We start from the raw sequence: 57671 nt of genomic DNA, 5'->3' as shown, positions 1-57671 counted from the left end.
TGCGCGGCCCGAAAAATCGGGACCGGTTGGTGTAGACCTGGGAGCCCCCGCCGGTGATCACCGTGGACACCGGACCGATCACCCCGTCGCCGCGGCCCTCCGATCAGTTCGTCGACGCCCTTGAACGCGTCGCCGCCGGCGGGACCGCCACGGACCCGGCCGTCGCTGCACGTCCCGTCGGCTGTGACCCGAGCCCGGCGGACCCGCATGCTCGACCACGACACATCGGGATGCCCGCACCCACCGTGTCGCCGGGCCCGGCTCCCCGTTGTGTGCGAGGCAAACACCGTTAGCCTGTGCGGATGCGCCGATTGAGCGTCGTCGACGAGATCTTTCTGCGAACTCACCAGGGGCTCGGCACCCCGATCGCGCTCCAGGGGCTATGGCGTGCCACGGGAGTTGTGGCGCCGGCGGAACTCGGACCGCTGCACGAAGCCCTGCGGGCCGGTCCGCTGGGCCGCCGCGTCATCCGCGCCCGGATCCCCGGTGCGCGGGCCCGCTGGCAGCGCAGCGATCGTGCGCACCCGCTCGACTACGATCCGGCACCGCTGGCGCCCGCGGAAATACTGGTGTGGGCCGATACGCGCGGGCGGGAACTGGATCCCGAACTCGGGCCGGGTTGGCGGTTGTCGGCGGCGCCGCTCGATGACGGCAGCACCATTGTCGCCCTCACTTGTTCGCATGTGCTCGCCGACGCCCGGGGGCTGCTGATCGCCGCCGAACTGGCAGTGCGGCAGGTGGGCCCCGGGGCGGCGGACTCGTCATGTCCGGGGGGCGCGAACACGCCGGATTCGGACTGGGTCGACGCCGCGCGGATCTGGACAGGGGTCGTGCGCGACGGTGCGCGCGCCGCCGTGGAACGGATCCGGTGGCGCGGACGTGATCAGGGGAATGAGAGGTCCGGCTGCGGCGGTAGACCCGCACCGCGCCGGGCCGCGGCGACGGCAGGCGGCGACAGCGCGCCCGCTCCGCTCCCACCTCCGGCCGCGCTGTCGCGCCGCGACGTGCAGATCACGTCCGGACCGCCGGCGCCCGACTCGGAACTACCCGAACCGGCGATGGTCCTCCGATGCCCGGCAGCGGAGTGGGAACGGATCGCGGCCGGATACGGGGGTACGGCGAACAGCCTGTTCATCTGGTTCGTGGCGAATATGTTGTGGGCCGCCGGGTTTCCCGGATCCGTGATCGCGGCGAGCCTGCCGGTGGACACCCGATCCGATTCCCGGATCGACAACGACCTCGCCGTGACCGAGATCGCCGTGACCCGGTCGGACGGTCCGGCGGAGATCCGCGCGAAGGCCCGGGTCGCGTACGAGCGGCGGATGACCGGTCCGGCGGGCGTGCCGGAGGAGTTCCTCTACCTGGTCCCGGACAGGGTGGCTCACTTCCTGTCCCGGGGAGCGGGCGAACGCGACATCCTGTGTTCGAATATCGGCGTGATCCCCCCGGCGCTGTACACGCTCGGGTCGCACGAATGCGTCGGTATCGCCACCCGAGCCGTTCATCCCGGACTCACATACGCGCGCCGCCCGCGGACCCGCCTCTCCGGCTACCTGTGCCGCTTCCGCGACGACTACCTGCTGACGCTGGCGTCTCTCGACCCCGAGCGGGTACCCGATACCGCCGAACTCCATCGGCTTGCCACCGAGACCGCGACGCGGGTCGGTCTGCCCGTCGGACCCTGGTGACCGGTCAGCGGTTGGCGCGATACCAGCGGATCAGGGCGTCGGTGGACGAATCGTCCTGTGCCGCCGGTTCCGCCGGATCGGTGAGCAACGGCGCGAGCGCGAGCGCCTGTTGTTTACCGAGTTCCACACCCCACTGGTCGAAACTGTCGATACCCCAGATCGCGCCCGCCACGAAGACCTGGTGTTCGTAGAGTGCGATCAGTTGACCCAATACCGACGGGGTCAGCCGGGGCGCGAGGATCGTGGTGCTGGGCCGGTTGCCGGGCATCACCTTGTGCGGTACCAGGTCCGGGCTCGTGCCCTCGGCGGCGATCTCCGCGGCGGTCTTCCCGAATGCGAGGACCTTGGTCTGCGCGAAGAGGTTGCTCATCAGGATGTCGTGCATACTGCCGGTGCCGTCGCGGGTGGGCAGATCGTCGGTGGGGCGGGCGAATCCGATGAAATCGGCGGGGATCAGCCGGGTGCCCTGATGCAGCAGTTGATAGAAGGCGTGCTGGCCGTTCGTGCCGGGTTCGCCCCAGAAGATCTCGCCGGTGGAGGTGCTGACCGGACTGCCGTCGGCCCGTACCGATTTCCCGTTCGACTCCATGGTCAGTTGCTGTAGATAGGCCGGGAACCGGGCGAGATCGTTCGAGTACGGCAGCACCGCCCGTGACTGTGCGCCGAAGAAGTTCGCGTACCACACGCCGATCAGCGCCAGCACCGCCGGCGCGTTCTCCGCCAGGGGAGCGGTCGCGAAATGCCTGTCCATATCGTGCATACCGGCCAAGAATTCGGCGAACCGGGTGGGGCCGATCGTCACCATCACCGACAGCCCGATGGCCGAATCCACCGAATACCGGCCACCGACCCAATCCCAGAAACCGAACATATTGGCGGTATCGATACCGAACTCGGCCACCCGCCCGGCGTGGGTGGATACGGCCACGAAATGTTTCGCCACCGCATCCGATCCGAGAGCATCCACCAGCCAGCGGCGGGCGGCGGTCGCGTTGGTCAGGGTTTCGAGGGTGGAGAAGGTTTTGGAGGCGACGATGAACAGCGTGGTCGCGGGATCCAGGTCGGCCAGGGTCGCCACCAGATCGGCGGGGTCGACATTGGAGACGAACCGGGCGTCGATCCCCGCGTCCGCGTAGTGGCGCAGCGCCTGGTACACCATCACCGGTCCCAGATCGGATCCGCCGATGCCGATGTTCACCACGGTGCGGATGCGCGCCCCGGTCGCCCCACGCCAAGCACCCGAGCGCACCGCGTCGGCGAAGGAGCTCATCCGGTCGAGCACGTCGTGGACCGCGGCGACGACATCGTCGCCGTCGATGGTCAGCGAACTGCCCTTCGGCAGCCGTAATGCGGTATGCCCCACGGCCCGGTCTTCGGAGGTGTTGATGTGCTCGCCCCGCAGCATCCGGTCGCGCTGGGTCTCGACACCGGCTGCACGAGCCAGTTCCACCAGCAATTGCAGGGTTTCCCGGGTGAGGCGATGCTTGCTGTAGTCGATCCGCAATTCGCCCGCGGTCAGCATCAGATCGCGGCCGCGCGGCGGGTCTTCGGCGAACAGGTCCCTCAGTTGTAGGGCCGCGATCGCATCATGATGATCGCGCAATTTCTGCCATGCCGCCGATGCGGTTATGTCGACGCTCACACTGGCCGAGCGTACATTCCGCAGGCGGCCGACGCTGTCGCGGCCGGGTCCCGCCCCGTGTCCGCAAGGAACACGACCGCGGTTGCCCGCCGTCTGCTCGCGGCCGATCGAACACCCGTGGCCAGAACGGCCGCAGGCATTCGGGGCTGTGCGAGCGCGGGTCCGGCCCGCCTCCCGGTTCTGCGGTGACAGAGCGAAAGAGCGCAGCGACCGACCGCGCACACGGCCCCCCGGAGAAGCGAAGCATCCAGCCCGTACGGCCCGATCCCCCACCGGTGGCCAAGATCTGCGATCTCCGCCCCTCACGCCTTCTCCGGACGGTCACCATTCGGTGGTCGGGTCTGCCCCGGTTCTGGAGTGAACAAGCGAGGGGGCGTGATGGGTGGCCGATGTGAACGACGATTCCGCGGCCCTGATTGTCGCCTTTCGGTGGTCGGGGCCCGCCCCGGTTCTGGAGCGACAGAGCGAAGGAGCGCAGCGACCGACCGCCAGAAAAGTCGACCCACGACCACCACTCCGAACTGTCCCATTCCGAGGTCGGGGCCCGCCCCGGTTCTGGAGCGACGAAGCGAAGGAGCGCAGCGACTGAGCGTAGGAGTGAAGAACCGGGGTTAACGAGGGCCCCGACCCCGCCCCGCCGAAGGCGGGGCAAATAAACACAGCCCCGCCCCGCCGAAGGCGGGGCAATAGACACTGTCCGCGTGAGCCAGCGAAATCGGCCTCGACCCGGCTTAGGCTGACCGTATGCCCTCAGAAACCGAAGTACTCGAGTCCGTACCGAAGCAGCTGTGGATCGGTGGCCCGGTCGACGCCACCGGCGGCGGCACCTTCGCCGTGCACAACCCGGCGAACGGCGAGGTTCTCGCCGAGGTCGCGGACGGTTCCCCGGAGGACGCGGTGCGGGCGTTGGACGCTGCGGCGGCGGCTCAGGCGGGCTGGGCCGCCACTCCGGCTCGGGAGCGCGGGGAGATCCTGCGGGCGGTTTTCGAGGGTATTACCGCGCGCGCCGAGGACTTCGCGCTGCTGATGACGTTGGAAATGGGTAAGGCGCTGCCGGAGAGCCGTAACGAGGTGCGCTACGGCGCGGAGTTCTTCCGCTGGTTCAGTGAGGAGGCGGCCCGGATCCACGGCCGCTATCTGCACGCGCCGTCGGGTACCGGCCGGATCTTGGTGCACAAACAGCCGGTCGGGCCGTGTCTGGCGATCACGCCGTGGAATTTCCCGCTGGCGATGGGCACCCGCAAGATCGGTCCCGCGCTCGCCGCCGGCTGCACCATGATCGTCAAACCGGCTTCGGCGACCCCGCTCACCATGCTGCTGCTGGCGAAATTGTGTGCCGAGGCCGGGCTGCCCGAGGGCGTGCTCTCGGTGATCACCTCCCGCCGTTCCGGCGCGGTGACCCAGCCGCTGCTCGACGATCCCCGGTTGCGCAAGCTCACCTTCACCGGGTCCACCGAGGTGGGGCGCACCCTGGTCGAGAAGTCCGCCACCGGTCTGCTGCGCACCTCGATGGAACTCGGCGGGAACGCTCCGTTCGTGGTGTTCGACGACGCCGATATCGACGCGGCGGTCGAGGGCGCCATGCTGGCGAAGTTGCGCAACGGCGGGGAGGCGTGCACGGCCGCCAATCGCTTCCATGTGCAGCGGGCGGTGGTCGAGGAGTTCACCGACAAGTTCGTCGCGGCGATCAACGCGCAGGTGCGGATGGGCCCGGGTACCGAGTCGGCGACCACTCTCGGTCCGCTGGTCAGTGCGGAGCAGTTGAACACTGTGTCCGAGCTGGTCGAGGACGCGGTCGCGGCCGGTGCTTCGGTCCGCGTCGGCGGTAAGGCTCCCGGTGGTCCGGGGTGGTTCTATCCGGCGACCGTGCTCGCCGATATTCCCGCGAAGGCACGCATTCTGCGTGAGGAGGTTTTCGGGCCGGTGGCGCCGATCGTCGCCTTCGATACCGAGGACGAGGGGCTGGCGGCCGCGAACGATACCGAATTCGGGCTGGTGAGCTATGTCTACACCCGAGATCTGGATCGGGCGTTGCGGGTCGCCGAGGGATTGGAGAGCGGAATGGTGGGTGTGAATCGTGGGGTGATCTCTGATCCGGCGGCCCCGTTCGGCGGCGTCAAGGCCTCCGGTTTCGGCCGGGAGGGCGGCACCGAGGGGATCGAGGAGTATCTGTCGACCAAGTACATCGCGATGACGTGACCGACAGTACGAACCGCCCTGGGGCGTGGTCACCCGGGGCGGTTCGTGAGGTTGCGGCGGTCTGCGGGCCGTCGCGTCGGTTCTATGGGGTCTAGCGGCCGAGACGTCCGCGACCGAGTCGCAGCAGCAGCATCGCCAGGGTGTGGCCTTCCTGGCCCAGTTCGCTGAAACGTTCCAGCACTTTCATCTCCCGGCTGTGTACCAGCCGGGTGCCTCCGGAGGCCATCCGGGTTCGTCCGATCACCCGCGAGATCTCCGTCCGGCGCTTGATCGCCGTCAGGATTTCCGCATCGAGTCGGTCGATCTCCTTACGGAGCTTCTCGATCTCGGCTTCGGTCCGAGGGAGCTCCGATTCCGAGTCGGTGGTGGAACCCGATCCGGTCGCCGTAGCGGGTGTGCTCATTTCTCATCTCCTCGTGTCAGAACCTGGATCGGCGCCGAGGCGCGTCGTGTTACCGGTCCAGAGCTCCTTCACCGTGAAATAGACCCGGCGGGTCTGGTAGTGCCGTTCCCCCTGATCTGCCCCCCTTTCGGGGCTTCAGGTGCCCGGTCTGCGACCCCGCTGCCCAGACAACCGGCGCGGATGTTTCGCTGAAGGGCAAACCATATTGCCAGTTTGCCATGGTCTCCAGGGTATGCAAAACGCTCACTGCTGGGGATATCGGACGCGGGGGACGGATCCGGGAAGCCGAATTCGGCCGAGTGTTCGATCGTGTCGGGTCGCGGCGGTAGCGTGAACAGACGATGGACACCACCGCGGCAGCACTTCGTTCGGACTCGCACAATTCCCGTGCCACCACCTCTGGCGCCGGCTCCCCGGAGCCCGGCGCGGCGCCGGGGGCTCCGGCCCTGCCCGGTCTCGAGCTACCGGACGCGGAGCGGGGCGCCCCCGGCGGTCGTGAGTCCGGTGCCGCCGCGGGCGGGCTGGCCGCATTGCAGCGCCGGGTCCAGAACGAACAGACCCAGCAGCGCGCAAGCGCGGCCCAGCGCCGGGCCGAGGAGGCCGAGGAACTGCTGGACGGGCTGAATCCGCAGCAGCGCGCCGCCGTTCTGCACACCGGGTCGCCGCTGTTGATCGTGGCGGGGGCGGGCTCGGGTAAAACCGCGGTGCTGACCCGCCGGATCGCCTATCTGCTGGCCGCGCGGGGGGCCACTCCGGGGCAGATCCTCGCCATCACCTTCACCAACAAGGCCGCGGCCGAGATGCGGGAGCGGGTCATCGAACTCGTGGGCCCGCGTGCCGCGTCCATGTGGGTGTCGACCTTCCACTCCAGCTGTGTGCGCATCCTGCGCACCCAGGCGGCGCTGCTGCCGGGGTTGAACTCGAACTTCTCCATCTACGACGCCGACGATTCCCGGCGGTTGCTCACCATGATCGGCCGGGACCTGGAGCTCGATCCCAAGAAGTACTCGCCGCGGCTGCTCGCCACCGCCATCTCCAATCTGAAGAACGAACTCATCGGCCCGGAGCAGGCGAATACGGACGCCGGATTCGAGGATGTCGAACTGCCCCGGATCGTCGCCCGGGTCTACACCGAGTACCAGCGTCGGCTGCGTACGGCCAACGCCATGGACTTCGACGACCTCATCGGTGAGACGGTCGCGCTGTTGCAGAAGCATCCCCAGGTCGCCGAGTACTACCGCCGCCGCTTCCGGCACGTGCTGGTCGACGAATACCAGGACACCAACCATGCCCAGTATGTGCTGGTACGGGAGCTGGTCGGCCATCCCACCGCGGGCGCGGAGGCTGCCACCGAAGCCGTGGACACCGAGGCCGGCGCCGCCGCGGCCGGCCTCGACACCGAGTCGCCGGACTCCGCGGGCGTCGACGGGGTGCCGCCCAGCGAACTGTGCGTGGTCGGCGACGCGGATCAGTCGATCTACGCCTTCCGGGGCGCCACCATTCGCAATATCGAGGAATTCGAGCGCGATTTCCCCGATGCCGAGACGATTCTGCTGGAACAGAACTACCGCTCCACCCAGAACATCCTGAACGCGGCCAACTCGGTGATCTCCCGCAACAGCAACCGCCGTGACAAACGGTTGTGGACCGATGCCGGTGCGGGCGAACTCATCACCGGTTACGTCGCCGACAACGAGCACGACGAGGCGGCCTTCGTCGCCCGGGAGATCGACCGGCTGGTGGACGCGGGCGAGGCCGCCTACTCCGATATCGCCGTCTTCTACCGCACCAATAACAATTCCCGGGCGCTGGAGGAGATCTTCATTCGCATGGGCCTGCCCTACAAGGTGGTCGGCGGGGTCCGGTTCTACGAGCGCAAAGAGGTTCGCGATATCGTCGCCTACCTGCGCGTACTGGAGAATCCGAATGACGCGGTGAGCTTGCGCCGCATCCTCAACACCCCGCGCCGCGGTATCGGCGACCGCGCCGAGGCCTGTGTTGCCGTGCACGCCGAACAGCGCGGTATCGGTTTCGCCGAGGCATTGCGCGATGCCGCCGCCGGTGAGGTCGCGTTGCTGAACACCCGGGCGCGTAACGCCATCGCCGGGTTCGTCGCGCTGCTCGAGCAGATCCGTGCCGCCGGGCAGATGGACGAACTGGACTTCCCCGATGTGGGCGCGGTGGTCGAGGCGGTTCTCGACCGCACCGGTTACCGGGCGGAACTGGAGTCCTCCGACGACCCGCAGGACGGTGCGCGGCTGGACAACCTGAACGAACTCGTGAGCGTGGCCCGGGAATTCAGCTCCGAGGCGCGTAATGCCCTGGAAGCGGCCCGGGCCGAGGGCCTTATGCCCGAAACCGGTGAGGGCGAACCCGAACCGGGGTCGCTGGCCGCGTTCCTGGAACGTGTCTCGCTGGTGGCCGATGCGGACCAGATACCCGAGCAGGGTTCGGGCATGGTCACGATGATGACCCTGCACACCGCCAAGGGCTTGGAGTTCCCGGTGGTTTTCGTGACCGGCTGGGAGGACGGGCAGTTCCCGCATCTGCGCGCTCTCGGCGATCCGGCCGAGCTGGCCGAGGAACGCCGGCTGGCCTATGTGGGCATCACCCGGGCCAGGCGTCGGCTGTATCTCACGCGCGCGGTGGTCCGTTCGGCCTGGGGACAGCCGGTGTTCAATCCGGAGTCCAGGTTCCTGCAGGAGGTTCCGGATCATCTGATCGACTGGCAGCGGCTCGAACCCAAGCGCTCGTCCGCGCCCACACAGTACGGTCGGCGCCGTGGCGCCGATTCGGCCGGTGAGGACTGGACCGGCGGCTGGCCGGGATCCCGGGAGGCCCGGCCCGGAATCCGTGAGAGCAGGCCCGCTCCGCGCGGTGTCGCCCGCAACAACGTCGGGCTGTCCCTGGCCGTGGGCGACCGGGTCAGCGACGACAAATACGGTCTCGGCCGGGTGGTCGCGGCGGACGGTGTCGGCGATATGGCCAGTGTGACGATCGATTTCGGTACCAGCGGCAAGATCCGGCTCATCCCGAAGTTCAGTCAGACCCTGACGAAGCTGTAGTCCGCCTGCCCGGGGCTGGGTAGGTTCCGGGTATGGAGTCTGTTGCCCAGCATCTGATGTGGTTCGTGCCGATGCTCTGGCTCGGGATGGTGCTGGCGATCTCTTTCCTCGAGGCGCCGCTGAAGTTCCGCGCACCCGGGGTGGCCACGGAGCTCGGGCTGGGTATCGGCAGGCTGGTGTTCCGCGCTGTGGTGGTGCGGCCGCCGCTGTCGCGCCGGTCGGACCGAGTGCTCGCGGGCGAGGAACTACCCCGATCCGGGGCGCACTACTGGTACATCGGATCGGAGATCGCCAAGGTGATCATGTTGATCGGGTTGGCGATCTCCGCCACGCCCTGAGGAGCGCAATCGGTGCTGTGACGTGCCGAGTCGGCGGGCGTCCGGTTAGTCGCCGGGCCCGATCAGGCTGATACCGCGAGTGGCCAGCCAGGGAATCGGATCGACCTTATCGCTGCCGTTGAGCCAGACCTCGAAGTGGCAGTGCGGCCCGGTGGAGAAACCGCGGTTGCCTACGGTGGCGATCTGATCGCCCGCCAGCACGTATTCACCGACCGAGACCGTGGTGGTGTCGACGTGCCCGTAGACGGTGATGGTGCCGTCGGCGTGCTGAAGGCGGACCCACATTCCGAAACCGGCGGCCGGCCCGGCGTCGATGACCTCACCGTCGGCCACCGCGTAGATCGGGGTGCCGATCGGTGCGGCCACGTCCACGCCCAGATGCTGGACGCCCCAGCGGGCGCCGAATCCGGAGGTGTAGGTGCCGTTCGCGAAACTGGCGAACAGCGGCCGGTACTTGGCTTCCTCTGCCCGGGCCAGATCCTGGGCGAACTGGGCGCCGTTGGCGAGCATATCCCCGAAACGGCTGGTGTCGAGCGGGGCGCCCCCGCTCAGCATCTGAGGTGAATTGGTCGCGGGCGTGGCCGGATTCTCGGTGGCCATGGACTGGGCGGCGATCTCGTGCACCGACCCGGCGGCCTCGTAATCCGTGGCCTGCTGCTGTTTCTGGTCGCCCGGCTCCGCGGTGGCGCACTGCCCGGCCGCGACGACCGCGCCGGCCGCGACGGCGACGACCGCTGCCCGGCCCTTGAGTGCGGACGGCGGGGCGGTTACGCGGTGGGCGCCCCGGGAACGGGATTGCCGGCGCGGTTCGGCGGGTTCGTCGTCGACGGCGGGCGCGTTCTCCAGCGCCTCGGCGATCGTCGCGGGTCTGCCGTAGGGTTCGTGCTCCGCCGGTCCGCCGTGCTCGCGGGGTGCGGGGGCGCCGGACCAGGATTGGGCTTCGGTCCAGCTCTGGTGGGTGTTCCAGTTCGGATCACTGTGCCAGGCGGGCTTCTCGTTCTGCTGCCACCCGTTCTGCTGCCAGTTGTTCTGCGCTGCCGGGTCGCCGCCGGACCAGCCACCGTCCTGGGGGTCGGACCAGTTCTGGCCGGTGGTGCCGTCCTGGGAATCGGCCCAGGACTGGTTGGTCGACCAGAAGTCGTCGGCTGCGGTGCGATGGGCATCGGCTGCGGCCGACGCGGCGGCGGTATTGAGCGGCCGCCGGCGGGCCCGGCTGTCGCCGGCGGCGCCGAACGCGTTGAACGGTTGCGCGCCTTCGGTCGGCTGTGTGCCGTCGCGACGGCGCCGATCGGGGCGATTGTCGAATTGGGTGTCGAGGGTGCCGCGATGGTTCATCGGCCGGTTCGCATCCGACTTCCGGCACCGGAGACCTGGTCTGCGGTGGCGGGATGCGGCGCCGGGAAGGCTGCTGCCGAACGGCTCTGCGACTGCGGAGCGGGGTGCTGCGTCAAGCTGCCGTCCTCTCTAACCTGCTCACGGGAGCAATATCACGGAGATCTGTACTCGCGTGATAACCAGCTGCGCAAGCGTCCACGCCTGTGCAACGTTTGTGATCGGGCTGTGACATCGATCGGTTCGACGGTAACGAAACGATTGCGAAGCGGCAAGCGGTAGGCCATTTTCAAACGTTACTGTGACATTGATCACATCTGAAACGCCGGGTGGGCTCACTGCCGGGCGGGCGGTGCGGTGATCTTCCTGCCGGGATCCGGTCCGGCTGCCGACCGTGTCGGCGCATCGCCTGCGGATCACCCGAAAAGCTACTCGCCGGTAGCCATGGCCTGCGTGTTTGGTATCCCCGCTTCCGGGCCCGTGACCTGTGCCACTTAGGATGAACGTGCCCGATCGGCCGTCCCCTCGAGTGGTTAGAGTCCGAACGACCCGCTACCGACGTCGGGCCGCCAACAAAGACGTTGTCATAGCAACGCAGACGAGACGGTGAGTACATGGATCTCTTCGAATATCAGGCGAAGGAGCTCTTCGTAAAGCACGGGGTGCCTTCGTCGGAAGGCCGCGTAACCGACACTGCCGAGGACGCCCGCGCCATCGCCGCGGAAATCGGCAAGCCGGTGATGATCAAATCCCAGGTGAAGGTCGGCGGCCGCGGCAAGGCCGGTGGCGTGAAGTACGCGGCCACCCCTGATGACGCGTTCACCCACGGGCAGAACATCCTCGGCCTGGACATCAAGGGCCACATCACCAAGAAGATCCTGGTCGCCGAGGCGAAAGATATCGCCGAGGAGTACTACATCTCCTTCCTGCTCGATCGCACCAACCGCACCTACCTGGCCATGTGCTCGGTCGAGGGCGGTATGGAGATCGAAGAGGTCGCCGAGACCAAGCCCGAGCGCCTCGCGAAGGTTGCCGTCGACGCTGTCAAGGGTGTCGATCTGGCATTCGCCCGTTCCATCGCCGAGCAGGGCCACCTGCCCGCGGATGTGCTGGACGCCGCCGCGGTGACCATCCAGAAGCTGTGGGAGGTCTTCGTCAACGAGGACGCCACCCTGGTCGAGGTCAACCCGCTGGTCCGCACCCCGGACAACGAGATCCTCGCGCTCGACGGCAAGGTCACCCTGGACGAGAACGCCGAGTTCCGGCACCCCGACCACGCGGAGTTCGCCGACAAGGACGCGACCGATCCGCTGGAGCTCAAGGCCAAGGAGAACGACCTCAACTACGTCAAGCTCGACGGTCAGGTCGGGATCATCGGCAACGGTGCCGGTCTGGTCATGTCGACCCTGGACGTCGTCGCCTACGCCGGCGAGAACCACAACGGCGTGAAGCCGGCCAACTTCCTCGATATCGGTGGCGGCGCCTCCGCGGAGGTCATGGCCAACGGTCTCGACGTGATCCTGAACGACGCCCAGGTCAAAAGCGTTTTCGTGAACGTGTTCGGCGGTATCACCGCCTGCGACGCGGTCGCCAACGGCATTGTCAAGGCCCTCGAGATCCTGGGCGACGAAGCGAACAAGCCGCTCGTGGTCCGCCTGGACGGAAACCGGGTGGAGGAGGGTCGCAAGATCCTCGCCGAGGCCGCGCACCCCCTGGTGACGCTGGCGCAGACCATGGACGAAGGCGCCGACAAGGCCGCCGAACTCGCGGCCCGCTGAGTCGACCTACTAGGGCACGCCCAGTAAAGGACAAACAGAACTATGTCAATCTTCCTCAACAAGGACTCGAAGGTCATCGTCCAGGGCATCACCGGCGGCGAGGGCACCAAGCACACCGCCCTGATGCTCAAGGCGGGCACCCAGGTCGTCGGCGGTGTGAACGCGCGTAAGGCGGGCACCACCGTCTCGCACACCGACAAAGACGGCAACGCGGTCGAACTGCCCGTATTCGCCTCCGTGGCCGAAGCCATCGAGAAGACCGGCGCCGACGTCTCCATCGCGTTCGTCCCGCCGAAGTTCTCCAAAGACGCCATCATCGAGGCCATCGACGCGGAGATCCCGCTGCTCGTGGTCATCACCGAAGGCATCCCGGTGCAGGACACCGCCTACGCGTGGGCCTACAACGTGGAGAAGGGCGCCAAGACCCGGATCATCGGCCCCAACTGCCCCGGCATCATCACCCCCGGCGAATCGCTGGTCGGCATCACCCCGGCCAACATCTCCGGCAAGGGCCCGATCGGACTGGTCTCCAAGTCCGGCACCCTGACCTACCAGATGATGTACGAGCTCCGCGACTTCGGCTTCTCCACCTCCATCGGTATCGGCGGTGACCCCGTCATCGGCACCACCCATATCGATGCCATCGAAGCGTTCGAGAAGGACCCGGAGACCAAGCTGATCGTCATGATCGGCGAGATCGGCGGCGACGCCGAGGAGCGGGCCGCGGCCTACATCCAGGCCAACGTCACCAAACCGGTCGTCGGCTACGTCGCCGGGTTCACCGCCCCCGAGGGCAAAACCATGGGTCACGCGGGCGCGATCGTGTCCGGTTCGTCGGGTACCGCCCAGGCGAAGAAGGACGCGCTGGAAGCCGCGGGCGTGAAGGTCGGCAAGACGCCGTCGGAGACCGCCGCGCTGGCTCGCGAGATTCTGGAAAAGGCTGCTGTCACCGCCTGATTCGGTGGATCCGCTGGTAGTCCGGAGGCCGTCCGCGTAGAGCGGGCGGCCTCTGTGTTTATGGCGCCGCCTTCGGCGGCGCGGGGTCGGGGCCCTTGTCAACCCCGGTTCTTCACTCCGGCGCTCAGTCGCTGCGCTCCTTCGCTCTGTCGCTCCAGAACCGGGGCGGGCCCCGACTGTGTTTGTTTGCCCCGCCTCCGGCGCGGCGGGTCGGGGCCCTCGTTAACCCCGGTTCTTCACTCCGGCGCTCAGTCGCTGCGCTCCTTCGCTCTGTCGCTCCAGAACCGGGGCGGGCCCCGACCATGGAATGGTGGCTGTCGGGAGGGCGAGGGGTGTGGGTGGACATACGTCTTGACCAGCGTGGGCAGTTCGACGACTCGGTAAGTGCTCAGTGGTCGTCGATATGTCGATGGCGGTGTGCGCGCGCTCAGTCGCTGCGCTCCTGCGCTCTATTGCTCCAGAACCGGGGCGGGCCCGACCTGGCGGGTGGACTATCCGGAGTAGGCGAGGGGTTCGGGCGGAGGGGTGTCTCGACCTGCGTGGGTGGGTTCACGACTGGGTGAGTGTCGATGGTCGCCGGTTTATCGACGGCAGTGCGCGCGCTCGACCCTCCGCGGTCCTTCGGGGGTGCGCACGCGGTCGGTCGCTGTGCTTCTTCGCTCCGTCGCTGCAGAGCCGGGCGGCTCCGAACCTGAATGCGACCCCCGGGCGTGGGATCCGGCAGGCTCGCCGTACTTTGTGCACTCGGGTCGCACGGGGCGGGATCCACTGCCTGTCCACAGCCGCATCCTTCGGTGATGACCTGTGCGCGCGCGTGCAGTAGCGTCAAAGGGAATTCAGCCGTCAAGTACGTATGACTCGACCTAGGAGATGACGACATGTCATACCCGACCGGGGGCTCCGGGTACAACGCACCCGTACCGCCCTCCGTTCCGCCCAATCCCGGCCAGCAGGCGGCCGGTGGTGCGAGTGCCGGTGAGGCCGGCGGGAAAGGACTGCCGTTCTTCCTGACCATCGGTGTCGCCGCGGTGGGCGTGATCGCCTTCCTGCTCGGCTTCCTGTCCTATGTGGGCGCGGACAGCGATCTGGATCTGCCGTCGTCGGCGGACACCAGCCTGAACCTGTTCGAATACCAGGAAGCCACGATCGGCGGACTGCTGCTGATCGCCGCGCTGCTCGCGGGCCTGTCGTTGCTGCCGAAGCAGAACTGGGTCGGGGTGTCGGCGGCGATCGCGACCGGAACCTTCATCACCATCCTGTTCCAGCTGTTCAGCCTCCCCGAAGGCGCCAAGGCCGAGATCGGGCTGTACCTGATCCTGGTTCTCGCGCTGATCCAGGCGGGCCTGGCCGTGGCCGTCGTGCTGTTCGACGCGGGGATCCTGTCCCCGCCGGCCGCGCGACCGGCGACCCCGAGCGGATTCCCGGGCGGCCAGCAGGGTTACGGCCAGCAGCAGTACCAGGGCCAGCAGGGATACGGTCAGCAGCAGGGTTACGGCCAGCAGTACAGCAGCGGCCAGCAGCAGCAGCCGGGCTACGGCCAGCAGGGCCAGCAGCAGGCCTACGGTCAGCAGCCGGGCTACGGTCAGCAACAGCAGCAGGCCTACGGTCAGCAGCCGCAGCAGTCGCCGTATGCGGGCGGCCAGCAGCCTTCCCCCTACGGCCAGCAGCCGCAACAGCAGGCCTACGGTCAGCAGCCGCAGCAGCCCGGCCAGCCGGCTCAGCCCTTCGGCGGCGAACAGCCCGCCGATCCGGCCGCCGACGCCACCCGTGCGTTCCGGCAGTCCGACGACCAGAAGTGATCACTGGCAGCACCCGGCGCGGCGCGCCTGAAGCGCCCGCGCCGGGGCGGCTGCCACTCTGAAATCCATGAGTTCCCCGCGTACCTCGTCGAACCAGCCGATCCGGGGCGCGCGCGGGGATTCGGCGCGACCCGGTGCTGAGCCGGGCTTTCTCTCGCTTCCACCCGACCGCGCCCGGGTCCTGCTCTTCGTAGCCTTCCGTCCCGCCGCCTTCGCGCTGGCCGCCATCGTGGTCACCATGCTCGTGACCCTGCTCACCGCGGGGAGCGATCTCACCGGCCTCAGCGGTGCGGTCGCCGCCGGCTGGCTCGCCGTTCATCAAGTGCCACTGCTCATCGGCACCACCACCGTGGGCCTGTTGCCGGTGTTGCCGACAGCAGTGCTGTTGTGGGCCGCGGTGCGGGAAGCGGTCGCCGCCACCGATACCGAACCCACCCGGGCCGAGATCGGTTGGCTGTGCGGTGCCGCCGTGGGCGGTCCGCTGCTGATCACCGCGGTGTGTCTGGCGGTCACCGAGGACGCGTCGGGTTCGATCGCCCTGCAGCGGCCGAATCCACTGACCGCCTTCGCTTGGGTTCTGCTGCTGCACTTGACCGCCGTCGTGTGCGGTGTCGCGTTCCGTTGCCGGGAGCGGATATTCGAGGGCCTGCCCTACGACGTGATCGCCGCCGCGTATGTCGCGGGCCGATCGGTGCTGCGATTGCTCGCCGCCGCGGCGGTTCTGCTCGTGCTGGCGCTGGTGGTGCACTGGTCGCGGGTCGGTGAGACCTACGGGCCCGCAGAGGGTTTCGTGGACGTACTGGGCCTGACCCTGCTCTCGCTGCTGTATCTGCCGAACGCGATGATCGCCGGTGTAGGGGTGCTGGTCGGGCCGGGGGTTCAGTTCGGTGATGCGTCGATCGGGGTGTTCACGGTGGTGGGCGGACCGATTCCGGCTGTGCCGCTACTCGCCGCCGTCCCTACGGGCCCCGCGGTGATCTGGTGGGCGGTCCTCCTGCTCGTGCCCGCCGCGGTGGGCGTGTACGGCGGGGTGGAGTCGGCTCGGGTGAGTTACGACCGGCCCGGCGCGCCTTGGGCACTGCTCGCCTCGGCCGGGCTCGGGAGCGCGGCGCTCACCGTACTGGCCGCGGCGTCCGGCGGCGAGCTCGGAAACTTCGGCCGACTGGGTCTCGAACTGCCGGTATTCGCGCTCGCGGTGTTCGCCTGGCTGGCGATACCCGGGTACGCGGGCCTACTGTTCGCGCGCACTTTCGTCGTCTCGTTCCCGACGCCGCTCATACGCCACCCCGATGCGCTGTTCGATCCCGACGACGCCGATTACGACGAGGACTACCCGGCCGATCCCGCACCCGGTCGGACTACCGCGGACCGCGCCCTGCCCTTCGGCCGGCTTCCCGAACTCCCCGGCGATACGGCCGCCGACCGGCCAGGTCGCTACGCCGGACTGCTCGACCGTCCGCGCGCCGAGTCGCCCGGACCGGAACAGCCGGTGGAGGTCGAAGCCGAGGTCGTCGAGGAGGAGCCGCCGCGCTCGGGTGTCGCCGGATCCACGGAAACCGCGCCCGAGATCCTGGATGCCGAGGTGGTCGAGTCCGATGTGCTCGACGGCGATACCGGAGACGGCCGCTAGGTGTGAGGTCCAGGGAGGTTGGTCAGCCGAGTGGCCGGTGGCCGACCGCCGCCGGTCGGTCCTCCGACCGCGTCTACTAGGCTCTATCCGTGCCGCGGGTTCGCTCCCGCCGGCGGGCTGGCACCCGCCCCGCCGTCCCTTCGAACTCCAGGAGTAGAGCCCTGACCGCCCCGGAACCCACCGATTCCACCCCGGCCGGACTGGTCGTACTCGCCTCGGGGACCGGTTCGCTGCTGCGCGCTCTGATCGACGCCGCGGCCGATCCCGGATATCCGGCGCGGATCCGCGCGGTGGGTGTGGATCGGCAGTGTCCGGCCGCCGAGCATGCCGAGGCGGCGGGAATCCCCGCTTTCCGGGCCGCGGTAGGTGATCACCCGGATCGCGCCGAATGGGATCGCGCGCTCACCGCGGCGGTCGACGGCTACTCGCCCGATCTGGTGGTGTGCGCGGGTTTCATGAAACTGCTCGGACCGGCGTTCCTGGACCGTTTCGGCGGCCGGATCATCAATACCCATCCGGCGCTGTTGCCCGCGTTCCCCGGTGCGCACGGCGTGCGTGACGCACTGGCCTATGGGGTTCGAGTCACCGGGACCACCGTGCACCTGGTGGACGCCGGTGTGGACACCGGCCCGATCCTGGCGCAGGAACCGGTTCGGGTCGATCCGGCGGACGACGAGGCCGGGCTGCACGAGCGCATCAAAGTCGTGGAGCGACGGTTGCTGGTGGAGGTTGTCGCCGCCGTCGCCACCCGCGGAATTGTCTCCGATGGACGAAAGGCAGTTATCCCAGATGAGCGAGTTCTCCGGTGAGTGAGCGCACACCGATCCGCCGGGCGCTGGTGAGCGTCTACGACAAGACCGGGCTCGTAGAGCTGGCGACCGCGTTGCATGCGGCCGGGGTCGAACTGGTTTCCACCGGGTCGACGGCCGGGCGGATCGCGGACGCCGGTATTCCGGTGACCCGGGTCGAGGATCTGACCGGTTTCCCGGAAACCCTGGACGGCCGGGTGAAAACCCTGCATCCGCGAGTGCACGCCGGCATCCTCGCCGACACCCGAAAGCCCGAACATCTCGATCAGCTCACCGAACTCGGTATCGAGGCGTTCCAGCTCGTCGTGGTGAACCTCTATCCGTTCACCGAGACCGTGACCAGTGGCGCGACCCCCGACGAATGCGTCGAGCAGATCGATATCGGCGGTCCGTCGATGGTGCGGGCCGCGGCGAAGAACCATCCGTCGGTGGCCGTCGTGGTGAACACCGGCGACTACGACCAGGTGCGAAAGGCCGTGGCCGACGGCGGTTTCACGCTGGCCGAGCGTACTGCCCTGGCCGCCAGGGCTTTTCAGCACACCGCGAGCTACGACGTGGCTGTCGCGACCTGGATGTCGGAGACGCTCGTCGACGAGGCTGCCGGTGGCGGGGAGTTCCCGTCCTGGGTCGGCGCGGTCTGGGAGCGCTCAGCGGTACTGCGATACGGCGAGAACCCGCACCAGCAGGCCGCCCTGTACACCGACGGCAACGGTGGCCGCGGGTTGGCCGGAGCGCGGCAGTTGCACGGCAAGGAGATGTCGTACAACAACTACACCGACGCCGATGCGGCGCTGCGTGCCGCTTACGACCACACCGCCCCCACGGTCGCGATCGTCAAGCACGCGAACCCGTGCGGGATCGCGACGGGCGCCGATATCGCGGAAGCGCACCGCAAGGCGCATGCCTGCGATCCGTTGAGCGCCTACGGCGGCGTGATCGCGACCAACGGTGAAGTCTCGGTGGCGATGGCTCAGCAGGTGGCGGAGATCTTCACCGAGGTGATCGCGGCGCCCGCGTATGCCGACGGCGCCGTCGAGGTGCTGCAGCGCAAGAAGAACATCCGGATCCTGATCACCGAGGCGCCCGCGCGGTCCGGTGCCGAACTGCGGCCGGTGAGCGGCGGGCTGCTGGTACAGCAGCGCGATGTGGTCGACGCCGAGGGCGACGATCCGGCGAACTGGACTCTCGCAGCCGGCGATCCGGCGGACGAGGCCACCCTCGCCGATCTCGAATTCGCTTGGCGCGCTTGCCGGGCCGTGAAGTCGAATGCCATCCTGCTGGCCCACGACGGCGCGTCGGTGGGTGTCGGTATGGGGCAGGTCAATCGGGTCGATTCGGTGCGGCTCGCCGTCCAGCGCGCCGGTGATCGAGCGGCGGGGTCGGTCGCGGCGTCGGACGCGTACTTCCCGTTCCCGGACGGGCCGCAACTGTTGCTGGAGGCCGGGATCCGCGCGATCGTCCAGCCGGGCGGTTCGGTGCGCGACCAGGACACCATCGATGCCGCCCGCGCTGCCGGGGTCACCATGTATTTCACGGGGGCCCGGCACTTCGCTCACTGACCGTGAGCCGAACCGGAAATAGCGACGCCCGTGGTTCTCGGCCCGAGTGGACCGAGAACCGCGGGCGCATCCGTGAAGGCCGGCGCGTCAGTCGACCCGGGGCGGTATGCACACCGGAACGATCGGCGCGCAGGGATCGGGGATGCCGGACAATGTGTAGAACAACATCGCCAGCGCGTCGGCCGATCCGGTGCCGACACCTGGTGACTGCACAGGTGCGGTTCCGAGGGGTACCCCGGTCCCGGCCGCGGCGGTGCCCGTCACCGAGCCGAGAACTATCGCTATCGTCGTCGAACCGGTGACGAGTACACGTCGCATATCCGCAGATCCCTTATTCGTCGGCTGCCCGTACGGGAAGCACGCTATTGCGGGATCCGGCGGCCGGGCAGCCGCGGGTTCCATTGCCCATGGGCTCGGGGGCACGGAATATGTTGTGCCGCAGGCAGGACGCCCGTGGTCCGTGCGGCCGTTCAGACGGCGCTGAGGACGAGGCGATTGCCCAGCGGGGCGTCCAGCTGGATCTCCAGGGAGCCGAAAACCGCCATCGTCACGCACATCTTGCCGGTGGCGTCGGCGCGGGTGCCCTGCCGGAGTTCCACGGTGACCGTGTCGGGGGTTTCGGTGACCGCGGCGGCCACGCCGTAGCACTCGGGTACCCCGGATTCGAAATGCACGGAGATGCGGTCCGCGCCCACCCGGGTCCAGGAGGTGAACGGGATGGGATGGGCGCCGACCAGGTTGGGGTCGGCGGTGAAGATCTGCCCGGGGTCTGCCCCGGGGACCTCGGTCGGGGTCGCGGGTGAGTTCGCGCCGGGGGCGGCACTGGTGGCCGGGGTCGTGCCCGGCTCCGGGGTGGCGCTGTCCGCGTCATTGCCGCAGGCGGCGAGGGTGAAGGCGGCGCAGACGGCCAGCAGTGCCAGAGTTCCCCGCGAGGTGACCATGGCCACCACTGTAGTGGGGGTGCGGGTTGCTCAGGCCGCCGCGGACAGCGAAACGCCCGGCTCACCTCGGGGCGGAGCCGGGCGTTCGGTCTCGGGGGTCAGCGGCTGGTGAAGGGCAGCAGTGCCATCTCGCGGGCGTTCTTCACCGCGACGGCGACCTGACGCTGCTGCTGCGGGGTGAGCCCGGTGACCCGCCGGCTGCGGATCTTGCCACGGTCGGAGATGAACGTGCGCAGCAGGTTCACGTCCTTGTAGTCGACCTTTTCGATCCCCGCGGCGATCAGCGGGTTCTTCTTCGGTCGGCGGGCCTGCTCGGCGCGGGCCTTCTTCGACGGGCCTCGTTTGACTGCCATGTGACCGGTTCCTAACTCCCGATATCAGTGGGGTTACCAGCTCGATTTGCGCACACCGGGCAACTCTCCCCGATGTGCCATCTCGCGCACACGCACACGCGATAGGCCGAACTTCCGGAGATAACCGCGCGGTCGCCCGTCGGCGGTGTCCCTATTGCGCAATCGTACCGGACTGGCGTCCCGGGGCAGGCGGTGCAGGGCGGCCTGCGCCGCCAGGCGCTCGTCCTCCGGAGTGCCCGGTTTGCGGATCAGTTCCTCGAGTTCGGCCCGCCGTTCGGCGTAGCGGGCGACGGTCGCGCGCCGCTGTTCGTCGCGGGCGATCTTCGATTTCTTGGCCATCAGCGCTCCTCGCGGAAGTCGACGTGCCGACGGACCATCGGGTCGTATTTGCGCAGGACCATCCGGTCGGGATCGTTGCGCCGGTTCTTGCGGGTGACGTAGGTGTATCCGGTGCCCGCCGTCGAGCGGAGTTTGATCACCGGCCGGATATCGGTCGATTTCGATGCCATCGCGTTGCTCCGCTCAGATTCGTTCGCCGCGGGCGCGGAGCCGGGCCACCACGGCCTCGATCCCGTCGCGGTCGATGGTCTTGATCCCCTTGGCCGAGATGTTCAGGGTTATCCGGCGACCTTCGCCGGGCAGGAAATAGGTCTTGCGCTGGATATTCGGGTCCCAGCGCCGGTTGGTGCGCCGGTGCGAGTGCGAGACGGCCTTGCCGAATCCGGGTTTGCGTCCGGTGACCTGACAGTGCGCCGACATAGGGCTCCTTCCGATTAGCGGATGCCAGCAAACGATGATGAAAATCGTTTTCGACAACAACGGTTCGACACTGTAGCGTGTGCCGGGTCGTAATTGAAAATCATTACCGAAAGGGTGTTGGTGTCCCACTCCGCACAGCTCCCAGAAAACCCAGGTCGAGGAGACCGCCGCACACCTGTCGTGGTGGTCGCGGGCCTGCACGGCGACCCGGCCGGATCCGTGGATCTCATCGCGGACGCCCTCGGCGCGACCGCGGGCACGGTGGTGGTGCGCCACGATCTCACCGAACTGAAAGAGGGAATCGTCCGCCGCACGGTCTCGACCGGCGCGACGAGATCGGTGTCCGTACACGAACTCGCGCACGGCTGCGTCTCGTGCACACTGAAGGCGGATCTGCTGCCGCTGCTGTGCACCCTCGCCGCGCGCGATTCGGTACAGCGGATCGTCCTCGCCTTGGATCCGGCCTTCGAAGCGCAATCCGTCTGCCGAGGTATCGGTGAGGTCGTGGTCGCCGGAATCGTCGGCCGGGTGGACGCTCCCGCGGCGCGTGATGTCCGAGTGGCGGCCGTGCTCACCGGTATCGACGCGCGCACCTGGCTCGCCGCGGCGACCGGCGACGAAGCGCTGGAGGAACTCGGCTGGGCCTGGGCCGACGACGACCGCACCGTCGCCCAATTGGCGGTCGGACAGGTCGATTTCGCAGACGCGCTGGTGGTCACCGGCGGTGATGCCGTAGGCCCGCTGGAGCGGGCCCGCACCGGGGCGGTGCTGTCGCGGCTGGCGCCGGTCGCCCCGGCACTGTGGGCGGGGCCCGATGCAGCGGTGACGCCCGACGCGGTGGAGAACCTGTTGATCCGCATTCCCCCGGGGTCACGCCGCGGCAGCGTGTTCGACGCGCACGCGCCACTGCTGCGCGGGCAGCCGCCGCTGGGGCCGGAAATCGGTGTGGAGATAGTGGAGTTCGCGGCGAGCCGGCCGTTCCACCCCGACCGGCTGCACGATGCGCTGGACGTGCTGTTCGAGGGCGTGGTCACCGCGCGCGGGCGGGTATGGCTGGCAACCCAGCCTGATGAGGTCGTATGGCTGGAATCGGCGGGCGGCGGGCTGCGAATCGGTGGTGCGGGTCGCTGGCTTGCGGCGATGACGGCGCGGGAACGCGCCGAGGTCGATCCGGAGCGGCTGGCGATGGCCCGGCTGCGCTGGGACGACCGCTTCGGCGACCGCGACACTTCGCTGATCGTCCTGGTGCACGAGGCGGACCCGGACGAGGTCCGGCAGGTGCTGCACCGGGCACTGGTCGACGATGCCGAGCTGGTGATGGTCGACCGGGCGCCGCATCAGGTGGCCCGCTGGCCCGATCCGTTCGGCGAATGGCATACCGACCCCTGTGATCCGGACGAACCGAGTCCGGCCGCCGCCGGCGGCGACGGACGCGGCGGCGATACGGGCGAGCGCGCCCGGAAGGAGAAGTGGTGAAAGCCGATATCCACCCCGACTACCACCCGGTCGTCTTCGAGGACGCGAGTACCGGTACCCGGTTCCTGACCCGGTCGACCGCCACCGCCGCGCGGACGGTGACCTGGACCGACGGCAACACCTATCCACTGCTCGTGGTGGACGTGACCGCGGATTCCCATCCGTTCTGGACCGGTGCGCACCGCCTGCTCGATACCCAGGGCCGAGTCGAGAAGTTCCAGCGCAAGTACGGCACACGCGGCGTGCGGCCCCGGAAGGACCATTGAGATGGCAGTGCCGAAGCGGAGACTGTCGCGGTCCAATACCCGTAGCCGCCGGTCGAATTGGAAGGCGACGCCACCGGATCTGGTCCCGGTCACCGTGGACGGTGTCGTGCACCGGGTACCGCGCCGGCTGCTCGAGGCTGCGCGGCGGGGTCTGTTGGACCGGAAACTCCGGTGAAGTGTCAGGTCCCCTAGATGCGGAACGGCCGGCGTAGCAGGTCTGTCCGGTCGGAGATCAGGGCTGCCCTCGCGGGCACGGCAACCGATCCGCAAGCGAGTTCATGGCCTTGACCTGGATCTACCGCATTCTGATCGATTGCGGACCGATCGCCGTTCCGGTGTCACGGTTCCGGACCTCGACACGGTGATCGGCGGAAAATCTTGCCGGAGTGCTGATTAACCGGTCTATTCCGGTTATCCTCGTGCGTGAGGGCGGGTCTCCCAGAGATGGGAGACCCGCTCATCGCCACTTTCGGGGGCTTTCTCCCCGATCTCTGCGGGCGATTCCACTCGCTGCGGCTCGCATTCCGCCGACAGCGCCTGTGCCAGCTCGCCCACTTGCCGCAGCATGGCCAGCGCCAGCGCGGCCGGCAGCAGCAACAGCGATACCGGCCAGGGCAGCTCGACTCGCTCGGGCTGGTCGACCCGGACGGCGAGATCGGCCACGGTCGCTTCCATCTCGCTGATCTCGACCCGCAGTTCGGCCACCTCGGTACGCAACCCGCGCACCTGCGCCCACAGTTCCCGCAGCAGTGCTTCCTGTTCCGAGCGCACGAAATCGGTCTCCACTGGCATCAGCGCGCCGGTTCGGGCAGCGGCTGCGCACGCTGCGCGAGAGCGGCCGCCGCCGTGGGGCGGAGCCGCTCGTCCGGAGCGGAAATCTCACTGTCACTGCCCACCCGGTCACCGCTGGAGAAGCCGGAGGCCCGGCTTCCGGCGGTCTTGTTCGACGGGACCGGGTCGTCGCGGCGGTCCGGCGCCACCAAAACGGCGGTGATCGGGACGGCGAGTGCCAACAGGCCGATGACGAACATCGGGAAGGCGTAGCCGAACAGTTCCATTCCCTGCGCCGGCTCCGCGTCGGGATCGACCCGGAACTCGAGACTGGAGATGCCGATGAAATAGAACACCGCCACTCCGGCCCCGAACATGGCGATCGAGCCGACCCTGGCCGCCGGGAAGCGGAAGCGCTGGAACAGGAATACACACAGCGACGAGGCGGTCACCGCGACCACGATCGCGATCACGAAGAGCAAGGGGGCCACCGTCACCGAGCCCTGGATATCGACCGAGGTCAGCTGTAGCCACAGCATGATTCCGAAGCCCACTCCGAGCGCCGCGGCCGCGTTCACCATCCGCTTCAGTTGGAACTCGCGGCCCGCGAGCAACAGCCCGAGAAAGACCGCCGCCACCGCGAACACCAGCGAGAGCGTGAGTTTCGAGATGTCGTAGCGCAGGATCCGGCCCGGGATGGAAATCCCCAGCAGTGCGACAGTACTGGCCAGCCATACCCCGATACCGCCGATCGCGACAGCGGCCGCGGCCACCCAGATCGGACGGAAGCGCACCGAACGGCGGCCGTTCACCGCACAGGCCAGTCCCACGAACATGCCGACAGCCGATACCCCGAAGGTCAACAGGGTGAGCCAGTAGCCCATCGTGAACAGATCGACGGTCGCGACCGTCTCGGCGGCCAGCACCTCAGCCATGCCGGGCGACTCCCTCGTATTCCTGAGCCTTCAGACGGTTGATCGCGTATTCGGTGACGGCGGCGAGCGACTGCCGGACCTCTTTCGCGTCGCGGGCATCGATATCCACGATCGGCACACCCTCGCGCACCGACAGCGCCTCGCGGAGTTCGGCCATCGCGAAACGCGGCGAGTTCGGGAACCGGTTGACCGCGATCAGGAACGGAAGATTGCGGGCTTCGAAGAAGTCGACCGCCGCGAAACTGTCCTCCAGCCGACGGGCGTCGACCAGCACCACTGCGCCGATCGCGCCGCGGATGAGGTCGTCCCACATGAACCAGAAACGGCGCTGCCCGGGGGTCCCGAACAGGTACAGCGTCAGGTTGCCGGGCAGGATGATCCGCCCGAAATCCATGGCGACCGTGGTGGTCCGCTTATCGGGGGTGTCCTCCAGGTTGTCGACGCCGTCGGAGAAGCTGGTGACCATGGCTTCGGTACGCAGCGGCACGATCTCCGAGACCGCACCCACGAAAGTTGTTTTGCCCGCGCCGAATCCGCCGGCGACCACGATTTTGGTCGATGCGACGCGGGTTTCGGATTCCGCCGCGGCACCACCCTGTTTGCTAAAGGGCTCGGAGTCCACGCAATGTCCTCTCCATCAGCGACCGGCGCTCGTCGTAGCTCGCCTGCTCGGTCAAAGTCGAATGCACTCGCAGGTTGCCGTCCACGACGAGATCGCCGATGACGACGCGGACCATACCCAGCGAGCGATCGAGATGCGCGGCGATTTCGGCAACCGACAACTGGTGGGTCCCGAGCCGAAGTATCTCGGCCCGGATGTCGCCGGACGGCCAATCGAATTGTGCATGATAGGAGATGGTTTCGATAACCGCCTCCATCGGCAGGTCGACCGCCGGCTGGGTGCGGCCGGACGTGAGGGCGTACGGGCGGACCCGTCCGGCACGGCGAGAGTTGTTCGGCTGTGGGGGAGCCTGGAACCGATAGGCACCGGTGTTGGGCTGCGACGAACCGGGGCCGAAGTTCTGTGCTCCGGGACCGTAGTTGTGCGCGCCGGGCCCGAAATCGGGCCCACCGGTGTTGTAATTGGGCATACCTTGGCCGAATTGGGACATGACGCTCAGACGGTAGATCGGGCAGTTGCGCTGACGGCCGAGCCCACCCGATCGACCAATAGGGCCATCTCGTAGCCGATTCGGCCGATATCGTGCTGCTTGTTGGCGAGCACCGCGATATGAGACCCGTTGCCGACACTCATCACCAGTAGGTAACCGCGCTGCATCTCCACGATCGACTGCATCACCTTGCCGCCGTCGAACAGTTGGGCAGCGCCGGTGGCCAGACTGGCCAGCCCCGCGGTGACCGCCGCCAGTTGCTCGGCGCGATCGGCGGGCAGGTGGGGGCTGACTGCCTGCAGCAGGCCGTCCGCGGAGACCAGGACGGCGTGGGAGACGCCCGGAACGTCCCGGGTGAATCTGGCGACGAGCCAGTTCAAATTCTCGTCCGTGCTGCTCTTCGGGTTGGTCATGCAAGCCCTCCGTCATTGTGCTGCGCATCGGCCCGCCCACTGCGGACTCCGCTCAGATGTCTTGTCAGATTGCTCCGGATCTCCGCCGGATCCCGCGGGGCCTCGTCTTCGACGGGGGCCAGGCCACCGGGTACGAGTTGCGCGCCCGGCCGGCGGATGGGGAGCCCGTTCGCGGTCTTGGATTCCGAACTCGGCGTGGCCGCGTCCTCGGCGGCCAGCCAGCCGATATCGGCGGGCGTGGTCCAATCCTGGCGCGGTTGTTCCTGGGTAGTTGCCGGCTCTACCAGCCATTCCGACACCATACGCTGGTAGATCGGGGTGGGTGTTTCGCCACCGACCGGCTGCAGCCGGGTGGATGTGGTCGTGCTCGCGACCGGTTCGTCCCGGCGTACCTCGGGGCGGCCGAACGGATCATCGCGGTCCATACCCGGCCGCCGGATGGGCAACCCGGACCTGGAGGTGAGTGCGGGCGGCGCTTCGGCGGCGGGGGACCGGTAGGCGGTGTCGGGCGGGGCCGGGAAATCGACCGGGGCCGGGAACGACTGGGTCTTATAGGTTTCCGACCACAGACCGGTGGGCGACTCATCCGGTTCCGGTGGTTCGGGGACCGGGTCGAACGCCGAGAAGGTGTCCCGGGATCCGTTGCCGTTGGACGGGTCCCGCCCGGCCCCCATGCTTACCGGGAGCTCGCTGCCCGGGCGACGTTGGGGCAGTCCGGTGGTGGTCGTGCCGAAGGCGGGGGACTCGGCCGCGGGAGTCCGGGTCAGCGGCCGCGCCGGCGCGAACTCCGTGCGCGTCGACCACGAATCCGCCGACGGCAGATCGGGAACCGGCACCAGCTGCCGCGACTGCGGTGGGGCCGGCGGCGGCGTCATGGACAGATCCGCGGTCAGGATGTTCGGGTTGTCGGCGCCGGTATCGGGCGAGACCAGCAGGCCGGGCAGATGCAGGCTGGCGGTGATCCCGGGCTGTTGCGCCATGGTCGAGGTGCGTCGCAGGCCCACCGTGATCTGGTGACGCTTGGCCAACCGGCCGACGACGAACAGGCCCATCCGGCGCGCGGTTTCGACATTGATCTCACCACCGGAGGCAAGGCGCGCGTTGGCGGACTGCAGATCCTCGGTGGCCATGCCGAGCCCGCGATCGGTGATCTCGATGAGATATCCGCCGTCGACCGCGCGGGAAACGGTCACCGCCACCGGTGTATTGGGCGGGGAGTACCGGAGCGCGTTGTCGATGACTTCCGCGAGCAGATGCTCGATATCGACCGCCGGCTCACCGGCGACGACGCCTTCGGGCACATGGCCGATCTCGACCCGCTGATAGTCCTCGACCTGGGAAACCGCACTCCACAGCATATCCGAGAGCGGCACCGGGTCGAGTTGGCCGCGGCGCAGCGCCGTACCGGCGAGAACGAGCAGATTGTCACCATTGCGCCGCATGCGGGTGGCGAGATGGTCGAGCCGGAAGAGATTCTGGAGCCGCCCGGGATCGTCCTCGTCGTGTTCGAGATCTTCGATGATGCCGAGTTGCTGTTCCACCAGCGATTGGCTGCGCCGCGAGAGGGTTTCGAACATATTGCCGATCTGCACTCGCAGTCGCGCCTGGTCGGCCGCCAGATTGAGGGCCTGCTGGTGCATTTCGTCGACGGCGCGGGCCAGCTGGCCGATCTCCTCGGTGCCGTGGACGCCGACCGGCTCGATCTCCGGTGTCTCGGCGCCGCCGCGAACCTGCTCGAGTTCCTCGGGCAGGCGTACATGCGCCACCTCGAGCGCGTCGCGGCGCAGCCGGCGGACCGGGACCACCAACGTCCGGGCGACGGCGAGCGCCAGGGTCAGGCCGCCCAGCAGGGCGGAGACGAGCAGCGCGGTCTCGCGCAGGGCACTGTTCTGCGCCGAGACGGTCGCATGGTGCAGCGCCCCTTCGATGGTGGCCGTCAGCTGATCGGTCGTGGTCTGGTAAGCCAGCGAACTGGCGTCCAACGACTGCCGCGCGGCCGGATCGGTCATCGCGCCCTGGGTGCCCTGGCTGAAGATCGCCAGCCGGGTCTGCACCGCGTCGAGCAGGGGACGCATATTGCCGGCCACATCCGGCATGATCTGTCCGTACTGCTGGACCATGGTCAGTTCGGCGCCGCCGGAGGTGAGCACGCGCGCCCGCATCGCCGGATTGTCCTCGGCGGTGGGAGAACTGATGACCAGGCGCTGCGCGGTCAGCGACCGCCGCGCGTTCTGGATGGCGCTCACCTGCAGGAAGTAGCGCTGGATCGACAGGTCCTCGACGGTGGGCGACTGCGCGAGCGCGTTGCCGATCCGCACCGCGATCTCATCGGCCTGGTCGCCGAGCATGGCGGGGGAACCGTTGCTGAGCCCCGTGCGCATGGTGGTGCCGAGAGTCAGCGCCGAGTCGAGTTCACGCGAGACCTCCGGACGGAGCTGGTTGGAGTCCAGCGCCCGTTCGAGGGTGTTGTGGGCCGAATCGAAGCTGGCGAGCGCTGCCGAGGCCCGCGGTTCGGAGTTGTTCGCCCAGCCGGCGGTCGCGGTCACCGCGAGATGTTCCGCGGCGGCGTTGTAGCCGATGATGGGTCCGATGATGCGGGACTGTTCGGTCGCGGCGTCGAGCTGTTCCAGGGTGCGCAGCTCGTTGTTGATCCGCAGCACCGCGAAAAGGGTTGCCAGCACCACCGGCAACACCAGGACGATGCCGACCTTGCGGGTGACCGACCAGTTGGACAGGCTGAATTGCCACGGTCGCGGTGTTTCCATCCGCCTCTGTCGCCTCCGCATCACGATCGACCTCTTTTTGGTGCGTGGCCGTTTCAGTTATGATTCACTCCACACCGAACCAACCGGAGGTCTAGTTTTTACCGATCGGAACATACCGTGCATGCAGTCGGTCGGCAATCGGGGCGTTCAGCCGGTTATACCGCGAATAAAGCGGATGGGGAACAGGTTTCGTGGCATATCACAGGTTGGTAATCATACGTCCGGTTATCGGATGAATCCGCTGGTCGGGATCGTCCCGGCCCGCGCGGTCGGACGTCCGGCCGGTGCCGCCGCGCGCGCCTGGCTTCCCGTGAGTGGGAAGTCGGGACGATATTTCCCGCCGCGGCGATCGGACCCGGGAAAGTAGCGGCGCGAATCCGGTGGTCACGGTACGCACGGCCCGGCGAGCCCTCTCAGTAGCCTCTCAGTCGTTGCCGTCAAACTGGTGGCATGCGCATTCTGGTGGTCGACGACGATCGTGCCGTGCGGGAGTCGCTGCGCCGCTCGCTGACCTTCAACGGCTACACGGTCGATCTGGCAGTGGACGGCATCGACGCATTGGAGAAGGCGAACGCCGACCGGCCCGACGCGCTGGTCCTCGATGTCATGATGCCCAGGCTCGACGGACTGGAAGTGTGCCGCCGGTTGCGCAGCACCGGTGACGATCTGCCGATCCTGGTCCTGACCGCGCGCGATTCGGTCTCCGAACGAGTGGCCGGCTTGGATGCGGGTGCGGACGACTACCTGCCCAAACCCTTCGCGCTGGAGGAATTGCTGGCCCGGTTGCGGGCCCTGCTGCGGCGGCGCGTCCCGGATACCGGGGAGATCTCCGAGGCGATGCTGTTCGCGGATCTCTCGCTGGATCCGGTGACCCGCGAAGTATCGCGGGGGGCCCGATCCATCTCGCTGACCCGCACCGAGTTCTCGCTGCTCGAAATGTTGATGGCCAATCCGCGCCGGGTACTGACCCGCGGCCGGATCCTGGAGGAGGTGTGGGGGTACGACTTCCCCACCTCCGGTAACGCACTGGAGGTCTATATCGGCTATCTACGCCGGAAAACCGAGGCCGACGGTGAGCCCCGGCTCATCCACACCGTGCGCGGAGTCGGTTACGTGCTGCGCGAAACGCCCCCGTAAACGCGATGGCACGCGCTTCTCGCTCGGCGGCCAAGAAGCATGCGGTCGCGCCGCTCGGCCTGCCCTGGCCGGATGAACCCGCACCCATGCGCCCGCCGACCCCGCTGACCCGCACCGTCTCCCTACGGTGGCGGGTGACCCTACTTGCCGCGTCCCTGGTGGCGATCTTCGTGGCGATCACCTCCATCGCCGCCTATGCGATGGTCGCCCGTGCCCTCTACGGTCAGGTGGACGCCCAGTTGCGGGCTCGCGCCGCCACCATGATCAGTGGCGATATCGACAGCATGGCGTTCCAATCGCTGGGTGTCGCGACGCTGTTCTCCAACGATATCGGCGTCGCGCTGATCTACCCGCCCCCGGCGGATTCGGATACGGCGCAGCGACCGAGCCTGCCCGTCTACATCCCGCCGCAGCCGACCACCCCGCCCATCGGCACCGAAGAGATCGCGGTGGCGCAGGGCAAACGGGATTCTTCGTTGCGCACATACAACAGCCAGCGGGTACTGGCCGAGCGGATGGATTCCGGCGTCACCCTGATCATCTCGCAGCGATTGGAACCGACCCGGGAAGTGCTGGACCGGCTGGCCTGGTTGCTGTTCGCGGTCGGCGCTTGCGGAGTCGTGCTCGCCGCCGGCGCCGGTACGACGGTAGGCCGCACCGGCCTGCGTCCCATCGCCCGGCTGACCGCGGCCACCGAGCGGATCGCGCGCACCGATGATCTGACCCCGATCCCGGTGACCGGCGACGACGAACTCGCGCGGCTCACCGAGAGCTTCAACACGATGCTGCGGGCGCTGGCCGAATCGCGGGACCGGCAGCGACGACTGGTAGCCGACGCGGGGCATGAGCTGCGGACGCCGTTGACCTCCTTGCGTACCAATACGGAGTTGCTCATCGCGTCGAGCCGACCCGACGCTCCGGCCATCCCCGAGGAGGATATGGCCGAACTGCGCTCCGATGTGGTGGCCCAGGTCGAGGAGTTGTCCAACCTGGTCGGTGACCTGGTGGACCTGGCCCGCGAGGATGCCCCGGAAACGGTCTACGAGCGTGTGGATCTCGGCGAGGTCACCGAGCGGGCACTGGAACGGGTGCGCCGCCGGGGCGCTGTCGGGTTCCACGCCGAATTGCGGCCCTGGTTCGTGTACGGGCACGAGTCGGCATTGGAACGCGCAATTCTCAATGTGCTCGACAATGCCGCGAAATGGAATCCGGCCGGAGAACAGGTGCGGGTCGTGATGGCCGAGACCGGGCGAGGGCTACTGGAAATATCGGTCGACGACGCGGGCCCCGGTATTCCGCCCGCCGAACGCGAGTTGGTATTCGAACGTTTCTATCGAACCACCGCGTCACGTTCGATGCCCGGTTCCGGTTTGGGCCTGGCAATTGTGAAACAGGTCGTCACCAAACATGGCGGCACGATTGCGATCGACTCTTCCGATCGCGGCGGCGTGCGTATCCGGATCGTGTTGCCCGGAGAAAACCCGCCGCCGGAAGAATACCGTCCGGAAAGCGCGGAAAGCGCATAATTATTGTCCGGGGCGAGCCTGTTCGTGCAGGACGGTGGGTCAGCCGCCCGGCGAAGGCGCAAGCCGAACTTCGGCCATCGTCGGCCGGCGCACTCGGCGCCGCGGCGAACCGGATCCACCTCGACCCGCGCGCAGTGCGCAAATTAATGCGGCTCTCAGTTCGTTCTCAGTAGTGGTCGGCACCCTGGACAGCGGATATGAGCAGAAAGAGAAACTATGACCGAGGATTTCACCAACCGGCCGGGCCGGCCGGAATCAGGACCGGTGCCGCCCTCGACCCCGCCTCCGGAAGCGGCGGCGCCAGGGTCCGGAACGGCGGCCGGTCCCGCCGTTTCGCCCGGTCAGCCGCCGGTGGGCGGTGGGCCGCAGTTTCCGGGCGGGCCGCAGTTTCCGGTCGGACCACCGGCTGATACCGCCGTGTATCCGGCGGCGGGCGGGTCGTTCGGCGGTCCGCCGCCCGCAGACCCGGGGCAGTTCTATGCGGCGGTCCCGCCCCCGGCCCCGCGAAAGAGTTCGCTGCGTACCGGCCTGGTGGCCGGTGGTATCGCGCTCGCACTGGTGAGCGGCGGTATCGGTGGTGCGGTGGGAGCACTGGTCAGTGATTCCGGAGACGGGCCGGCCGTGACCAATGCGCTGGACGCGCCGGCGCCGGCCGTCCGGGACGCGGCGAATGCGCCGGCCGGGTCGGTGCAGGCGGTGGCACAACAGGTGCTGCCGTCGGTGGTGATGATCGAGGTCGCCAGTAATCGGGGGCAGGGAGAAGGGTCCGGGGTGGTGCTGTCCTCGGACGGTCTGATCCTCACCAACAACCATGTCGCGGCCGGCGGCGGCGCCAACGGCGATATGTCGGTGACCTTCTCCGACGGCAGTACCGCGACGGCGACGCTGGTGGGCGCCGATCCGGTATCGGATCTGGCGGTGATCCGGGTGCGCGGGAAGTCGGATCTGAAGCCGATCGATCTGGGGAGTTCCGCGGGTTTGCAGGTCGGTCAGCCGGTGGTGGCGATCGGTTCGCCGCTGGGGTTGGCGGGGACGGTGACCACGGGAATCGTTTCGGCGATGAACCGTCCGGTGTCCACGACCGGAGAGGGCAGCAGCGATCCCACAGTCCCGAATCCGGTGATCGACGCCATCCAGACCGACGCCGCGATCAACCCCGGTAATTCCGGTGGTGCGCTGGTCGACGGGCAGGGCCGGTTGATCGGGATCAATACGGCGATCGCGAGCCTGGGATCGTCGGGGGCGGGCGGTCAGCAGAGCGGATCCATCGGGCTCGGTTTCGCGATCCCGGTCGATCAGGCGCGGCGGGTCGCGGACGAGTTGATCAAGAGCGGTCATGCCACGTACGCGCAGATCGGGATAACGGTGCAGCGGGACGAATCCGTGCACGGCGCGCGCGTTCTCGACGTCACCGCGAACGGTCCCGCGGCCGCGGCGGGTATTCCGCCGGGTTCGATCGTGACCCGGTTCGATGACCGCGCCATCGATTCCGGCGACGCGCTGGTGGCCGCGGTGCGGTCGAAACAGCCGGGGGACAAGGTGACCGTGACCTATACCGACGACAAGGGCGGTGATCCGCGGACGGCCGAGGTCACCCTCGCGGCCGCCGCGGTGGAGGGAGGCCGATGATGCAGTTGGTGACCGGGGGCGGGGGCACGGCGATCGAGGTCGGCGCTACGGTGAGCGGTATGGAAATCGATGCTCCTGTAGCGGGCCGCGCACTGGTCGTGGTGGTCGACGATCGAACAGCTCACGGTGGTGAGGATTCGCTGGGTCCGCTGGTCACCGAACTGCTCACCGAGGCAGGGTTCCTGGTCGACGCGTCGGTATCGGTCGAAGCCGATGAGGTGGCGATCAGGAACGCGTTGAACACCGCGGTGATCGGTGGCGTGGATCTGGTGATCTCGGTCGGTGGAACGGGTATGTCACCCCGTGACGTCACGCCCGAGGCCACCTCCGAGGTGCTCGATCGCGATCTGCCCGGGATCAGTGAAGCGTTGCGCGCGTCGGGCCGGGTGGCCGGTTCGCTGGACGCCGGACTTTCGCGCGGGCTGGCCGGTATATCGGGCAGCACCCTGGTGGTGAACCTGCCGGGTACCCGGGCCGCCATTCGCGACGGTATGGCGACATTGGGCCCGCTCGCGAGCCGGGTGATCGGCGAGCTGTCGGGGCTGCTGGAGTGAGTCGGGGCCGAGCGGTATGAGTGAGGGCGAGACCCCCGAGGTCCCCCGCCGGCCACGGCGCCGGGCGGGGGACCTCGCGCGTGTGGACCGGGTTTTCGGAGAGGTCCTGCCCGCCACGACCCGGGACGAGTGGGATGAGGGGGGATCATCGGACTCCGTCGGCGACGAGTGGCTGCGTTCGCAGGTGCCGCCGCACCACGGTGGCGACGACTGATCCGATTGCGTTGGCGCTCAACGCTTTCCGTCTGAGCGGTGCGTTGAGACGCTATCCCCGGGGTACCGGGTCGGGGGATTTTCTGGAATTGCCCGGTATTCGAATGAGCGCGATTTACAATGTCACCCACGCGGGGTGTGCATTTCTTACGTTGTCGATTCTCTTGACGCTTTCATTGCGGTGAATTCTCGCAGCGGGTGCGCGTATCGAGCGGTCCGGGCCTGCGGTTTGCCTGCACGTGCACATCAGCGGCGAGTCTTGTGTGACTTGGATCACATTAACGTATAGCGAAAGCAACCTTTGTCCAACCTGTTACCGACCGTTTAATCTCGTTTACGCCGACCGCCGCAAAGGCGGTCCGGCGGGCCTCGGATTGTGGTTCCCGCCGGTCGTTTTCGTGTGCAATGTCCGTTTTGCGGTGTTGCATCGAAATAACAGCGGGTCACCTGTAGGTAACAAACGAGCGAAACACTGGTCGGAGCCGGAGAGTCATGTGTCCGAGTCTCGAAGGCCGCTGTTCGTCCGTAGATGATGAGGGGAAATATGAGCGAGAACCGCACCGTCGGTGTTCGTAATGGTGCCAGGATCGCGGGGGTGGGTGCTGCAGCTGCTGTCGCCGTCGGCCTGCTGTCCGTGGGCGCCGCCGACGCCGATGCTTTCGTCGCACTGCCGGACGGCCAGAAGGCCGGACCGGGCGTGACCGTCACCCGCAACGGTGAACATGCTGTCGTTTCGCCCTCCATGGCGGCCAACGGTGCAGGCCGGGTGGTCTGGGTATCCGGAAACGCGATCGCCGACGTCTCTGTCACGCCCGCGGGCGAGCCGGGTCCGAACAACGGTCCGACCGGCGCGGACGGCACCAACAACTCGTCGACCCACGGCGCCTCGCAGCTCAACACCGGCTATATCGTCGGCTGTCAGGTGAGCATCGGTGAGGACGCGATCGGCCTGGGCGCCTCCATGGGCCTGTCGGTCGACGGCGGTGGGGTCGGCGGCTCCATCGGTGTCGAGCTGGGCCCGGGCGAGGTCAAGTTCGTGCAGATCGATTACAAGGACATCCCGAAGCCCGGCCGGTACTCGGTGGAGTACCAGGATGCCGAGATCGAGATCCAGGGATGCGCGGGTTACGCGCAGGCGCGGTCGTACACGGTTGTCGAGATCGTCGGCAACCACTACTCGAAGACCACCCTGTACGGCCAGCCGTTCAGCATCGGCTGAGCTGCCGGGTCCGTCCCCGTCGTATCGAATCGAACGTCACTCGCGTAGTCCGCGAGGTTTTCCCTCGAAGGGTTTCTCATGATCAACCGCAAGAATCTGGCGCGCCTGGCTGGCGTCGGCGCCGCCACAACCATCGCTCTGGGTCTGTTCTCGACCGGCGCGGCCAGTGCCGACACCTTCATCCCGCTGCCCGGCGGCGAACTCGTCAAGACGCTGTCCGACGGCACCGTGGTGACCGTGCGCCTGGTCGGCGAATCGGCCACCATCAACCCGTCCATGGGCGCCACCCCGGTACACCGCAATGCCTGGACCTCGGCCAGTGCGCAGGTCGAGATCGCCGGCGGTGAAAACGTGGGTGGCCGGATCTACCCCGGTTACGTCGTGGGCTGCCAGGTGAACATCGACGGCGGCGGCGTCGAGGGCGGCGCCAGCGCCGACGCGGCCGTTTCCGGCGATACCGTCACGGTCACCCCCAGCGGTGAAGGCGGCGGCAACCTCACCGTCGGTCCCGGCCAGGCGAAATCGTTCTACGTCCTCGATATCGAAGGTCCCGACGACTACGGCAGCGAAGACCACGCGACCAACAACGGTTTCGAAGGTAACAGCGGTTCGGTGACCTGGTCGGATCAGACCATCGGCCTGAACGGTTGCGGCGGCTACGCGCAGGCCCGGTCCTTCGTCAGCGTCGAGGTCGAGACGGAGAACGTGATCAGCTACGTGACACTGTGGGGTAAGCCCTTCAGCCTCGGCTGATATCGGTCAAACCGTCATATTGGCACGAACGCCGGCCCGCCGCAGCTGCGGCGGGCCGGCATTTCTTGTTCCCGGAACTCGGCACAACCGGCTGCCGGGTCGCATTTCCCCAGCACCCGTCACTTTCCGGCCACCTGACAATCATCCGGTCGACACACCGCGTCGGCGGCACGGTATTCGAGTGTTCACCGGCTGTGTGGTTCCGGGTTCATCTGGTGGCTACAGCGGTCGCCCAAGCTCTATGGAGCCTGTTCTCGGGCCGCCCCGACCTCGTTCGCTGCGTTGTCGGGTGTCGCTGAAAACCTTGATGAGGGGAAATATGAGCAAGAACCGCACCACCGGTCTGCGCTTCGGCGCGCGCGCTCTGGGCGTGGGCGCCGTCGCTGCTGTGGCCATGGGACTGTTCTCCACCGGTGCCGCGAACGCGGATACCTTCGTTCCGCTGCCGAACGGTGAGAAAGTCGCGCCCGGTGTCAAGATCACCCGCACCAACGAGAGTGCGCTGGTGTCGCCGTCCATGGCCGCCAACGGCGCGGGCCGTACCGTCTGGGTCTCGGGTAACGCCGCCGCGGACGTCTCGGTCACTCCCGAAGGCGAAGCGGGCCCGAACAACGGTCCGACCGGCGAGGACGGAACCAACAACTCCTCGACCCATGGCGCTTCGCAGATCAACACCGGATACATCGTCGGCTGCCAGGTCAGCATCGCCGATGACGCGATCGGTCTCGGCGGCTCCGTCGGTATCGAGGTCGGCGGCGGCAGCGTCGGCGGCTCGGTCGGCGTCGAGCTGGGCCCGGGCGATGTCAAGTTCGTGCAGATCGAGTACAAGGACATTCCGAAGCCCGGTGTCTACTCCGTCGAGTACCAGGACGTGGAGATGGAGATCCAGGGCTGCGCCGGTTACGCGCAGGCGCGGGCGTACACGGTGGTCGAGATCATCGGTGACCACTACTCGAAGACCACCCTCTACGGGCAGCCGTTCAGCATCGGCTGATACGGGCACCGGTCGAATTCACCCACCCACACTTCTTCTCTCGCTGTAGCGAATTCAACCCCAGAGGGGCATTTACACATGTTCAACCGTAAGAATCTGGCGCGCCTAGCCGGCGTCGGTGCGGCCGCCACGATCGCGCTGGGCCTGTTCTCCGCCGGCGCTGCCAACGCCGACACCTTCATCCCGCTGCCCGGCGGCGAAATCGTCAAGACCCTGTCCGACGGCACCGTGGTGACTGTGCGCCTCGCCGGCGAGTCCGCGAACATCAACCCGTCCATGGGCGCCACCCCGGTCCACCGCAACGCGTGGGCCTCCGGTAGCGCGCAGGTCGAGATCGCCGGTGGCGACAAAGTGGGCGGCAAGATCTACCCCGGCTATGTCGTGGGCTGCCAGGTGAACATCGACGGCGGCGGTGTCGAAGGCGGTGCCGGCGCCGATGTGAGTGTCGAGGGCGACACCGTCGACGTCAGCCCCAGCGGTGAAGGCGGCGGCAACCTGACGCTCGGCCCCGGCCAGGCGAAGGCGTTCTACGTCCTCGATATCGAGAAGCCGGACGACTACGGCAACGAGGATCACGCGACCAATAACAAGTTCAAGGGCAACAGCGGCTCTGTCACCTGGTCCGATGAGACCATCGGCCTCAACGGCTGCGGCGGCTACGCACAGGCCCGCGCGTTCGTGAAGGTCAAGGTCGAGACCGAGAACGTCATGTCCGTCGTGACACTGTGGGGTCAGCCGTTCAGCCTCGGCTGATCCGGCTGTTCAGCCGATACGGCCGGGTTACCGAACCGGCCGGCCACAGGCACGGTAGCGGGACCTGCCGCGCGTTCGCGGCGGGTCCCGTCCGTGTGTCCGGGGCGGGTGTCGGATCGATGTGTCGGCGGAAAAGTCGACGAGTCAATGGAAGATCACGGTGAGTGCGCTGTTCAGCGAGGCCGCGGCCACCGCCGCCGCGCGCCGTGCGTCCATGGCCACCAGCACGACCCGTTCCGGGTGGCGGCCGGTTCCGGCCTCGGCGGGCGGACCGGACACCAGGACCACCGCGGCATCGACGGCCAGGGTTCGTGCGAGGGCCGGGTCCTCGGCGCCGGCGGCCACCACGTCCACACGGTCTCCGGCCCGCAGGATCTCGGCGAGTGCGGTATCGGCCAGCCGTACCGGCACGATCCGGGCATCTGTGATGCCCGCCGCGACCTCGGCGAGGCGGGGCCCGATCACCCGCAGATCAGTGAGTACCTCGCCCGACCGCAGGGCGGCGGTGAGCACCGCGCCGGCCAGCGGCGCCGGATCGCGGGCGGCGCCGTCGGGCGCGGTGGCAGGCGGATACGGAGCGAGGCGCAGATCTGCGGGTTCGAGGAGATGCCCGGGCGGTAGATCGTGCGCGGCGACCACGACGAAAACGCGCTCCCCGTCCGGATCACCGCGCAGGAACAGTATCGCGGCCGTGACCGCGCACAGTGCGGCCAGGATGCGCCGCAACAGGATTGCGTCGGCCCACGGCGGACGGTTCTCGAATGCGTCGCGCCAGGTCTCACCGGAACCGAGGCGGCCGCGGCCACCGGCGACGCCGGGGCGGAAGGGGGGCCGGATACGACTCATGGGCCGAGCGTATGGGCGTTATCCGGCCGACAGCCGGGGATGTGTGCGGCTGTGGACAACTCCCGGGCTGTGGATTGATCACACCGCGCGCTGGGCCGAGGGCCTGCCGTGCGCGAGCGGCCGGGGGTGCGGTATCCGACTCAGCTGGCGGCGGCGGCCGGCGTCGAGGAGGTGCCTGCCGAACCTTTGTCCGAACTCGAGCTCGAACCCTTGTCCGAACTCGAACCGGACGAGCTCGACCCGGAGCTGTCGGATTTGGCCGCCGGTTCGCTGGCGGTCGACGCGCCGCTGCGGCTGTCGGTCCGGTAGAAGCCGCTGCCCTTGAAGACGATGCCCACCGAGTTGAAGAGCTTACGCAGGGCGCCGGAGCACTCCGAGCAGACAGTGAGCGCCTCGTCGGTAAAGGACTGGACGACATCGAAGCGGTTGTCGCACTGGGTGCACGCGTATGAATAGGTTGGCACTGGGTCCTCCGCAGTATTCGAGACTTAGCACTCTACAGGCGACAGTGCCAACAGTGCCAATCGTCGATTGATTCCCGGATGCCGGCAACTGTGCCGAGCACCACTCTCACGCCCCGCCGGGCCGGTCGTCAGTCCCGTGGCACACCGAGCCGTCGCACGCCGCCTTCGGGAGTGAGTACCCAGTTCATCCGGATATCGTGCGGTTCCTCGGGGAGGCGCTCGACTACTTCGTCGTCGCGAACCACCACGATCCGCCGGGCCGCCGCATCGACCATACCGAGTGTCCGGTCGTAGTAGCCGGCGCCCTGGCCGAGCCGGACGCCGCGCCGGTCCACCGCGAGCGCCGGAATGAGCACGACCCCGGCCCGCGCGACGGTCTCCGGCGGCAGTACCGGACCGGTCGGCTCGAGCAGGCCGTACCGGGCCGGGCGCAGCGCTTCCACGCCGGTGAACTCCCCCCAGCGCAGCGGGCCCGGCTCTCCGGTCACGGGTATCAGCACCCGGCTCCCGGTGGTCCGCAGCGCCTCCGGCAGCGCGAGCGACCCCGGTTCGCTGGGCATCGGCACGTATGCGCACATCCACTCAGCGGGACCCAGTTCCGCGGCCGCGGCGGCCAGCGCCGCCGCCTCCGCCGCGCGTACGGATTCCGCAAGCCCCGCCCGGCGGGCGCGGATCGCCGCGCGCCAGGCCTGTTTGTCACGCTCGTCGGGCATCGGCACGGCGACAACCATAGGCTCTCACTGTGCCGGTTTCGTCCCGAAAGTCCGCGGCGAGCCGGTGTACAGCCGTTTGGACGGTGCTCTGGATGGATAGGGTGTGTATATGACAGCAAAGGCCGCAGAACAGGGCAACGAGGGCGTCTCCGCGCCGGAAACGGGCTTCCGGACGGCCGTCGTACCCGCGGCCGGGCTGGGAACCAGGTTCCTGCCCGCGACCAAGACGGTGCCCAAGGAACTACTGCCGGTGGTCGACACCCCCGGTATCGAACTGGTGGCCAGCGAGGCGGCCGAATCCGGAGCCCAGCGGCTGGTGATCGTGACCTCCCCCGGCAAAGACGGCGTGGTCGCGCATTTCGTGGAGGACCTCGTGCTGGAGAGCACCCTCGCCGAGCGCGGGAAGTTCCAGCTGCTGGAGAAGGTGCGCAAGGCGCCGGGGCTGCTGGATGTGACGTCGGTGGTGCAGGAGGAGCCGCTCGGGCTCGGTCACGCGGTGGCGCAGGCCGAATCGGTGCTCGACCTCGACGAGGACGTGATCGCGGTACTGCTCCCCGACGACCTGGTCCTGCCGTGTGGCGTGCTGGATGTGATGAACCGGGTCCGGCGTAAACGCGGCGGGTCCGTGCTGTGCGCTATCGATGTCCCCAAGGATCAGGTGAGCGCCTACGGGGTCTTCGACGTCGCGCCGGTCCCCGACGCGGTCAATCCGAATGTGCTGCGCGTCAAGGGCATGGTGGAGAAGCCCGGCCTGTCCGACGCGCCCTCTACCTTCGCGGCCGCCGGGCGTTACCTGCTGGATCGCGCGATTTTCGACGCGCTGCGCCGGATCGGCCCCGGCGCCGGCGGGGAACTGCAACTCACCGACGCGATTTCACTGCTGATCGACGAAGGACATCCGGTCCATGTTGTCGTCCACCGTGGGTCGCGCCACGATCTCGGTAACCCGGGCGGCTATCTTCGTGCTGCGGTGGATTTCGCGTTGGAGCGCGAGGAATACGGCCCTGCGCTGCGCGAGTGGCTCCAGAACCGGCTGAGCCCGGACTGGAACCCGCAACTCACCGCGGAGGAATGAGATCGCCTGCGGGGCGAGGACATCGGGAAGGGCTGGATGCGCTCTGTTGAGGATCAGCAGATCAAAGTGACTGCCGCGGCCGTCGCGCCGCGGCCGGTGCGGGTCGCGATTTCCGAGGCCCAGGGCCTGCTCTGTGCCGAGGACGTGGTGACCGAACGGCCGCTGCCCGGTTTCGATCAGGCCGCCATCGACGGATACGCGGTGCGCAGCGTGGACGTCGCGTCCGCCGGCGCCGATATCCGGGACGAGGACGGCGAACTGGTCGATCTGACGCTGCCGGTCGTCGGTGAGGTACTCGCCGGTTCCCGGCAGCCGATCCGGCTCCAGCCCCGGCAGACGGTCCGGGTCGCTACCGGCGCGCCGCTGCCCACGCTCGCGGACGCGGTGCTGCCGCTGGACTTCACCGACGGTGGTCGGGGTCGGCTCAAGGTGTACGAACCGGTGCGTTCGGGCGACTATGTGCGCCGGGCCGGTGACGATGTGCAACCCGGGGACGTGGCGGTACACGCGGGCACGATCATCGGGCCCGCCCAGGTCGGGCTGCTGGCGGCGGTCGGTCAGGACAAGGTGCTGATCCATCCGCGGCCGCGGCTGTCGGTGATCTCGATCGGCGAGGAACTGGTCGATATCGACCGCGCGCCCGGCCCGGGGCAGGTGTACGACGTGAACTCCTACGCGCTGGCCGCCGCCGCCCGCGACGCCGGCGCGGATGTGAACCGGGTCGGCATCGTCGACGCCGACCCGCGCCGCCTGCGGGATGTGGTCGAAGGGCAGTTGGTGCGAGCGGAAGTCGTGGTGATCGCGGGCGCGGTCGGCGGCTGGGCCTCCGACCAGGTGCGCGAGGCGCTCGAGGGTCTCGGAGAACTGGAGATCGCCCGGGTCGCCATGCATCCGGGTTCGGTGCAGGGCTTCGGGCGGCTGGGTCGTGACGAGGTGCCGACGTTCCTGTTGCCGTCCAACCCGGTGGGCGCGCTGGTGGTGTTCGAAGTAATGGTGCGGCCGCTGATCCGGATCGCGCTGGGGAGGCGTCAGCCCATGCGTCGCATAGTCCGGGCGCGGACCATCACTCCCATCCAATCGATGGCGGGTCGGAAGGGCTATCTGCGCGCGCAGTTGATGCGCGACGAGGCCACCGGCGAATACCTGGTGCAGCCGCTCGGCAACAGCGCGGGGGCGTCCTCGCATCTGCTGGCCGCGATGTCGGAGGCCAACAGCCTGATAGTGGTCGAGCCCGACGACATCGAAATCCGCACCGGTGACAAGGTTCGGGTCGCGTTCCTGGCGCAGCGCGGCTAGAAGTGGAATCCATGAATGTTTTCCGGGCCGCCCAGCATCCCGGGTGGCCTGCGCACCTCGGTCCGGTGCGAGTGCCCGCCGGGGAGGTGACGCTGCGTCCCGTTCGCTTGCGAGATGCGGCGGCGTGGAGCCGGATCAGGTTGCGGGACCAGAACCATCTGGAGCCGTGGGAGCCGACCGGGCGCGGCGCCTGGGACGCGCGGAACCACGCGTCGAATTGGCCGCCGCTGTGGTCGAGTTTGAAGGCCGAGGCGCGGCGCGGGGCGATGATTCCGCTGGTGATCGAAGTCGACGGCGCGTTCAGCGGGCAGTTGACGGTCGGCAATATCGTGCGCGGCGCGTTGCGTTCGGCGTGGATCGGCTACTGGGTGGCCAAGGATCTCGGCGGGCAGGGGGTCGCGACGGCGGCGTTGGCGCTGGGGCTCGACCACTGTTTCGGGCCGGTCGGGTTGCATCGGGTGGAGGCCACGGTGCGTCCGGAGAACCTGGCGAGCCAGGCGGTGCTGCGCAATGTGGGATTTCGTGAAGAAGGTTTGCTGCGTAGGTATCTCGATGTGGACGGGGCGTGGCGCGATCATCTGCTGGTCGGGATGACCGTCGAGGAACTGCCCGGCAGGGTCGTCGATCGTCTGGCCAGGGAAGGACGGTTGACGCTGCGGTGACGGGGTCGCCGGAAACCCGCCTGTTCGGACCCGGCGCTGGTGGAAATGTGACTCATGTGGCGTATGTGCACGGCGCGCCTGCCGTGTTGTACCCCTACTCGGAATTAACCTACGGACGTCGGTGGTGCGCCCTGTGCCATCGGTGGAGAGCTCGTACCACGATCTGCGAGACGTACCCGCGGGGAAGAACTCCGGTCTCGGGGCGCACACGGTTCATGGCGTGGGCTCGGACGACGACCAGGCGGGACGGAGGTGCTGACGACGATGCCGAATTCGATCCTGTGGATCGGGCTGGTCGTGCTGTGGGTCTTCGTCCTGTTCCCCATCCTTGCCGATCGGCATCCCAGAATCCGCCGGACAACCGACACCGCCCTGGCCACGCGGGTGCTGCATCGTGGAGATTCCAAACGGCGTAAGGGAAGTGGCCATGCCCGCAAGAAGCGGCCCAGCCGGCCCTACCGAAAGCGTCACCACGGCAACGATGCGGAGGATCCGATGACCACAGGGGCCGAGGAGGCCGATACCGCGGCAGACGACGAACAATCGGACTTCGGTGCGAAGGACCCGACCGTGGTCGCCGGGTACGACGACCGCGACGGCGACGACAATGCCTCGGACGCCGGGCTCGACGATGACTGGGACGATTCGGATTCCGAGCACGCCGAGCGGGCCGACGAAGAGATCCCGGCCGACGAAACCGCTTCGCCGTTCGAGGATGCCGCCCCGTCGTTCGAGGACACCGTGCCCGCGCGGATACCGCCTGTCCGGACTTCGACCCTGCGCGCGCCCCTGTCCGAGCCGGAGGACTACGACGAGGACTTCGTGCCCACTCGCCGCGGCCGCGGCGGGTACGACCCCGAAGCCGACGCCATTGCCCGCGCCGCCCGCTACACCTTCCGGCAGCGGGCTGTCGTCGCGCTCATTCTCGGCGCCATTCTGTGCGGCGGCCTCGCCGTCGCCGTCGCGCCCGTTTTCTGGTGGGGATGCGGTGGGGCGGTGCTGTCGCTCGGCACGTATCTGGGTTATCTGCGCAAACAGGTCCGGATCGAACAGGAGATCCGGCGGCGGCGCAGTTCCCGCTTGGCCGGCCAGGCGCAGGAATCGTTCGACCACGAGCCCGCCGACGATGAAACGGCACCCCTGCGCACCGCCCGTCCCGGTATGGACCGCGATACGGCCCGTGCGTTGCGGCGCCGTTCCCGGTTGCTCGAACCCGACGACGAGGATCCGGCATTCGAGCATCTGGACGCATATGACGCCACCGTCGCCCGGACGGTACGCAACCGGGCGACGGGCGGAGATATCCGGCGGGCAGCCGGCGCGTGACCGAGCGGCCGTTCGTCGCCGCGGGACCGCCCGCTGAGAGGAAATCGGCAGGTCAGGGCCCCGATTCGGATTCTGGTAACCCTGTTTGCTAGAGTGACACAGCGCGGTTCACCGAGCCGCATGGGGCTATAGCGCAGTTGGTAGCGCGTCTCGTTCGCATCGAGAAGGTCGGGAGTTCGATTCTCCCTAGCTCCACCATTGCAATGCCGAATAGAAATTGCCTCTGACCACGTGATGGGTCAGGGGCATTTTTGTGCCCGCAGGGTCGGCGCCGGTTGGCGGATAGCCGCGTCGGTGAGAAGATATCCGGTTCGGTGAGAGAGCGAGAGTAATCGGCACTCAAACTAGCGAACGCAATAGTGCGTTACTGCGGTCCGCATTGATGTCCATCGACTATTGTCATCCACTGAACAAAGCCTGTCCGATGTGCGGTACGACCGAATCGAGAGCCGATCATGTTTGAACAGAGTGTGATGGTGCCGGGTGACGTTCGATACGGGATGGAGGTCGCGCCGGTATCCGGCGGCCTGCCCACCGCATCGCAGATTCTGTCCAGTTTCCAGGGCCGGAGATTCACCGATCACGAAATACTGCGGGCGGCTCACGCACTCGCCGCATTGCATTCGCGGCGGGCGACCATGCGAGACGCGAAGCTGGTGGCCGCCGTCGACGATCGCCGCCGCGAACTGGTCGACGACATCGACGAATGGGTCGTCGAGCGAGCGCTGCACCGCGACGAGGAGACCGTGATCCACACCGAGACGCTGGGGGCGGTGATAGACCGCATGGCGTGGGGGTGGGCGGAGGCCAATCGCCCGATCGACTCGGCGGAGCCGCGCATCAACCACGTCCGCAAACGCTGGCAGCGCCTAGCCGAATTGGTAGACGGCTACACCGATCTGATCGCCGAGATCATCGGCGGACGGCGCCGGCTCCCGCACTGAACTTCCCGGCTCGCCGGCTCCGCACGTCGCGGGGCCGGCGCCCCGATCGAATCCGGTCAGCCGGCCCGCGAGGAGGCGCCGTCTTCCCGCGGTCCATATCGTTCGGCGAAGGCACGCTCGTGCTCGGCGATGACGGTGGCGGGCAGGCTCGAGGAGGTCGAATGCTCGAGAGTGCCGTCATCGGCCACATAGAACACCGCCCGGCCGATGGCCATCTCCCCGTCGGGAACCGGGACGTACAGCATCCAGCCGACGCTGAACCGCTCGGCGGTCAGCTGCGCGAGCGGATATCCGGTGGTGTCCAGGCCCCGGCCGGTGATGTAGTCGCGGACGTAGCTGATCGCCTGTTCCGCGGGCATCGGCTCCGGTCTCATCGAGACCAGCCCGGCCAGCGCGTACTGGTGAAATGCGCCATCGATATCGTGCTCGACCCCGAATACGGCGTCGAGCGCCGTACGGGTCACCGCGCCGGACTCGGCCGCGGATATGAGGACGGTCGTCGCCGCCGGATCGGCGGTGCCGCCGGATTCGCGGACCAAGCCGGTGACGATATCTCGGACGACCGCCGCCGTCCAGATAGCCGGTATCGCGGCGGCGCAGCCCTCGGCGGGCGGCGACTCTCCCCGGTACCAGCGCCCGGCATCCCACCAGTAGCAGAAGGACAGCAGCCCGGCAGCGGCTCGCGGATTCAGGACCTCGTCGGTCACCCAGCCGGGTGCGCCCGCGTAGAACTCCGGCATCGGGGTGTTCTCGTTGTACACGGCATCCAGTTCCGGAGAGTTCCACACCCCACCGGAGAGAACAGCTCGCCCGTGCGGCAGCGTGGCCAAGGTCGAGCCCGACCGGGCGGCTCCCTCGAATATGCCGCCCCACGACAGGATTCGCGGCCCCCACTCGGATCCGACGGCGACGAACGCGGCGGAAATCGTCGCCCACCGCGCCCGCACGATCGGCAACGGCGGAAACTCGTTCTCCGCGAGGACTGCCCACACTTGTTCGTCACGGTCGGCACGAACCTGAGCCGCTGCCTGCCGCGCGCCGCGCCGCTGCCGCTGTCCGTGCGCGGTATACGCGCCCAGCCATACGGGAACACGGTCGCGTGGGAACTGCTCCAGATCCGCGAGATACGCCTCCGGGGGAAGTAACTGAGATTCCGGGAACGGCTCCTCGCCGTAGTCGTAACCGACGTCGGCCTTGCCCGATCCGGTCAACGTCACCAGCATCCGCCACCACGGGCCACCCGACGCCGCCGACACCCTCCGGTGCTCGGCGGCCAGATTCAGCAGAGACTCCGAGGGATCGACGGTCAGGTCTTGCCTGCCGTCGGAGTATCCGACGGCAGCGGCCCGGGTACCCACCGTGAGCGCGAATGCCGCGTCGATCCGCTTCCATCCGGCGGGAACTTCGGCGGCCAGCGCCCAGACCACCGCTTGTTCGGTAGTCGGACCACCGGATTCGTCGGACACATCGTCTCCTTCGGCGGCCGTTCGCTGTCCGTACCTTCACCGGCAGGTCACGGAGGGTGGTGGTGCGCGCGGTTCCCGCGGCGGGCCGGCGCGGCCGAGATTATCAACCCGGCGTCGTCGGCTCCGCCCGTGGGAAGCCGGCCGGAGTGGGCGGTCCGGCGGCCTACCCGCCGGACGCTCGGGAGCCACTACGGAACCGTGTGCCCTCGCCCGCTCTCCACCATCAGGCGGTGTAGCACCTTAGCGGGTCCGCAAGCGTTCTCGGCCCGCAACTCGACCTGGGTGAACGCGTCCACCGACGCCGCCGCTGGATCGAGGCGTCCCCGCGTGAAACAGGCGCCGCTGAATTGGTCTCGCCACTCCCGATATCCCCGGACGACCGATGCCAGTGTGTCGCCGCGATTCCACGGGCCGCTGATCCGGTGGTACTCCGTGATCAAGGTCTGCTCGGCCAGTCGCCACACCGGAGGACCGGCCGCGTCCACCAATATTCGGCCGAGGTCGCGCACAACGATCGCGTACACAGGCCGGTCTTCGGACCCGAGCGCGGCCCGGCCCGGCCCGGCCGCGTCACGCAGCCTCTCGGCGATTGCCGCGGGTTCGGCGAAATCACCGCGCCGCAGCATGATCCGCGCGGTCGCCGATCCGTCGGTCGGCCGATCCCATTGCACGATGGATGCGACCCCGGCGGGCAGGTCGGCGATATCGATACCGCCGAGCGCGAGAAACGGGTACTTGCCGAGGATATCGTCGAGCGCCGCGGCGATCTCCCCGACCGTGTGCACGTTGATGCCGGAAGTCTCGAATCCGGTCAGCCGCAGGCTGTGCCGTTCGGCGAACGCGCGGGCCGCCTCCAGCGCCGCAGGGTCGGTCGCGGCGGGTTCGCCGACGGACCGCGCTGGTACCGGTTTCTCCTTCTTGCGCTGCTCTTTGCCATCGCGGGGAGTCTGTCCGGGTTGGCGGGAAGGCGGCGGAGGCGGCCCGGTGTTCGGTGCAACGGCCTGGCCGCGGCCCGGACCCGCCGGTGCTCCTTCCCGTCCCCACGGGGTGAGTCCCGTGGTGCCCCCGGCCGGACCTCGAGGTCGCGACCAGGGGTTTTCCGGCGCCGCTCGGCCGGTGGTCGAGCTCGGAGCCGGCGTTGTGCGGGACGCGACCGACGGATCGGTCCGGCCGGCCGGCTGCGCCGGCGTGGTCGTGGCCTGAACTCCCGTCGGTGCGTCGCCGCCGGGTGTCCGGCCGCCGGGCGCCGTGGTGGGCTGTCCGGTGGTCGCGCCGTAGGGCTGTCCGTTGGTCGTGTCGGGCGTGCCCACCTCGGACGGCGACAGCGGGCTCTCGGCCGCTGGTTGCGGAGACGCCCAGGGAGTGGGATCCGTCGGGTTCCCGGTTACCGGAGTAGTTTCGGTACCTGCAGTCGTGGCCGGGACCGTCTCCGGATATGCGGTGGGGGCGGTACTGGTTTGCGGCACCGGACTGCTGGTCGCCGCGCCTTCCGGGAGGAGTTCGTCAGCGTAGGGCGCGGTCGTTCCGGGACCGCCCCGGTCTTCTGGCGAACGTCCGTCCAGCAAGCGTCCGCCGTCCTGGTCCTGCTGCTGGAAGACGTCTGCGGCGTCGGCGAGCCCCGTGCCGACCCGGCCCAGGTTCTCCACCACGGTGCGGAACGAGGCCAACCCGTTGTTCAGCTCCGGCTCGTAGGTCTCGCTGAACATCCGCCCTGGTTCGTCGTCGCCCCAGGGCTGTCCCTCGGCGGCGAGTGAAGTCTCGAGTTCGGTGAGTTTCTGCTGCGCCGCTTCAGCGATCCGCGCTAGTTCCGGGGACAACTCGCGCAGCCGATCCAGATCAATTCGAAGTGGTTGCGCCATGCGACTTTTCCTTCGGCAGGTCCTGCGTTCAACGGAATAATTGTTCCCTGTTGTGTGGGGCATTCCCTGGTTCGAGTTCTCGGGCTTGGGGAGTCGCTGTCGACCGCCGGGAGGTCGCGGGGGCGCCGCCGACCGGAGTGCAGAGCGATGAGTCTGGTCAGCGGTCGAGGACCGCGAGCATGCCCGAGACGGCGGTGGGCCAGGTGAACTGTTCGGCCCGTTGCCGTGCCGCGCCCCGGCGCTGCGCGGACGGCCGGGCCAGGAGATCGGTGACCCCGTCGGCGAATGCCGCGGGATCGTCGTCGGCGACTGCGCCGCAGTCCGCGGTGACGATATCGGCCAGCGCCGAGGACCTGCTCGCCACCACGGGCGTACCGGCGGCCAGCGCTTCCAGCGCGGCCAGACCGAAGGTTTCGTGAGGCCCCGGGGCGAGCGCGATATCCGCGGTGGCCAGCAGAGTGGCCACCGCGGTCCGGTTCGTGATGAAACCGGTGAAATGCACCGCGGGCAGGCCGCCGGGCAGCGCGGGCAACGACCTGGCGCGCCGTTCGAGCGCGTCCCGGCGCGGGCCGTCACCGGCCACCACCAGACGGGCATCGATACCGGCGCCGCGCAGTTCGCCGATCGCCTCGATACTGCGGTCGACGCGCTTCTCGACCGACAACCGGCCACAGTGCACCAGCAGCGGCTGTCCCGGGAGCCCGAGGGTGGCCCGCAGGCCGCGGTCGTGGCGGTTCGGGCTGAACAGATCCAGATCGACGCCGAGCGGCACCATCTCGACATTCGGCGCGCCTATCCGCCGGAACTCCGCCCGCGCGAACTCGGTGGTGCAGACGACCATGTCGTATTCGGCCGCGGTGCGGCTGTTGGCGATATCGGCGCAACGCCGGGCGAACCGATCCGGCATGATCTGACCGAGCAGCCGATCCAGGCGCTCATGGGAGATCATCACCCCGGCTACGTCGCGGCGCCGGGCCCAGCGCCCGAAACCGCGCAGGGTCAGCCGGTCGGAGACCTCCAGGACATCGGGCCGGAGTCCGGTCAGGGTGTCGGCCACCCGGCGAGGGTCGGCGGCGTGATAGCCGCCGGTCCACGGTATGCGCAGGGCGGGCAGCGTGATCCGCAGCACCCCCGTCGGCAGCACCTCCTCGTCACGACGTGGGCCGGGCACGATCAGAACGACCTCGTGCCCGGCCGCCACGTATCCCTCGCCGAGGTGGTGCAGTGCGGTACGCAAACCCCCCGAGCGCGGGCCGTAGAAGTTCGCCAGTTGCACGATGCGCACGTCGCCGATCGTGGCGTGGGCCGGGTTACCTCTGGAACCGAGCCGCTGAACTCGTGATGAAGGACGGGTGTTATTTGAACACCGAACCGCTACAGCGTGGGCAGTCCGCGGTTCACTCGGGGCAGATCCAGGTTCAGCGGGATCCGGCCGAGGACCAGATGCTCGCTGACCTCGTCCGCGGGCAGGGGACGGGCGATGAGGAACCCTTGGGCGCGGTAGCAGCCCAGACCGACGAGGGTGCGGGCGGCGACCGGCGTCTCGACTCCCTCACCGACCACGCCGAGACCGAAGGAACCGGCCAGGCCGATTATCGACTTCACGATGGCCAGATCGTCGGTGCTGGCGCCGAGCCGTTGCACGAATCCGCGGTCGATCTTGACGGCGTCCACCGGAAGCGCCTTCAGATGCGACAGCGAGGAGTAGCCGGTGCCGAAATCGTCGATGGCGATCTGCACGCCCATCCGCTTGAGTCCGCGCAGCGTCACCTGGGTACGGGCCAGATCCTGCACCACCACGTGCTCGGTGATCTCCAGGCAGATCGAGCTCCCGTCGATCCCGAAATGTCGCAGGATCTCCTCGATACGTTCCACGAAGTCCAGGCTCACCAGCTGTACCGGCGACACATTGATCCGCATGACCATATTCGCCGCCAGCCCTTGCCGCCGCCATTGCGCGAACTGCGCGCAGGCGGTCCGCAGCACCCAGCGCCCCAGCTCACCGGCGAGGTTGGTGGCCTCGGCCACGGTCACGAACGCCCCGGGCGGGAGCAGGCCGCGGGTCGGGTGCATCCAGCGCACCAGTGCCTCCATGGCCACGATCCGGCCGGTGCGCAGGTCGACCTCGGGCTGGTAGTGCAGGATCAGCGACCCGTCGGCCACCGCGCTGCGCAGGTTGAGCTCCACATCGTCCTGGAGTTCGAACTGCGCCCGCATGGCATCGGTGAACAGGGCGACACCGTTGCCGCCGCCGGATTTCGCCGAGAGCAGGGCGTGGTCGGCCCGGCGCAGTACATCGGCGACGGTGGTCTCGCCGGGGATTCCGACCGCCACCCCCACGCTGGCGCCCCGGCTCACCGATTCTCCGCCGACGGTGACCCGGCGGCTGATCAGTTCCTGTATCCGGGTCGCCTCGTGTTCGGCGGCGACCGTGTCCATCGGTTTGGCGGGCACGATCACGAACTCGTCGCCGCCGAGGCGGGCGATCATATCGTTGGGGTCCAGATTGTCGCGCAGGCGTTCGGACAGGCTGCGGATGAAGTTGTCGCCGGCGGTGTGGCCCAGGAAATCGTTCAGGGCCTTGAGCCGGTCCAGGTCGAGGAAGAAAGCGGCCACGGGGCCGGGGCTGCCCGGCTTCAGGCGCTGCTCCATATGCTCGAGCAGCGCGCGGCGGTTGGCCAGACCGGTCAGATCGTCGTGCAGGGCGATGAACCGCAGCTGTTCTTCAGCCTCCACCCTTGCCTGTAACTGCGCGAACAGGGTGGCGATCGCCTTGAGAACGTTCAACTCGCGGGTGCTCCAGTCGCGGTCGCCGACCTTGACGAAGCCGAGCAGCCCGGTGGATCTGCCCCGGGATACCAGCGGCACCGCGGCGGAGCTGATATCGCCCAGTCCGGACGCGGAGTGGATGGTCTGCTGGTAGTCCGCGGCGCTGGCCGGGATGAGGAACGGCTCGGTGGCGTGCTCGAGCGATTTGAAGACCGAATCCGCCTGGTCGAAATACACGATCTTGAGCGGGTCGGGGTCGGGGACATCCTGGCGCGGCGGCCACTCGGCCACCAGGACCGTGGACCGGTTCTTGGGGTCGTTGTGGCGGAGATAGCTGAAGTCGACGTCGAAATAGTCGATCAGCATCGCGAGTACCTGCTCGGTCGCCGATACCATCGTCGCCGAGTCGACGCCCATCAGCTCCGCGGCGACCTCAGTCACCAGCGAGTCGAGTGTCCGCCGAGGCACCTGATCTCCGATCACACTATCTGCGGATGTCCGCGCCCGGTACCGGGCGACGGCGGCTCCGCACGCTGGCAGCTGCCGCGTAACTCAGGCGTAGTACCAGCGCCACGCTGTCTTGTTCCGGCACTTCCAGGATTTCCAGGAAACGACCCTGAAGTGTGGCCAGTCTATCCGCGTATGCCGGGGAAAGTGCATCCAGTTCGGTACGGGATCGAGAAAACAGGAACACCGGAGACATCGGCTGGACTGCCAGGCCCGACCGCTGCGCCTGGATCCAAAGCCGCTGAACAGCCGCGCCCGCGCGGGCATATCCGGTCAATTCGCCGGGCTCCACGCCGGGATCTCCGGTGAAGGTCAGCGCCACGACGGCCGAGCTGGACCGCACCCTGTCGCGGGCGTAGTCGCCCAGGGCCGCGCCCGCCGACCAGCTGTGCAACTGTGCCATCACATCGGCGCGTCGTCCGATCTGGAGAGCGACCCGTTCATCGGGCGCCAATTCGAGCGAGCGGGTGTCGATACCGTCGGTCAGGTCGTCGCCGGGCCACCGCATCTCCGCGAACATCTCCCGGTGCAGCAGCGGGGTGAGATAGCGGATCCGGTCCGATTCGGCCAGGACGGCGGCCATCGCCCGGATTCCCGGCGAGTCGGCCACCGCGCGCATCTGTGCCCCTTCGGCCGCGGCGGCCGCGGCGAGGCCGGTCAGCACCGCGGCGGGGATCTGCCCGCCGTAGCCGAGCCGCCGGTTGGTCTCGCGGGCCAGCGCGTAGGGGTAGTCGGCGGCCAGGACGGCATCGGTGCCGGAGCCGTGCCGCAGCACCGCGGTGAGCGGGAGCCCGGGCTCCTCGCGGTACTCGTACGGGCCGAGCACGTCGTAGGCCGCGGCCGCGACCCGGGCGTTGTACAGCGCGGCGCCCACCGCGACCGCGCTGGCCCGGTAACCGATATCCATGGCGGTGGTGTGGCGTGGATCCAGCGTGAAGCGGCTCTCCTGGGGCGAGGTGCGCAACGACCACGGTTGGACGTTGCCGCCGGAGGGCGCGCGCTGTGCGCAGACGAGGATGCGGTCGATCGTGGTGCCGGCCGGGTCGCCGGAGTCGGTGTCCGCGGCGTACTCGTCGCTATCGAGATCCGGGTCGGCGAGCGCGTCGAGAGCCTGCTCCACATCGACCCGGGTGCGGCCCGACCGCAGTGGGCGGCCCAGACCGATCCGGCGTACCGCGGTCGCGACGCTGGCCGCGCCGAGTACCACGTCACCGCTCAGCTGCGGCCAGCTGTTCAGGGTCTCGCCGACCTCGACGAGACTGCCGGCCATCCGGGCCGAGAGGTCGCGTGCGCCGAGCAGCCCGACGACGTAGGGGGCCTTGTCCCGGGTCGAGAGGCCGCGCAGTTGTTCGGCCCCGGTGTCGCCGAGCAGTCCGTGGAACGGCCGGCGGTCGGGTTCGAGGTCGAAGCGTTCCACATCGAGCAGGCCGCGATCGCTGGTCTCCATGATCAGCGGAATCCGCCGCCGGCGGGCCGATTCCCGGATCAGCAGTTTGATGTCGAGGGAATCGCATTCCTCCACAACGATCCCCAGGCCCTCGACGAAATCGTCGGCGGTTTCGGCGTCGACGCCGCCGCCGCGCACCTCCACCGGCAGATAGGGATCGAGTTCGGCGATCCGCCGGGCGGTGACGATGGCTTTGTTCACCGCGATATCGAAAAGTGTGGCGGGGACCCGGTTGAGGTTGGACAGTTCGAGTTCGTCGAAATCGGCGAGCCGGAGCCCGCCGCATACCGCCTCCTGCGCGAGGGTGTAAGCGATGGCGTGCCCCACACTCTGGCCCACCACCCCGACCGTGACGGCACGCAGCCGGTCTTGTTCCGCGCGAGTCAGCTTGTTGCGGTTGCGGTCCAGGCGTATCGCGCGGAAGGTACGCGGTCCCGGCAGGACGAGTACGCTGCGCCGCCACGGGTAGTACACCCACCGGTCGTCGTCGGAAGTCTCGCCGGTGTCCGGTGGATCGTTGAGCCGGGCGAATTCCGCCGCCAGCAGACCCCGCAGGTCGTTGAATTCGATATGGGGGATGGCGCGCAGGCCCGCGAGCGCCCGTTCGTCGTCGGGATCGTTCGGATCCAGGATCAGCGGCCGGTATTCCACCCCGAGATCTGCCTCACCGACCATATGCGTAGCACTCCTCCTCACCGTGGCCGAAAAGGCGATGCGACCGCCGTGACCTCGGTTCAGCTAATCCCATAGCGCGAAGTTCACCACGCATCAGCAGATACTGCAACTTGTCAGCAAATACGTGATAGGTCCTGGTGTCCCACCAGATCGGCAGGGTGCGATACCGCTCGTCCGGGTACGGGACCGGCGGGATCAGCTGGGCGAGTACGCCGCCGCTGGCGCGGTGCCGCTCGGTGGTGAACGAAGCGACCGTGGCGAAGCCGTAGCGGGCCCCGAGGATGCGGGGCGCGTGTGCCATGCAGCGTGAGATCGCCGCCGCCAGTTCGTTGCGCCGGGCTGCGTCCCGGGCGACCCATACCGCGCGGGATTCCACCACTCCGCGTGGAATGCGCCGGGCCATCATCAGACTCAGCTCCGCCGCGCCCGCCCGGCCCGCCCAGGGGGTGAGGGAGCCGACCTCGGAGACCCAGATGTAGGGGCCCTGGACCCGGAGGCCGCCGACGATCTCGCCGGCGGGATCGGTGGCGGCGAAGAACAGGGCGGTCGAGGAGCCGTCGATCACCGCGTCGTATTCCAGCGCCGGTTCGTTGTCGTAGTGGCGGTACGCCGCCCGGGCGCCGTCGAGGTATCGGCGCCAGAGTTCGGGGGAGTGGTTCGGGGTGGTTACGCGGATGTCGTAGCCGGAGACGTTGTCGCGAAAACTCACAGCGCGGCCGTGGCACGGGTCTTCCTGGCCGACTGCGATTGTTTCGACAGTCATGCAGTTCCTACTCTTTTGCCGCGCGTCCGGAAGCGGCCGTGCGGGATTTGTTGTCCAGCAGCCCGTCCGACGCCCCGGCTCGTCGACGTGCCCAGTGCAGTATCCGTCATCGGAACACAATTGACCAGGACTCTGGTTAATCTTCCGAAAACTGGGTAAATGCTGGATTGTCATCGCAGGTCAACGCGGTTGAAGTGATGATGAACCGTTAACATCAGACCGGTTGGTTCTGAGTTGGTTACCGCTCGGCAACGGGTGCGGATCAGGCGGAAATCGAGATGAACAGCTCGACCGACTCCGAGCCGTGCCAGATCTCGATCTCCTCGCGATAGGCGCGGGTGATCTCGGCCGACGCCGTGGCGTCGTCGACCTGGGCCCAGACATCCTCGACCGGATCGTGGTAATCGCCATTGGGGACGAAGCGGGCGAAGACGCCTCTGGGCACCCGGACCAGTACATCGCCGACCGGAGCGGCGCCCGGCTCGTCGTACTCGAAACACACCAGGGCGTTGTAGGTCCCGGTCGGGGTGCGCACGTACACGGTGTACATGGGCCGCTGGGAATCGGCCGATCCGCCGGGGGCGTCCAGCCGTTCGCGCACCCGATCCTTCAGGAATTCGATGAGCTCGCTGTTGCTGACCTTGAAGCTGGGCCGGACCTTCGGAAAGACGAGGCCCGCGTACACGGATTCACCGCGCACGACGATCGTGTAGCTCATCGCGGCTCGACCGCCAGATACAGATCGATCTTGTAGGCGTGCGGGTAGTACTCGAAATCGCCGGTGAAGGTCCGCTTGATCTGGTGGTGTTCTTCGGCGTAGGCGATCTGGGTCCAGAGGCTGGTCATGATCTGCGGAAAGTTACCCACCGAGGAGAACTTCGCATAGGTGCCACGCGGTAGGCGGGCCACCATGTGCCCGCGGGTGACCTCGTCGAACGATTCGCACCGGTAGCCGACGATCTGGGTGTTGTAGGTGCTCAGGTCGGTGGAGTAATCCGTGTACGCCGTCGCCAGCGGGCCGCCGAGTTCATGGTGCAGTACCGACGCCCAGGCGCCTTCGAGATCGCGGTCGCGCAGCTCACCGAGGGCGCGCTTGGGGCTGCGTACCGGAAGTCCGGCCACCCACGTCTCGTCCCGCTCGACGATTTCAAACTGCATGGAACGACTCTTTCGAGATGTGTCCGGGTGGGCAAGCCGACCGAATGGTCGGCTGGACCCGCCATGCTATCAACCGGTGGCGGTGCCGGCCGCTTGCCCGCGCGCGGCGCTCCGGCCGGGTCACGCGACCCGGGCTCCGTGGTGTCGACCGGGCACGTCCGGGGTGGCCCGGAACCCATTTATCATGGGATGAAATCATTCGAGAGCGCCACCGCCGGTCGATTCGAGAGTAGTCGCTCACCGACTCCGAATCCCCCTCGCTAAGAGTTGAATTCGGCATTTTACCTGCATTCTCATCAATGGGAATTTCTCCGGGTATTGTTTCGTAATTCATCGCCGTGGGCCCGATCGGCCACTGCTAGTTCAGCTGAATTTCATTCGGCGTCGATACCAATGCGAGCATGATCGGCAGACCAGATCGGCGGGCCGTGCCCGTATCCGTCGGGCGCGTGAAACGCGCAGGCCAGTAGCCGGAACGACGGCCATGCGCCTGTGGGGTGAGCACGGAACCGGCGCATCGCGGACGGCGGCGATCTGGCGGCGCCGCATTCGCTGGTGCCTCGCCGGACTCTTCGTACTGGCGGTCCTGCCGGGCGCTCTCGGGGCGGTCGCCGTCGCCCAGGACGGCTCGGACCCGGCCGGGACGACCCGAATGGACGGCGTGGCCTGGATGAATATCCGGGACTCCTTCGGCGTGGCGCTCGCCGACTACGCCTATATCAGCGACAAGGGCAGCCTGCTGAACCCCGGCGCGACGGCCGTGTGGACGATCGTGGGTCTGGAATTCGTGGGCTACATGATCATCGTGACCACCGCGATCTGGTTCATCGGCTTCACGTTGAGCTTCTCCTGGCTGGACCTGTTCGCCGATGCATTGCGCGGCACCGCCGCCGCCCTCTCCGCGCAGCTCGCGACACCGGCCGTGCTGATGACCGCCGCGACCCTCGGCGCGTTCTTCGTCGCCTGGTTCATCATGCGCGGCTTCCACGCCCGCGCGGTGATGCAGACCGTCACGATGCTGGCGGTGGCGGTGCTGGGACCGCTGTTCCTGGCCGCGCCGCTGGCGGGCGTACTGGACTCCGACGGCCTGCTCGCGGGTGGACGGGACCTGGGTATGGCGATCGCGACCGGACTGAACGGGTCGGCGAACCGCAACCCGGATCTGGCGGTGAGCGCACTACAGGGCGAGATGGCCGATAACTTCGCGCGCCGCCCGGTGCAGGTGTGGAACTTCGGGCATATCGTCGACGACCGTTCCGTGTGCGCATCGGCATGGTCATCGGGTGTCGCCGCGGGCGATACCGGCCGGACCAGGAGCGCGCTCGCGGCGTGCGGAGACACCGACGCCGCCGCGGCCGCCGCGCATCCGAGTATGAACCAGATCGGCACCGGACTGCTGCTGCTGGTGTCGGCCGCGGTGCTGCTGCTCTTCGCGGTGCTGCTGTCCTACCGCCTCATGCGGGCCGCGCTGGACGCGATCTTCCAGGCATTCATGGCGATATTCGGATTCGCCGCGGGCGGGTTCGTCTTCGGGCCCACCCAGACCTTCCTGGTCCGCAACCTGGTGAATTCGGGAATCGCGGCGGCCCGGATGTGCGCCTACACCGTGTTCATCGGTGTGTATCTGCTGTTCCTGGGCAACTTGTTCCAACAGGCGCGCGGCCAGGTGCTCGCGGTACTCGTGATCGCGGCGGTCGTGGAGGTCGTCGCGATCCTGCAATTCGGCAAGTTGGCCAATGGGCTGACCCGCGGCTCGAGCTGGATGGCCAACCGGGTGGCTTCCACCATCCAGGGCGTACGCGGCGGGTCGGGCGGTCCGGCGCTCGGCATGGGCGGCGGCAAGGGATCGGGCGGCGGTTCGGGTATGTCCGCGATGGCGAGCCTGGCTGCCCTCAACACCGTCAACGCCTCGCCGCTCGCCGCCTGGCTGGTC

General features: G+C 68.1%; 53 protein-coding genes and 1 tRNA gene (1 of these 54 running past the window's edge). 28 read left to right on the top strand and 26 right to left on the bottom strand.

The annotated features are described in order from the left end of the window. Positions 1-302 precede the first annotated feature (302 nt). Complete coding sequence (locus tag OG804_RS19285; RefSeq protein WP_328388435.1) at positions 303-1688, top strand: hypothetical protein; 1386 nt, start codon at positions 303-305, stop codon at positions 1686-1688. A 4-nt stretch (positions 1689-1692) separates the two neighbouring features. Here OG804_RS19285 and pgi read toward each other — a convergent pair whose 3' ends face one another. Then, positions 1693-3330, bottom strand: a complete 1638-nt coding sequence (pgi, locus tag OG804_RS19280; protein WP_328388433.1) for a glucose-6-phosphate isomerase — start codon at positions 3328-3330, stop codon at positions 1693-1695. A gap of 744 nt (positions 3331-4074) precedes the next feature. Between pgi and OG804_RS19275 the strand changes: the two genes are divergently transcribed. Further along, entirely contained in the window at positions 4075-5529 is a 1455-nt protein-coding gene (locus OG804_RS19275) for an NAD-dependent succinate-semialdehyde dehydrogenase (RefSeq protein ID WP_328388431.1), read from the top strand. A gap of 91 nt (positions 5530-5620) precedes the next feature. Here OG804_RS19275 and OG804_RS19270 read toward each other — a convergent pair whose 3' ends face one another. Further along, complete coding sequence (locus OG804_RS19270; RefSeq protein WP_328388429.1) at positions 5621-5932, bottom strand: chorismate mutase; 312 nt, start codon at positions 5930-5932, stop codon at positions 5621-5623. 341 nt (positions 5933-6273) lie between these two features. Between OG804_RS19270 and pcrA the strand changes: the two genes are divergently transcribed. Together pcrA and OG804_RS19260 are read left to right on the top strand one after the other, a co-directional pair. Continuing rightward, entirely contained in the window at positions 6274-8997 is a 2724-nt protein-coding gene (gene pcrA, locus OG804_RS19265; protein WP_328388427.1) for a DNA helicase PcrA, read from the top strand. Positions 8998-9029: 32 nt separating this feature from the next. Further along, positions 9030-9335, top strand: coding sequence for a hypothetical protein (locus OG804_RS19260; protein WP_328388425.1), 306 nt, complete (start codon positions 9030-9032; stop codon positions 9333-9335). A 45-nt stretch (positions 9336-9380) separates the two neighbouring features. Here the strand turns inward: OG804_RS19260 and OG804_RS19255 are convergent, their stop codons facing one another. Further along, the gene (locus OG804_RS19255; RefSeq protein WP_328388423.1) at positions 9381-10670 is read right to left on the bottom strand and encodes a M23 family metallopeptidase; all 1290 of its coding nucleotides are present in this window, start codon (positions 10668-10670) and stop codon (positions 9381-9383) included. A 611-nt stretch (positions 10671-11281) separates the two neighbouring features. On the opposite strand from OG804_RS19255, the gene sucC reads away from it, so the two are divergent. The 6 genes from sucC (at position 11282) to purH (ending at position 19199) form a co-directional block, all read left to right on the top strand. Beyond that, positions 11282-12445, top strand: coding sequence for an ADP-forming succinate--CoA ligase subunit beta (gene sucC / locus OG804_RS19250; RefSeq protein WP_328388421.1), 1164 nt, complete (start codon positions 11282-11284; stop codon positions 12443-12445). Positions 12446-12487: 42 nt separating this feature from the next. Next, entirely contained in the window at positions 12488-13402 is a 915-nt protein-coding gene (sucD, locus tag OG804_RS19245) for a succinate--CoA ligase subunit alpha (protein WP_328388419.1), read from the top strand. 878 nt (positions 13403-14280) lie between these two features. After that, entirely contained in the window at positions 14281-15201 is a 921-nt protein-coding gene (locus tag OG804_RS19240; protein ID WP_328388417.1) for a DUF5336 domain-containing protein, read from the top strand. Between the two features lie 67 nt (positions 15202-15268). Beyond that, complete coding sequence (locus OG804_RS19235; protein ID WP_328388415.1) at positions 15269-16831, top strand: cell division protein PerM; 1563 nt, start codon at positions 15269-15271, stop codon at positions 16829-16831. A 161-nt stretch (positions 16832-16992) separates the two neighbouring features. Then, positions 16993-17640, top strand: coding sequence for a phosphoribosylglycinamide formyltransferase (gene purN, locus OG804_RS19230; protein ID WP_328398537.1), 648 nt, complete (start codon positions 16993-16995; stop codon positions 17638-17640). Further along, on the top strand, positions 17637-19199 hold the full coding sequence (gene purH, locus OG804_RS19225; protein WP_328388413.1) for a bifunctional phosphoribosylaminoimidazolecarboxamide formyltransferase/IMP cyclohydrolase: 1563 nt from the start codon (positions 17637-17639) through the stop codon (positions 19197-19199). Before purN ends, purH begins: the two co-directional genes overlap by 4 nt. 87 nt (positions 19200-19286) lie before the next feature. Here purH and OG804_RS19220 read toward each other — a convergent pair whose 3' ends face one another. The 6 genes from OG804_RS19220 to rpmB form a co-directional block, all read right to left on the bottom strand. Further along, entirely contained in the window at positions 19287-19517 is a 231-nt protein-coding gene (locus tag OG804_RS19220) for a hypothetical protein (protein ID WP_328388411.1), read from the bottom strand. Positions 19518-19669: 152 nt separating this feature from the next. Further along, positions 19670-20140, bottom strand: a complete 471-nt coding sequence (locus tag OG804_RS19215) for a hypothetical protein (RefSeq protein ID WP_328388409.1) — start codon at positions 20138-20140, stop codon at positions 19670-19672. 98 nt (positions 20141-20238) lie between these two features. Beyond that, on the bottom strand, positions 20239-20493 hold the full coding sequence (gene rpsR, locus OG804_RS19210; RefSeq protein ID WP_328388407.1) for a 30S ribosomal protein S18: 255 nt from the start codon (positions 20491-20493) through the stop codon (positions 20239-20241). Positions 20494-20526: 33 nt separating this feature from the next. Next, complete coding sequence (rpsN, locus tag OG804_RS19205; protein ID WP_328388405.1) at positions 20527-20832, bottom strand: 30S ribosomal protein S14; 306 nt, start codon at positions 20830-20832, stop codon at positions 20527-20529. After that, entirely contained in the window at positions 20832-21002 is a 171-nt protein-coding gene (rpmG, locus tag OG804_RS19200) for a 50S ribosomal protein L33 (protein ID WP_328388404.1), read from the bottom strand. Before rpmG ends, rpsN begins: the two co-directional genes overlap by 1 nt. A gap of 13 nt (positions 21003-21015) precedes the next feature. Then, entirely contained in the window at positions 21016-21252 is a 237-nt protein-coding gene (gene rpmB / locus OG804_RS19195; protein WP_328388403.1) for a 50S ribosomal protein L28, read from the bottom strand. A 180-nt stretch (positions 21253-21432) separates the two neighbouring features. Between rpmB and mrf the strand changes: the two genes are divergently transcribed. Genes mrf through rpmF form a run of 3 tightly spaced genes read left to right on the top strand, consistent with a single transcriptional unit; the run spans position 21433 to position 23169 of the window. Next, positions 21433-22728: a ribosome hibernation factor-recruiting GTPase MRF gene (gene mrf, locus OG804_RS19190; RefSeq protein WP_328388402.1), complete on the top strand. Its 1296-nt coding sequence runs from the start codon at positions 21433-21435 to the stop codon at positions 22726-22728. Further along, positions 22725-22994 carry a type B 50S ribosomal protein L31 gene (locus OG804_RS19185; RefSeq protein ID WP_328388400.1) on the top strand — a complete coding sequence of 90 codons (270 nt, stop codon included), beginning with the start codon at positions 22725-22727 and terminating at the stop codon, positions 22992-22994. Before mrf ends, OG804_RS19185 begins: the two co-directional genes overlap by 4 nt. Position 22995: 1 nt before the next feature. After that, the gene (rpmF, locus tag OG804_RS19180; protein WP_328388398.1) at positions 22996-23169 is read left to right on the top strand and encodes a 50S ribosomal protein L32; all 174 of its coding nucleotides are present in this window, start codon (positions 22996-22998) and stop codon (positions 23167-23169) included. Positions 23170-23405: 236 nt separating this feature from the next. On the opposite strand, the gene OG804_RS19175 is transcribed toward rpmF, so the two are convergent. The 6 genes from OG804_RS19175 to OG804_RS19150 form a co-directional block, all read right to left on the bottom strand. After that, a complete protein-coding gene (locus tag OG804_RS19175; protein WP_328388396.1) occupies positions 23406-23786 on the bottom strand; it encodes a hypothetical protein in 381 nt (126 codons plus the stop codon). Next, entirely contained in the window at positions 23786-24700 is a 915-nt protein-coding gene (locus OG804_RS19170) for an MHYT domain-containing protein (RefSeq protein WP_328388394.1), read from the bottom strand. The genes OG804_RS19175 and OG804_RS19170 overlap by 1 nt, the downstream gene beginning before the upstream one ends. Continuing rightward, the gene (locus OG804_RS19165; protein ID WP_328388392.1) at positions 24693-25322 is read right to left on the bottom strand and encodes a GTP-binding protein; all 630 of its coding nucleotides are present in this window, start codon (positions 25320-25322) and stop codon (positions 24693-24695) included. Before OG804_RS19165 ends, OG804_RS19170 begins: the two co-directional genes overlap by 8 nt. Continuing rightward, positions 25303-25584, bottom strand: coding sequence for a DUF742 domain-containing protein (locus OG804_RS19160; RefSeq protein WP_280398197.1), 282 nt, complete (start codon positions 25582-25584; stop codon positions 25303-25305). The genes OG804_RS19165 and OG804_RS19160 overlap by 20 nt, the downstream gene beginning before the upstream one ends. A 233-nt stretch (positions 25585-25817) precedes the next feature. Beyond that, entirely contained in the window at positions 25818-26225 is a 408-nt protein-coding gene (locus OG804_RS19155; protein WP_328388390.1) for a roadblock/LC7 domain-containing protein, read from the bottom strand. Beyond that, positions 26222-28990: a sensor histidine kinase gene (locus tag OG804_RS19150; RefSeq protein ID WP_328388387.1), complete on the bottom strand. Its 2769-nt coding sequence runs from the start codon at positions 28988-28990 to the stop codon at positions 26222-26224. Before OG804_RS19150 ends, OG804_RS19155 begins: the two co-directional genes overlap by 4 nt. 450 nt (positions 28991-29440) lie before the next feature. Between OG804_RS19150 and OG804_RS19145 the strand changes: the two genes are divergently transcribed. The 8 genes from OG804_RS19145 to OG804_RS19110 all read left to right on the top strand — a co-directional run bounded on the left by OG804_RS19145 (position 29441) and on the right by OG804_RS19110 (position 37768). After that, positions 29441-30127: a response regulator transcription factor gene (locus tag OG804_RS19145; protein ID WP_328388385.1), complete on the top strand. Its 687-nt coding sequence runs from the start codon at positions 29441-29443 to the stop codon at positions 30125-30127. 5 nt (positions 30128-30132) lie between these two features. After that, positions 30133-31653, top strand: a complete 1521-nt coding sequence (locus tag OG804_RS19140) for a sensor histidine kinase (RefSeq protein WP_328388384.1) — start codon at positions 30133-30135, stop codon at positions 31651-31653. Positions 31654-31869: 216 nt separating this feature from the next. Then, positions 31870-33282 carry a S1C family serine protease gene (locus OG804_RS19135; RefSeq protein WP_328388383.1) on the top strand — a complete coding sequence of 471 codons (1413 nt, stop codon included), beginning with the start codon at positions 31870-31872 and terminating at the stop codon, positions 33280-33282. Further along, entirely contained in the window at positions 33282-33836 is a 555-nt protein-coding gene (locus tag OG804_RS19130; RefSeq protein ID WP_328398533.1) for a MogA/MoaB family molybdenum cofactor biosynthesis protein, read from the top strand. Before OG804_RS19135 ends, OG804_RS19130 begins: the two co-directional genes overlap by 1 nt. 757 nt (positions 33837-34593) lie before the next feature. Further along, positions 34594-35268 carry an MspA family porin gene (locus OG804_RS19125; RefSeq protein ID WP_328388381.1) on the top strand — a complete coding sequence of 225 codons (675 nt, stop codon included), beginning with the start codon at positions 34594-34596 and terminating at the stop codon, positions 35266-35268. 78 nt (positions 35269-35346) lie between these two features. Next, positions 35347-36021 carry an MspA family porin gene (locus OG804_RS19120; RefSeq protein WP_328388379.1) on the top strand — a complete coding sequence of 225 codons (675 nt, stop codon included), beginning with the start codon at positions 35347-35349 and terminating at the stop codon, positions 36019-36021. Between the two features lie 319 nt (positions 36022-36340). Then, positions 36341-37015, top strand: coding sequence for an MspA family porin (locus OG804_RS19115; RefSeq protein ID WP_328388377.1), 675 nt, complete (start codon positions 36341-36343; stop codon positions 37013-37015). Positions 37016-37093: 78 nt separating this feature from the next. After that, complete coding sequence (locus OG804_RS19110) at positions 37094-37768, top strand: MspA family porin (RefSeq protein WP_328388375.1); 675 nt, start codon at positions 37094-37096, stop codon at positions 37766-37768. Positions 37769-37912: 144 nt separating this feature from the next. Here OG804_RS19110 and OG804_RS19105 read toward each other — a convergent pair whose 3' ends face one another. The 3 genes from OG804_RS19105 to OG804_RS19095 all read right to left on the bottom strand — a co-directional run bounded on the left by OG804_RS19105 (position 37913) and on the right by OG804_RS19095 (position 39809). After that, entirely contained in the window at positions 37913-38614 is a 702-nt protein-coding gene (locus OG804_RS19105) for an SAF domain-containing protein (protein WP_328388373.1), read from the bottom strand. A 140-nt stretch (positions 38615-38754) separates the two neighbouring features. Continuing rightward, a complete protein-coding gene (locus OG804_RS19100; RefSeq protein WP_328388371.1) occupies positions 38755-39078 on the bottom strand; it encodes an FmdB family zinc ribbon protein in 324 nt (107 codons plus the stop codon). Positions 39079-39206: 128 nt separating this feature from the next. Beyond that, the gene (locus OG804_RS19095) at positions 39207-39809 is read right to left on the bottom strand and encodes a 5-formyltetrahydrofolate cyclo-ligase (RefSeq protein WP_328388369.1); all 603 of its coding nucleotides are present in this window, start codon (positions 39807-39809) and stop codon (positions 39207-39209) included. A 91-nt stretch (positions 39810-39900) separates the two neighbouring features. On the opposite strand from OG804_RS19095, the gene OG804_RS19090 reads away from it, so the two are divergent. The 6 genes from OG804_RS19090 to OG804_RS19065 all read left to right on the top strand — a co-directional run bounded on the left by OG804_RS19090 (position 39901) and on the right by OG804_RS19065 (position 45094). Then, a complete protein-coding gene (locus OG804_RS19090) occupies positions 39901-40866 on the top strand; it encodes a UTP--glucose-1-phosphate uridylyltransferase (RefSeq protein ID WP_328388367.1) in 966 nt (321 codons plus the stop codon). Positions 40867-40902: 36 nt separating this feature from the next. Further along, complete coding sequence (gene glp / locus OG804_RS19085; RefSeq protein WP_328388365.1) at positions 40903-42162, top strand: molybdotransferase-like divisome protein Glp; 1260 nt, start codon at positions 40903-40905, stop codon at positions 42160-42162. 11 nt (positions 42163-42173) lie between these two features. Next, a complete protein-coding gene (locus tag OG804_RS19080; protein WP_328388363.1) occupies positions 42174-42824 on the top strand; it encodes a GNAT family N-acetyltransferase in 651 nt (216 codons plus the stop codon). A gap of 264 nt (positions 42825-43088) precedes the next feature. Further along, entirely contained in the window at positions 43089-44150 is a 1062-nt protein-coding gene (sepX, locus tag OG804_RS19075; protein ID WP_328388361.1) for a divisome protein SepX/GlpR, read from the top strand. A 122-nt stretch (positions 44151-44272) separates the two neighbouring features. Then, positions 44273-44348: transfer RNA gene (locus OG804_RS19070), tRNA-Ala, on the top strand. Positions 44349-44605: 257 nt separating this feature from the next. Further along, a complete protein-coding gene (locus tag OG804_RS19065) occupies positions 44606-45094 on the top strand; it encodes a DUF4254 domain-containing protein (protein ID WP_328388359.1) in 489 nt (162 codons plus the stop codon). 56 nt (positions 45095-45150) lie between these two features. Here OG804_RS19065 and OG804_RS19060 read toward each other — a convergent pair whose 3' ends face one another. The 8 genes from OG804_RS19060 to OG804_RS19025 form a co-directional block, all read right to left on the bottom strand. Continuing rightward, positions 45151-46560 (bottom strand): hypothetical protein, encoded by a 1410-nt coding sequence (locus tag OG804_RS19060; protein WP_328388357.1) that lies wholly within the window; start codon positions 46558-46560, stop codon positions 45151-45153. A gap of 188 nt (positions 46561-46748) precedes the next feature. Beyond that, entirely contained in the window at positions 46749-48419 is a 1671-nt protein-coding gene (locus tag OG804_RS19055; RefSeq protein ID WP_328388353.1) for a WXG100 family type VII secretion target, read from the bottom strand. Between the two features lie 157 nt (positions 48420-48576). Next, complete coding sequence (locus OG804_RS19050) at positions 48577-49704, bottom strand: glycosyltransferase (protein ID WP_328388351.1); 1128 nt, start codon at positions 49702-49704, stop codon at positions 48577-48579. 89 nt (positions 49705-49793) lie between these two features. Beyond that, positions 49794-51629 (bottom strand): bifunctional diguanylate cyclase/phosphodiesterase, encoded by a 1836-nt coding sequence (locus OG804_RS19045; protein WP_328388349.1) that lies wholly within the window; start codon positions 51627-51629, stop codon positions 49794-49796. A 43-nt stretch (positions 51630-51672) separates the two neighbouring features. Continuing rightward, positions 51673-53817, bottom strand: a complete 2145-nt coding sequence (locus tag OG804_RS19040; RefSeq protein WP_328388347.1) for an Rv1355c family protein — start codon at positions 53815-53817, stop codon at positions 51673-51675. Beyond that, entirely contained in the window at positions 53807-54580 is a 774-nt protein-coding gene (locus tag OG804_RS19035) for a hypothetical protein (protein ID WP_328388345.1), read from the bottom strand. The genes OG804_RS19040 and OG804_RS19035 overlap by 11 nt, the downstream gene beginning before the upstream one ends. Positions 54581-54842: 262 nt before the next feature. Next, positions 54843-55298, bottom strand: a complete 456-nt coding sequence (locus tag OG804_RS19030) for an effector binding domain-containing protein (RefSeq protein ID WP_328388343.1) — start codon at positions 55296-55298, stop codon at positions 54843-54845. Then, positions 55295-55738: a GyrI-like domain-containing protein gene (locus OG804_RS19025; RefSeq protein ID WP_328388341.1), complete on the bottom strand. Its 444-nt coding sequence runs from the start codon at positions 55736-55738 to the stop codon at positions 55295-55297. Before OG804_RS19025 ends, OG804_RS19030 begins: the two co-directional genes overlap by 4 nt. A gap of 484 nt (positions 55739-56222) precedes the next feature. Here OG804_RS19025 and OG804_RS19020 point away from each other — a divergent pair, with 484 nt between their 5' ends. Continuing rightward, positions 56223-57671: the 5' portion of a hypothetical protein gene (locus tag OG804_RS19020; RefSeq protein ID WP_328388339.1), read on the top strand. The gene runs 759 nt beyond the window's last position; 1449 of the gene's 2208 nt are visible here — the first part of the coding sequence; the start codon lies at positions 56223-56225; the stop codon falls past the right edge of the window.

This window comes from Nocardia sp. NBC_00416 (genome assembly GCF_036032445.1).
Classification (GTDB): Bacteria; Actinomycetota; Actinomycetes; order Mycobacteriales; family Mycobacteriaceae; genus Nocardia.
The sequence above is the reverse complement of the archived record's forward strand: the minus strand, read 5'-3'. Positions and strand labels throughout refer to the sequence as shown.

Coding starts and splice junctions, on each gene's coding strand:
- OG804_RS19285 (WP_328388435.1), top strand. CDS start 303: ATGCGCCGATTGAGCGTCGTCGACGAGATCTTTCTGCGAACTCACCAG.
- OG804_RS19275 (WP_328388431.1), top strand. CDS start 4,075: ATGCCCTCAGAAACCGAAGTACTCGAGTCCGTACCGAAGCAGCTGTGG.
- OG804_RS19270 (WP_328388429.1), bottom strand. CDS start 5,932: ATGAGCACACCCGCTACGGCGACCGGATCGGGTTCCACCACCGACTCG.
- pcrA (WP_328388427.1), top strand. CDS start 6,274: ATGGACACCACCGCGGCAGCACTTCGTTCGGACTCGCACAATTCCCGT.
- OG804_RS19260 (WP_328388425.1), top strand. CDS start 9,030: ATGGAGTCTGTTGCCCAGCATCTGATGTGGTTCGTGCCGATGCTCTGG.
- OG804_RS19255 (WP_328388423.1), bottom strand. CDS start 10,670: ATGAACCATCGCGGCACCCTCGACACCCAATTCGACAATCGCCCCGAT.
- sucC (WP_328388421.1), top strand. CDS start 11,282: ATGGATCTCTTCGAATATCAGGCGAAGGAGCTCTTCGTAAAGCACGGG.
- sucD (WP_328388419.1), top strand. CDS start 12,488: ATGTCAATCTTCCTCAACAAGGACTCGAAGGTCATCGTCCAGGGCATC.
- OG804_RS19240 (WP_328388417.1), top strand. CDS start 14,281: ATGTCATACCCGACCGGGGGCTCCGGGTACAACGCACCCGTACCGCCC.
- OG804_RS19235 (WP_328388415.1), top strand. CDS start 15,269: ATGAGTTCCCCGCGTACCTCGTCGAACCAGCCGATCCGGGGCGCGCGC.
- OG804_RS19220 (WP_328388411.1), bottom strand. CDS start 19,517: ATGCGACGTGTACTCGTCACCGGTTCGACGACGATAGCGATAGTTCTC.
- OG804_RS19215 (WP_328388409.1), bottom strand. CDS start 20,140: ATGGTCACCTCGCGGGGAACTCTGGCACTGCTGGCCGTCTGCGCCGCC.
- rpsR (WP_328388407.1), bottom strand. CDS start 20,493: ATGGCAGTCAAACGAGGCCCGTCGAAGAAGGCCCGCGCCGAGCAGGCC.
- rpsN (WP_328388405.1), bottom strand. CDS start 20,832: ATGGCCAAGAAATCGAAGATCGCCCGCGACGAACAGCGGCGCGCGACC.
- rpmG (WP_328388404.1), bottom strand. CDS start 21,002: ATGGCATCGAAATCGACCGATATCCGGCCGGTGATCAAACTCCGCTCG.
- rpmB (WP_328388403.1), bottom strand. CDS start 21,252: ATGTCGGCGCACTGTCAGGTCACCGGACGCAAACCCGGATTCGGCAAG.
- rpmF (WP_328388398.1), top strand. CDS start 22,996: ATGGCAGTGCCGAAGCGGAGACTGTCGCGGTCCAATACCCGTAGCCGC.
- OG804_RS19175 (WP_328388396.1), bottom strand. CDS start 23,786: ATGCCAGTGGAGACCGATTTCGTGCGCTCGGAACAGGAAGCACTGCTG.
- OG804_RS19170 (WP_328388394.1), bottom strand. CDS start 24,700: ATGGCTGAGGTGCTGGCCGCCGAGACGGTCGCGACCGTCGATCTGTTC.
- OG804_RS19155 (WP_328388390.1), bottom strand. CDS start 26,225: ATGACCAACCCGAAGAGCAGCACGGACGAGAATTTGAACTGGCTCGTC.
- OG804_RS19150 (WP_328388387.1), bottom strand. CDS start 28,990: ATGGAAACACCGCGACCGTGGCAATTCAGCCTGTCCAACTGGTCGGTC.
- OG804_RS19145 (WP_328388385.1), top strand. CDS start 29,441: ATGCGCATTCTGGTGGTCGACGACGATCGTGCCGTGCGGGAGTCGCTG.
- OG804_RS19140 (WP_328388384.1), top strand. CDS start 30,133: ATGGCACGCGCTTCTCGCTCGGCGGCCAAGAAGCATGCGGTCGCGCCG.
- OG804_RS19135 (WP_328388383.1), top strand. CDS start 31,870: ATGACCGAGGATTTCACCAACCGGCCGGGCCGGCCGGAATCAGGACCG.
- OG804_RS19130 (WP_328398533.1), top strand. CDS start 33,282: ATGCAGTTGGTGACCGGGGGCGGGGGCACGGCGATCGAGGTCGGCGCT.
- OG804_RS19125 (WP_328388381.1), top strand. CDS start 34,594: ATGAGCGAGAACCGCACCGTCGGTGTTCGTAATGGTGCCAGGATCGCG.
- OG804_RS19120 (WP_328388379.1), top strand. CDS start 35,347: ATGATCAACCGCAAGAATCTGGCGCGCCTGGCTGGCGTCGGCGCCGCC.
- OG804_RS19115 (WP_328388377.1), top strand. CDS start 36,341: ATGAGCAAGAACCGCACCACCGGTCTGCGCTTCGGCGCGCGCGCTCTG.
- OG804_RS19110 (WP_328388375.1), top strand. CDS start 37,094: ATGTTCAACCGTAAGAATCTGGCGCGCCTAGCCGGCGTCGGTGCGGCC.
- OG804_RS19105 (WP_328388373.1), bottom strand. CDS start 38,614: ATGAGTCGTATCCGGCCCCCCTTCCGCCCCGGCGTCGCCGGTGGCCGC.
- OG804_RS19095 (WP_328388369.1), bottom strand. CDS start 39,809: ATGGTTGTCGCCGTGCCGATGCCCGACGAGCGTGACAAACAGGCCTGG.
- OG804_RS19090 (WP_328388367.1), top strand. CDS start 39,901: ATGACAGCAAAGGCCGCAGAACAGGGCAACGAGGGCGTCTCCGCGCCG.
- glp (WP_328388365.1), top strand. CDS start 40,903: ATGCGCTCTGTTGAGGATCAGCAGATCAAAGTGACTGCCGCGGCCGTC.
- OG804_RS19080 (WP_328388363.1), top strand. CDS start 42,174: ATGAATGTTTTCCGGGCCGCCCAGCATCCCGGGTGGCCTGCGCACCTC.
- sepX (WP_328388361.1), top strand. CDS start 43,089: ATGCCGAATTCGATCCTGTGGATCGGGCTGGTCGTGCTGTGGGTCTTC.
- OG804_RS19065 (WP_328388359.1), top strand. CDS start 44,606: ATGTTTGAACAGAGTGTGATGGTGCCGGGTGACGTTCGATACGGGATG.
- OG804_RS19055 (WP_328388353.1), bottom strand. CDS start 48,419: ATGGCGCAACCACTTCGAATTGATCTGGATCGGCTGCGCGAGTTGTCC.
- OG804_RS19040 (WP_328388347.1), bottom strand. CDS start 53,817: ATGGTCGGTGAGGCAGATCTCGGGGTGGAATACCGGCCGCTGATCCTG.
- OG804_RS19035 (WP_328388345.1), bottom strand. CDS start 54,580: ATGACTGTCGAAACAATCGCAGTCGGCCAGGAAGACCCGTGCCACGGC.
- OG804_RS19030 (WP_328388343.1), bottom strand. CDS start 55,298: ATGAGCTACACGATCGTCGTGCGCGGTGAATCCGTGTACGCGGGCCTC.
- OG804_RS19025 (WP_328388341.1), bottom strand. CDS start 55,738: ATGCAGTTTGAAATCGTCGAGCGGGACGAGACGTGGGTGGCCGGACTT.